This is a genomic window from Gilliamella sp. ESL0443 (genome assembly GCF_019469165.1).
Classification (GTDB): Bacteria; Pseudomonadota; Gammaproteobacteria; order Enterobacterales; family Orbaceae; genus Gilliamella; species Gilliamella apicola_E.
On the sequence record NZ_CP048263.1, the window covers coordinates 2018503 to 2076173 of the forward strand.

Annotated in this window: 61 protein-coding genes and 2 pseudogenes (2 of these 63 only partly in view); 19 read left to right on the plus strand and 44 right to left on the minus strand. The window is 36.2% G+C overall.

Going from position 1 to position 57671, the window contains the following annotated elements; translation table 11 throughout:
- Both GYM76_RS09085 and gss read right to left on the minus strand, forming a co-directional pair.
- Positions 1-756, minus strand: the 5' portion of a protein-coding gene (locus tag GYM76_RS09085) for an SrfA family protein (protein WP_220225277.1). It extends 894 nt beyond the left edge of the window; the window shows 756 of its 1650 coding nt (coding positions 1-756); its start codon is at positions 754-756; the stop codon falls past the left edge of the window.
- Positions 757-968: 212 nt separating this feature from the next.
- Entirely contained in the window at positions 969-2861 is a 1893-nt protein-coding gene (gss, locus tag GYM76_RS09090; protein WP_220225278.1) for a bifunctional glutathionylspermidine amidase/synthase, read from the minus strand.
- Positions 2862-3042: 181 nt separating this feature from the next.
- On the opposite strand from gss, the gene ybeD reads away from it, so the two are divergent.
- Both ybeD and GYM76_RS11140 read left to right on the plus strand, forming a co-directional pair.
- Positions 3043-3309: a DUF493 family protein YbeD gene (gene ybeD / locus GYM76_RS09095; protein WP_034883735.1), complete on the plus strand. Its 267-nt coding sequence runs from the start codon at positions 3043-3045 to the stop codon at positions 3307-3309.
- A gap of 67 nt (positions 3310-3376) precedes the next feature.
- Positions 3377-4652, plus strand: a pseudogene (locus tag GYM76_RS11140) (bifunctional O-acetylhomoserine aminocarboxypropyltransferase/cysteine synthase).
- Between the two features lie 46 nt (positions 4653-4698).
- Here the strand turns inward: GYM76_RS11140 and adk are convergent.
- From adk to putP, 11 genes are all read right to left on the minus strand, one after another.
- Positions 4699-5343 carry an adenylate kinase gene (gene adk, locus GYM76_RS09110; protein WP_220225281.1) on the minus strand — a complete coding sequence of 215 codons (645 nt, stop codon included), beginning with the start codon at positions 5341-5343 and terminating at the stop codon, positions 4699-4701.
- Positions 5344-5376: 33 nt separating this feature from the next.
- Positions 5377-5628, minus strand: a complete 252-nt coding sequence (locus GYM76_RS09115; RefSeq protein WP_220225282.1) for a zinc-ribbon domain-containing protein — start codon at positions 5626-5628, stop codon at positions 5377-5379.
- A 3-nt stretch (positions 5629-5631) separates the two neighbouring features.
- Positions 5632-7098: a ribosome biogenesis GTPase Der gene (gene der / locus GYM76_RS09120; RefSeq protein ID WP_220225283.1), complete on the minus strand. Its 1467-nt coding sequence runs from the start codon at positions 7096-7098 to the stop codon at positions 5632-5634.
- An 18-nt stretch (positions 7099-7116) separates the two neighbouring features.
- Positions 7117-8289, minus strand: a complete 1173-nt coding sequence (bamB, locus tag GYM76_RS09125) for an outer membrane protein assembly factor BamB (protein WP_220225284.1) — start codon at positions 8287-8289, stop codon at positions 7117-7119.
- A 26-nt stretch (positions 8290-8315) separates the two neighbouring features.
- Positions 8316-9083 (minus strand): tetratricopeptide repeat protein, encoded by a 768-nt coding sequence (locus tag GYM76_RS09130; RefSeq protein WP_220225285.1) that lies wholly within the window; start codon positions 9081-9083, stop codon positions 8316-8318.
- 23 nt (positions 9084-9106) lie between these two features.
- On the minus strand, positions 9107-10384 hold the full coding sequence (hisS, locus tag GYM76_RS09135) for a histidine--tRNA ligase (protein WP_220225286.1): 1278 nt from the start codon (positions 10382-10384) through the stop codon (positions 9107-9109).
- A gap of 24 nt (positions 10385-10408) precedes the next feature.
- Entirely contained in the window at positions 10409-11518 is a 1110-nt protein-coding gene (gene ispG, locus GYM76_RS09140; RefSeq protein ID WP_065562908.1) for a flavodoxin-dependent (E)-4-hydroxy-3-methylbut-2-enyl-diphosphate synthase, read from the minus strand.
- Positions 11519-11604: 86 nt separating this feature from the next.
- On the minus strand, positions 11605-12048 hold the full coding sequence (locus GYM76_RS09145; protein WP_220225287.1) for a RodZ family helix-turn-helix domain-containing protein: 444 nt from the start codon (positions 12046-12048) through the stop codon (positions 11605-11607).
- 83 nt (positions 12049-12131) lie between these two features.
- Entirely contained in the window at positions 12132-12998 is an 867-nt protein-coding gene (gene pdxY, locus GYM76_RS09150; protein WP_220225288.1) for a pyridoxal kinase PdxY, read from the minus strand.
- A 4-nt stretch (positions 12999-13002) separates the two neighbouring features.
- Positions 13003-14274, minus strand: a complete 1272-nt coding sequence (gene tyrS, locus GYM76_RS09155; protein WP_220225289.1) for a tyrosine--tRNA ligase — start codon at positions 14272-14274, stop codon at positions 13003-13005.
- 41 nt (positions 14275-14315) lie between these two features.
- A complete protein-coding gene (putP, locus tag GYM76_RS09160) occupies positions 14316-15803 on the minus strand; it encodes a sodium/proline symporter PutP (RefSeq protein ID WP_370632633.1) in 1488 nt (495 codons plus the stop codon).
- Between the two features lie 256 nt (positions 15804-16059).
- On the opposite strand from putP, the gene nth reads away from it, so the two are divergent.
- From nth to GYM76_RS09175, 3 genes are read left to right on the plus strand one after another with little or no spacing between them, the layout of a single operon-like run.
- Positions 16060-16698 carry an endonuclease III gene (gene nth, locus GYM76_RS09165; protein ID WP_065562913.1) on the plus strand — a complete coding sequence of 213 codons (639 nt, stop codon included), beginning with the start codon at positions 16060-16062 and terminating at the stop codon, positions 16696-16698.
- Between the two features lie 6 nt (positions 16699-16704).
- Positions 16705-17235, plus strand: coding sequence for an endonuclease SmrB (gene smrB, locus GYM76_RS09170; protein WP_065562914.1), 531 nt, complete (start codon positions 16705-16707; stop codon positions 17233-17235).
- A gap of 33 nt (positions 17236-17268) precedes the next feature.
- On the plus strand, positions 17269-17628 hold the full coding sequence (locus GYM76_RS09175) for a hypothetical protein (RefSeq protein ID WP_220225291.1): 360 nt from the start codon (positions 17269-17271) through the stop codon (positions 17626-17628).
- A 333-nt stretch (positions 17629-17961) separates the two neighbouring features.
- Here GYM76_RS09175 and cgtA read toward each other — a convergent pair whose 3' ends face one another.
- From cgtA to rplU, 4 genes are all read right to left on the minus strand, one after another.
- Positions 17962-19125 (minus strand): Obg family GTPase CgtA, encoded by a 1164-nt coding sequence (gene cgtA / locus GYM76_RS09180; RefSeq protein WP_220225292.1) that lies wholly within the window; start codon positions 19123-19125, stop codon positions 17962-17964.
- Positions 19109-20089 carry a DMT family transporter gene (locus tag GYM76_RS09185; protein ID WP_220225293.1) on the minus strand — a complete coding sequence of 327 codons (981 nt, stop codon included), beginning with the start codon at positions 20087-20089 and terminating at the stop codon, positions 19109-19111. Before GYM76_RS09185 ends, cgtA begins: the two co-directional genes overlap by 17 nt.
- An 86-nt stretch (positions 20090-20175) precedes the next feature.
- Positions 20176-20436 (minus strand): 50S ribosomal protein L27, encoded by a 261-nt coding sequence (gene rpmA / locus GYM76_RS09190; protein WP_034883716.1) that lies wholly within the window; start codon positions 20434-20436, stop codon positions 20176-20178.
- Positions 20437-20451: 15 nt separating this feature from the next.
- Complete coding sequence (rplU, locus tag GYM76_RS09195) at positions 20452-20760, minus strand: 50S ribosomal protein L21 (protein WP_065562918.1); 309 nt, start codon at positions 20758-20760, stop codon at positions 20452-20454.
- A gap of 232 nt (positions 20761-20992) precedes the next feature.
- On the opposite strand from rplU, the gene narX reads away from it, so the two are divergent.
- Both narX and narL read left to right on the plus strand, forming a co-directional pair.
- Positions 20993-22801 carry a nitrate/nitrite two-component system sensor histidine kinase NarX gene (narX, locus tag GYM76_RS09200; protein ID WP_220225294.1) on the plus strand — a complete coding sequence of 603 codons (1809 nt, stop codon included), beginning with the start codon at positions 20993-20995 and terminating at the stop codon, positions 22799-22801.
- A gap of 3 nt (positions 22802-22804) precedes the next feature.
- Complete coding sequence (gene narL, locus GYM76_RS09205; RefSeq protein WP_220225295.1) at positions 22805-23458, plus strand: two-component system response regulator NarL; 654 nt, start codon at positions 22805-22807, stop codon at positions 23456-23458.
- A gap of 37 nt (positions 23459-23495) precedes the next feature.
- Here the strand turns inward: narL and cysG are convergent, their stop codons facing one another.
- The 4 genes from cysG to nirB form a co-directional block, all read right to left on the minus strand.
- The gene (cysG, locus tag GYM76_RS09210) at positions 23496-24869 is read right to left on the minus strand and encodes a siroheme synthase CysG (protein WP_065562921.1); all 1374 of its coding nucleotides are present in this window, start codon (positions 24867-24869) and stop codon (positions 23496-23498) included.
- Between the two features lie 111 nt (positions 24870-24980).
- A complete protein-coding gene (gene nirC / locus GYM76_RS09215) occupies positions 24981-25748 on the minus strand; it encodes a nitrite transporter NirC (RefSeq protein WP_065562922.1) in 768 nt (255 codons plus the stop codon).
- 22 nt (positions 25749-25770) lie between these two features.
- On the minus strand, positions 25771-26103 hold the full coding sequence (gene nirD, locus GYM76_RS09220) for a nitrite reductase small subunit NirD (RefSeq protein WP_065562923.1): 333 nt from the start codon (positions 26101-26103) through the stop codon (positions 25771-25773).
- Positions 26104-26106: 3 nt separating this feature from the next.
- Positions 26107-28629, minus strand: a complete 2523-nt coding sequence (gene nirB / locus GYM76_RS09225) for a nitrite reductase large subunit NirB (RefSeq protein WP_220225296.1) — start codon at positions 28627-28629, stop codon at positions 26107-26109.
- Between the two features lie 278 nt (positions 28630-28907).
- Here nirB and GYM76_RS09230 point away from each other — a divergent pair, with 278 nt between their 5' ends.
- From GYM76_RS09230 to GYM76_RS09245, 4 genes are all read left to right on the plus strand, one after another.
- Positions 28908-29405 carry a MarR family winged helix-turn-helix transcriptional regulator gene (locus tag GYM76_RS09230; protein WP_220225297.1) on the plus strand — a complete coding sequence of 166 codons (498 nt, stop codon included), beginning with the start codon at positions 28908-28910 and terminating at the stop codon, positions 29403-29405.
- Positions 29406-29463: 58 nt separating this feature from the next.
- The gene (locus GYM76_RS09235; RefSeq protein ID WP_220225298.1) at positions 29464-30600 is read left to right on the plus strand and encodes an HlyD family secretion protein; all 1137 of its coding nucleotides are present in this window, start codon (positions 29464-29466) and stop codon (positions 30598-30600) included.
- Positions 30597-31766: an ABC transporter permease gene (locus tag GYM76_RS09240; protein ID WP_218060058.1), complete on the plus strand. Its 1170-nt coding sequence runs from the start codon at positions 30597-30599 to the stop codon at positions 31764-31766. Before GYM76_RS09235 ends, GYM76_RS09240 begins: the two co-directional genes overlap by 4 nt.
- 78 nt (positions 31767-31844) lie before the next feature.
- Complete coding sequence (locus tag GYM76_RS09245) at positions 31845-32021, plus strand: hypothetical protein (RefSeq protein ID WP_176713967.1); 177 nt, start codon at positions 31845-31847, stop codon at positions 32019-32021.
- Positions 32022-32140: 119 nt separating this feature from the next.
- On the opposite strand, the gene GYM76_RS09250 is transcribed toward GYM76_RS09245, so the two are convergent.
- From GYM76_RS09250 to gatA, 8 genes are all read right to left on the minus strand, one after another.
- A complete protein-coding gene (locus tag GYM76_RS09250) occupies positions 32141-32803 on the minus strand; it encodes an HAD-IA family hydrolase (protein WP_220225299.1) in 663 nt (220 codons plus the stop codon).
- Position 32804: 1 nt separating this feature from the next.
- Positions 32805-33659, minus strand: a complete 855-nt coding sequence (locus GYM76_RS09255) for a tagatose bisphosphate family class II aldolase (RefSeq protein ID WP_220225300.1) — start codon at positions 33657-33659, stop codon at positions 32805-32807.
- A 20-nt stretch (positions 33660-33679) separates the two neighbouring features.
- The gene (lacC, locus tag GYM76_RS09260; RefSeq protein ID WP_220225301.1) at positions 33680-34618 is read right to left on the minus strand and encodes a tagatose-6-phosphate kinase; all 939 of its coding nucleotides are present in this window, start codon (positions 34616-34618) and stop codon (positions 33680-33682) included.
- 203 nt (positions 34619-34821) lie between these two features.
- A complete protein-coding gene (locus GYM76_RS09265; RefSeq protein WP_065734965.1) occupies positions 34822-35595 on the minus strand; it encodes a DeoR/GlpR family DNA-binding transcription regulator in 774 nt (257 codons plus the stop codon).
- A 93-nt stretch (positions 35596-35688) separates the two neighbouring features.
- Positions 35689-36732 (minus strand): alcohol dehydrogenase catalytic domain-containing protein, encoded by a 1044-nt coding sequence (locus tag GYM76_RS09270; protein WP_220225302.1) that lies wholly within the window; start codon positions 36730-36732, stop codon positions 35689-35691.
- Between the two features lie 95 nt (positions 36733-36827).
- Positions 36828-38213 (minus strand): PTS galactitol transporter subunit IIC, encoded by a 1386-nt coding sequence (locus tag GYM76_RS09275; RefSeq protein ID WP_220225303.1) that lies wholly within the window; start codon positions 38211-38213, stop codon positions 36828-36830.
- A 4-nt stretch (positions 38214-38217) separates the two neighbouring features.
- A complete protein-coding gene (gene gatB, locus GYM76_RS09280; RefSeq protein WP_065734968.1) occupies positions 38218-38502 on the minus strand; it encodes a PTS galactitol transporter subunit IIB in 285 nt (94 codons plus the stop codon).
- Between the two features lie 17 nt (positions 38503-38519).
- Positions 38520-38972 carry a PTS galactitol transporter subunit IIA gene (gene gatA / locus GYM76_RS09285; protein ID WP_065734969.1) on the minus strand — a complete coding sequence of 151 codons (453 nt, stop codon included), beginning with the start codon at positions 38970-38972 and terminating at the stop codon, positions 38520-38522.
- Between the two features lie 289 nt (positions 38973-39261).
- On the opposite strand from gatA, the pseudogene GYM76_RS11145 reads away from it, so the two are divergent.
- Both GYM76_RS11145 and edd read left to right on the plus strand, forming a co-directional pair.
- Positions 39262-39793 (plus strand): annotated as a pseudogene (locus GYM76_RS11145) (gluconokinase, GntK/IdnK-type).
- Positions 39794-39841: 48 nt separating this feature from the next.
- The gene (gene edd / locus GYM76_RS09300) at positions 39842-41647 is read left to right on the plus strand and encodes a phosphogluconate dehydratase (protein ID WP_220225306.1); all 1806 of its coding nucleotides are present in this window, start codon (positions 39842-39844) and stop codon (positions 41645-41647) included.
- Between the two features lie 89 nt (positions 41648-41736).
- Here the strand turns inward: edd and GYM76_RS09305 are convergent, their stop codons facing one another.
- Positions 41737-43458: a thiamine pyrophosphate-dependent enzyme gene (locus tag GYM76_RS09305; RefSeq protein WP_220225307.1), complete on the minus strand. Its 1722-nt coding sequence runs from the start codon at positions 43456-43458 to the stop codon at positions 41737-41739.
- A gap of 260 nt (positions 43459-43718) precedes the next feature.
- Between GYM76_RS09305 and GYM76_RS09310 the strand changes: the two genes are divergently transcribed.
- Positions 43719-45587 (plus strand): SLC13 family permease, encoded by a 1869-nt coding sequence (locus GYM76_RS09310; protein WP_065562930.1) that lies wholly within the window; start codon positions 43719-43721, stop codon positions 45585-45587.
- Positions 45588-45840: 253 nt separating this feature from the next.
- Positions 45841-46800, plus strand: coding sequence for a methionyl-tRNA formyltransferase (gene fmt, locus GYM76_RS09315; protein WP_220225308.1), 960 nt, complete (start codon positions 45841-45843; stop codon positions 46798-46800).
- 34 nt (positions 46801-46834) lie between these two features.
- On the opposite strand, the gene tehB is transcribed toward fmt, so the two are convergent.
- On the minus strand, positions 46835-47704 hold the full coding sequence (tehB, locus tag GYM76_RS09320; RefSeq protein ID WP_065562932.1) for an SAM-dependent methyltransferase TehB: 870 nt from the start codon (positions 47702-47704) through the stop codon (positions 46835-46837).
- Between the two features lie 190 nt (positions 47705-47894).
- On the opposite strand from tehB, the gene fabI reads away from it, so the two are divergent.
- On the plus strand, positions 47895-48683 hold the full coding sequence (fabI, locus tag GYM76_RS09325; RefSeq protein WP_065562933.1) for an enoyl-ACP reductase FabI: 789 nt from the start codon (positions 47895-47897) through the stop codon (positions 48681-48683).
- 105 nt (positions 48684-48788) lie between these two features.
- Here the strand turns inward: fabI and ppnP are convergent, their stop codons facing one another.
- Positions 48789-49079, minus strand: a complete 291-nt coding sequence (ppnP, locus tag GYM76_RS09330; protein ID WP_065562934.1) for a pyrimidine/purine nucleoside phosphorylase — start codon at positions 49077-49079, stop codon at positions 48789-48791.
- 243 nt (positions 49080-49322) lie between these two features.
- Between ppnP and slyD the strand changes: the two genes are divergently transcribed.
- The 3 genes from slyD (at position 49323) to GYM76_RS09345 (ending at position 50973) form a co-directional block, all read left to right on the plus strand.
- Positions 49323-49889, plus strand: coding sequence for a peptidylprolyl isomerase (gene slyD / locus GYM76_RS09335; RefSeq protein ID WP_220225309.1), 567 nt, complete (start codon positions 49323-49325; stop codon positions 49887-49889).
- 160 nt (positions 49890-50049) lie between these two features.
- Positions 50050-50721, plus strand: a complete 672-nt coding sequence (gene radC, locus GYM76_RS09340) for a DNA repair protein RadC (protein ID WP_220225310.1) — start codon at positions 50050-50052, stop codon at positions 50719-50721.
- Positions 50722-50769: 48 nt separating this feature from the next.
- Positions 50770-50973: a SlyX family protein gene (locus GYM76_RS09345; protein ID WP_220225311.1), complete on the plus strand. Its 204-nt coding sequence runs from the start codon at positions 50770-50772 to the stop codon at positions 50971-50973.
- 181 nt (positions 50974-51154) lie between these two features.
- Here the strand turns inward: GYM76_RS09345 and rplQ are convergent, their stop codons facing one another.
- From rplQ to rplF, 12 genes are all read right to left on the minus strand, one after another.
- The gene (gene rplQ / locus GYM76_RS09350; RefSeq protein WP_034884211.1) at positions 51155-51541 is read right to left on the minus strand and encodes a 50S ribosomal protein L17; all 387 of its coding nucleotides are present in this window, start codon (positions 51539-51541) and stop codon (positions 51155-51157) included.
- A 29-nt stretch (positions 51542-51570) separates the two neighbouring features.
- Positions 51571-52560 (minus strand): DNA-directed RNA polymerase subunit alpha, encoded by a 990-nt coding sequence (rpoA, locus tag GYM76_RS09355; protein ID WP_065562938.1) that lies wholly within the window; start codon positions 52558-52560, stop codon positions 51571-51573.
- A gap of 25 nt (positions 52561-52585) precedes the next feature.
- Positions 52586-53206 (minus strand): 30S ribosomal protein S4, encoded by a 621-nt coding sequence (rpsD, locus tag GYM76_RS09360; RefSeq protein ID WP_065558591.1) that lies wholly within the window; start codon positions 53204-53206, stop codon positions 52586-52588.
- A 46-nt stretch (positions 53207-53252) separates the two neighbouring features.
- A complete protein-coding gene (rpsK, locus tag GYM76_RS09365) occupies positions 53253-53642 on the minus strand; it encodes a 30S ribosomal protein S11 (protein WP_025314405.1) in 390 nt (129 codons plus the stop codon).
- Positions 53643-53657: 15 nt separating this feature from the next.
- The gene (rpsM, locus tag GYM76_RS09370) at positions 53658-54014 is read right to left on the minus strand and encodes a 30S ribosomal protein S13 (RefSeq protein ID WP_034884217.1); all 357 of its coding nucleotides are present in this window, start codon (positions 54012-54014) and stop codon (positions 53658-53660) included.
- Between the two features lie 171 nt (positions 54015-54185).
- Positions 54186-54299 carry a 50S ribosomal protein L36 gene (rpmJ, locus tag GYM76_RS09375; RefSeq protein WP_034884218.1) on the minus strand — a complete coding sequence of 38 codons (114 nt, stop codon included), beginning with the start codon at positions 54297-54299 and terminating at the stop codon, positions 54186-54188.
- Between the two features lie 26 nt (positions 54300-54325).
- Positions 54326-55663, minus strand: a complete 1338-nt coding sequence (gene secY / locus GYM76_RS09380) for a preprotein translocase subunit SecY (RefSeq protein WP_065562939.1) — start codon at positions 55661-55663, stop codon at positions 54326-54328.
- An 8-nt stretch (positions 55664-55671) separates the two neighbouring features.
- On the minus strand, positions 55672-56106 hold the full coding sequence (rplO, locus tag GYM76_RS09385) for a 50S ribosomal protein L15 (protein ID WP_065562940.1): 435 nt from the start codon (positions 56104-56106) through the stop codon (positions 55672-55674).
- A 5-nt stretch (positions 56107-56111) separates the two neighbouring features.
- Complete coding sequence (gene rpmD / locus GYM76_RS09390) at positions 56112-56291, minus strand: 50S ribosomal protein L30 (protein WP_025314400.1); 180 nt, start codon at positions 56289-56291, stop codon at positions 56112-56114.
- Between the two features lie 6 nt (positions 56292-56297).
- A complete protein-coding gene (rpsE, locus tag GYM76_RS09395) occupies positions 56298-56798 on the minus strand; it encodes a 30S ribosomal protein S5 (protein ID WP_025314399.1) in 501 nt (166 codons plus the stop codon).
- Between the two features lie 14 nt (positions 56799-56812).
- Positions 56813-57166: a 50S ribosomal protein L18 gene (rplR, locus tag GYM76_RS09400; RefSeq protein WP_025314398.1), complete on the minus strand. Its 354-nt coding sequence runs from the start codon at positions 57164-57166 to the stop codon at positions 56813-56815.
- Positions 57167-57175: 9 nt separating this feature from the next.
- On the minus strand, positions 57176-57671 hold the 3' portion of the coding sequence (gene rplF / locus GYM76_RS09405; RefSeq protein WP_065562941.1) for a 50S ribosomal protein L6. Its footprint extends 38 nt past the window's final position; only the last 496 of its 534 coding nucleotides appear in the window; its start codon lies off the right edge, out of view; its stop codon occupies positions 57176-57178.

Here is a 57671-nt window from a genome sequence, read left to right on the forward strand (position 1 = left end):
GTTAACAACAGAAGAATTAACTTTATTATCTATCGAGACATTTGGATCTAAAGTTATACTTGGTTTTAACCAATAACCATTTAACCACAGCAACGCTAACAATAGTAATAAAAGGAGTAATAATCCCAATAACCAAACCCACCAACGCTTCCACCAAGGCTTTTTAACAACAACAGGTATTTTTTGAGAAGGTGCGGGTGCTGTACTTCTAAAGGCCTCTAAACAATAAAATGGCGAAGTCGCTTGTGGTGTTTGCGGATTAACAAAGCCCCAAAAAGTAATAACGGGTTTGCCATTAACAATATAAACAAACTGATTGCTAGGAAAGCGTATCGCCATCAAATTAGGTTCAAGGCTATCTGCGCTTTGTTTAGGATCATAGATAAGCCGACTAAAAAGCAGTTGGTCACCTTCTAAATTGGGGTTTCTGGATAATTTTTGACCTAATTCGATAACTTTGTTTTCAAAATCTTTAAGCAAAACTAGGGCAGATTCTTTTTCTGATTCACTAGCCGATGTCCAAGGAACAATATCATATTCCCCATCAGGTGAGTCTGAATCGAAAGGGATATACCAATCAACAATATTACCCTGATCATTACGTTGTGGGATAGCTAAACAATCTGAGTATTGACGCCCTAATTTGACTCGGAACATTTCGCGAATTTGAGAAGCAACAAGATAAGCCGCTTTCCCATCATGCCCGAGCATCTTGAAATCTTTTATATCACCACTTCGGAGTAATGTGTTTGCCATATATTTCCTGATATTCCTTTAAATTACTTATATTTTTTGTAATTATTATTTAATTAAATCAATTCTATCAGAAATAGCAAGTTGTTGTCATTGTTAACCCAAAAGATAATATGATTTTTTTGTCATATTTAATTCTTTATAATGATTTAAGCTATAAATATTCAACTAATTAATGACTAAATTGTTAAATTAGACCTCAAAAACCCCGTTCCTCAACTTTTTTTTGATTTCTGTTTTAAAAATTCTTCATCCGTTAACACTCGTAGTGGTTGCATATCACTTTCTCCTCTTATAACCAAAGAAGGATCAGAACGTAAACACGCACCTCCATAATGACCACCAACGGTGAAAGTACAAACTTGCAAATAACGATCATCAACTTTTGGCAAACACCATAATTCTTGATAAATATTTTCCTGTTTTGCAAATCGTCCAACAGTTTTATCCAACACTTGTTCATGACTACCAACTAACTCAATATCACTACCTCTTCGCCCGGCAATAGGCTTAATTGCGTAGCCTTTTTTGATTAAGTTGTCATTAAGTTCAAATGTAGATTCAAGCAAATAACGATGATTCGGAAATAGAGACCATAATACAGGTAAAATAGCTTTATTACTTGGGATTACAGTCCATAAAGGCTCAAAAACAGATACCTCAGGCCGCAGCAATACATCAATTAATCTAACCGCATTTTCAGGATGCCATGTTCGAATCGGCAATCCTGCTACTTGTGCTTCACTTTCTTGGCGTAATTGTTCAAGTACAGTTTCCCATGCCCACGTTTTCCAGACACAGGTAACTTGACGATCTTCATCATCAACTAAGCGTCCGCGTTTATCCCATCTTAACCCGGTTAGTCCTCGTAAAATTTTACTTTTAAATCCAGCTTGAGTCAGGGCCTTTTGCATAAATAGTGCATGATAATTTTCCTCATTGTCATTATCTTGCATAATGTGTACAAATGCTTTTGCGTCGCTATGCTTCCAACAACTAGCTAAAGCATTGAGTAATCCTGCACTCGGGTTTACCCCAACATTTAATTCGGCTTGGATTGCCCAATTTTCCAATATTTTTCCAGCTTCGGTATGACATGATGCAGAATCAGCATTGTATTCATAAACTTTAAAGCCTCTCTCATCCATACAAAAATCTAATCGACCAGTGATCATTTGATAACGCCGTTGCTGCCAAGATAACCGAAGTCTAGGCCAAAGAATTTCAGGAATATTGAAATTGCATAATAAATTATCATCTTTTAATACTTTATCTGTAGCATGTAAATACATTAAATGAAGTTCATTTGTGGCACGAATAAGTTCCTGTTCTGCACTTTCAGAAATAGTGAAATAGCGATATTGATCATCATGACTAATAGCATGGCCAGTTGCTGACACATAAGCGCTTTCTAACGGATCGTTTTCGTTTAGCCATTTGCCATCAAATTGACCATGATTTTCAATGTGTACGCTGTGGATATCAAGTAAGTGCTTATTAACTTCAGGTTGTGGTAGGCTATAAAGTGTATTATCTGTTTGAATCATCCAACCTAAAATTTTGGTATCATCAAAAGTATCATGTAAATAAAAACCATCATCAGATACGGTCATCTCCAACTCACGCGTCCATTGCTGACCAATAGGAAGTCGGGTATGGATAACATTTTGTTCCGCAATTCGAATTTTATTATCAAAAACTTCAGTAACAATAGCAACATGGCCTGTTCTATCAAATATACCGCCATCATCCCATATTAATAATGCTCCTGCTTCTGGCATTTTTTTACTGCCGTTAGCAAATGCTTGTAATGGTAAAATTGCTTCATTGATAACCTGGCGAAGAAACCTTAACGAGAAAATTTCATGTGCCATGCCAACATCAGTAAAAACAATACCATAATTTAAAAATAAAAATCTTCTGGCAAATTCAACACATTGCCACTTGTACCCCATATACTCATGACCAGAATAGCTTCGAAATGAAGCATCATTAGGAAATTGTTCAGGATCTAATGTTTCATAATCAGATGAATAAATTGCGACACCACCTGGTGCATAACCAAGTAATGTACCAAAAGGTTCTTTATTAGCGGATTGGGATGACATGTTATTTTAGCCTTTTAGAATAATAGTAAGGTAGGTTTTACTAAGCTATGTTAGAATTTGCTTATCATAGATCAAATTATAAGCTTTAAAAAGTGATGTTTATGGCTTGAAGAATAATAAATTGACTATATATATTAGCAAAAGTTAGTAGTTATATTGATAAAACGAGAAAAAGACTATTATGCAACAAACAAAATTAAATGAATTATTAGATTTCCCTTGTTCTTTCACTTATAAAGTAATGGGTGAAGCAAAACCTGAATTAGTTGATAAAGTGGTGTCAGTTATTCAGCGCCATGCGCCTGGAGATTATACACCGTCGATTAAACCAAGTAGTAAAGGTAATTATCATTCTGTTTCAATTACGATTAATGCAACACATATTGATCAGGTGGAAAGTTTATACAAAGAATTAGGTGAAATAGATATAGTGAGAATGGTTTTATAATTCTTTACTTTTTGGTAATTTTTTGCACAAAATAAGAGTCTTATAGTTGTAAATATGAGGCTCTTATATGAAACCAGAAACAATTGTTTTGCACGCAGGCTATACTCCTGAACCAACCACTCACTCCGTCGCTGTTCCCATATATCAAACGACATCTTATGCTTTTGATGACACACAACATGGTGCCGATTTATTCGATTTAAAAGTCGCGGGGAATATTTATACTCGAATAACAAATCCAACAAATGCAGTACTTGAAGCACGTGTTGCTGCTCTTGAAGGTGGTATAGGCGCTCTTGCGGTAGCATCTGGTATGGCGGCGATTACTTACGCAATACAAGCCATCACATTTGCCGGAGAAAATATTGTTTCAGTGTCTAAACTTTATGGTGGCACATATAATTTACTTGCTCATACATTGCCTAATTTTGGTATTACAACTAAATTTGCACCACACAATGACCTAAACGCTATCGAAAACCAAATTGATGACAAAACTAAAGCCATATACTGTGAAAGTATAGGTAATCCGGCTGGTAACCTTGTTGATTTGACTGCACTTGCTGATATTGCCCATCGGCATGGTATACCATTAATTGTTGATAATACAGTTGCCAGCCCTGCCCTGCCGACCATTTGAATTTGGCGCTGATATAGTTGTACATTCATTAACTAAATATATCGGTGGGCATGGCAATAGTTTAGGTGGAATGATAGTTGATTCTGGTAAATTTCGTTGGAAAGATCATGCCGATAAGTATCCTATGTTAAACCAACCAGACCCTTCTTATCATGGCGTTTCTTATACTGAAAGCTTTGGTGATGCAGCTTATATTGCACGTTGTCGAGTAATACCTCTTAGAAATATGGGAGCAGCTTTATCGCCATTTAATACGTTCTTATTATTGCAAGGCCTTGAAACACTCTCTTTACGTATTGAACGTCACTGCCAAAATACACTTAAAGTTGCCAAGTATTTGGCTTCACACCCTCAAGTTGAGTGGGTCAATTATGCAGGGCTTATTGATCATCCAGAACATCATCTAGCCGTAAAACAAATGGATAATGGATTACCTGCCGGGATTTTGTCTTTTGGTATTAAGGGGGGAAAACAAGCTGGTGCAAAATTTATTGATGCCTTAAAATTGATTATTCGTTTAGTCAATATTGGCGATACGCGTTCATTAGCTTGTCACCCAGCATCAACTACGCATCGGCAACTCAATGATGACGAATTGCAAAAAGCAGGAGTTAACCAAGAAATGATTCGTTTATCAATTGGTATTGAACATATTGATGATATTATTGAAGATTTAGAGCAAGCACTTAACTCTGCTAAATAATAAATTTGATAATATGAGGGATGAGTATCATCCCTCATTTTAAAAATTAACCTAAAATTTTAGTTAATTCATTAGTCACAGCTGAAACAGCTTGTGTTCCATCAATGCGATAATACTTAGTTCGCCCTTCTTTCGCTTCATGTTGATAATAGTTAACTAAAGGTTTAGTTAAATCATGATATTCAACAAGACGTTTACGAACAATCTCTTCATTATCATCTTTACGGATAGTCAATGGTTCACCCGTTACGTCATCAATATTTTCCACTTTCGGCGGATTATGACGAATATGATATACACGTCCTGAACCAGCATGAATACGGCGACCACTCATACGATCAATAATAACTTCATCAGGTACATCAAATTCAAGCACATAATCTACATTAATTCCGGCTTCTTTCATTGCATCCGCTTGTGGAACTGTGCGAGGAAAACCATCTAATAAAAAGCCTTTTTCACAGTCGCTTTGTGCAATACGCTCTTTAACTAAAGCAATAACTAACTCATCAGTAACAAGCTTACCATGATCCATAAGCTCTTTTGCTTGTAGACCTAGCGGGCTACCTGCTTTTACCGCTGCACGCAACATATCACCCGTTGAAATTTGGGGAATGCCATATTTTTGCATAATAAATTGAGCTTGAGTTCCTTTTCCTGCCCCTGGTGCGCCTAACAAAATAATTCGCATAAAATAACCTCTTATGGCTTTAAATATAAATTTCTATTCTGGTAAATAATGAAATATCACTTTACTGCTGGAGATTAAGCCATCAGTGTGACAAATGTAGTTTATAGCACCACAACCTTTAACTATTTGAGCACTTTGCTGACAAATTGGACAGATATACTGTTCTAGATAATGTTGCTTGCAATAAGGACAGTCATAATGTTGTGGCGACACAATGTCCATTTTATTATGGCATTTCGGACAAATACCTTCTTGCCCCTCATCAATACTCTTTTTTGTTGTCATACGTTATTTACGCCCTCGTACATGTTTCATTAAACGACGACGTTTACGTTGTTGGGAAGCCGTCAAACTATTTTTTCGACCTTCAAATGGATTTGCGCCTTCTTTAAATTGAATTCGTATTGGTGATCCCATAATTTTTAATGAGCGCCTAAAATAATTCATTAAATAGCGTTTATAAGAATCAGGTAAATCTTCAACCTGATTACCATGAATAACAACAATTGGTGGGTTGTATCCACCTGCATGAGCATATTTTAATTTTACTCGACGCCCTTTCACTAATGGTGGCTGATGGTCATCTTGCGCCATTTGCATGATTTTGGTTAATAATGCAGTATTAACACGACGTGTTGCACAATCATATGCTTCTTGAATCGAGTCAAATAAGTTACCTACACCACTGCCATGAAGTGCAGATATAAAATGTAAACGAGCAAAATCGATAAAATCCAGCCGATCATCTAACGTCGTTTTTACTTGCTCTTTGATATCTTGTGATAAACCATCCCACTTATTGACTGCAATAACAAGTGAGCGCCCACTATTAATAATGAAACCAAGCAAGGACAAATCTTGATCAGATATGCCTTCTCGGGCATCTATTACTAAAATAACAACATTAGCATCTTCTATCGCTTGCAGGGTTTTAATAACAGAGAATTTTTCAACGGTTTCTGTTACTTTACCTCGTTTACGAACTCCCGCTGTATCTATCAAGATATATTCACGATCATCACGCGTCATGGGGATATAAATACTATCGCGTGTTGTGCCAGGCATATCATAAACAACAACCCGCTCCTCACCTAAAATTCGATTAGTGAGTGTTGACTTACCTACATTTGGTCTTCCAACAATAGCAACTTTAATTGGCTGGTTGATGAGTGAGTCAGCTTCATCTTCAATATCATCATAAGATTCCGGAAGCTCTTCATCTTCTGAATCATTTGATAAGATTTCATGCTGCTCATCTTCAAAATGGAAAATAGGATCGAGTACAGTTTCAATTAAAACATTTACACCACGTCCATGACTTGCCGCAATTGGATGAATGTCCCCTAATCCTAAACTATAGAAATCAGATATTGCGCTATCTGCATCAATACCATCAATTTTATTAGCAACTAAAAATGTTGCTTTTTCACGAGCTCGAAGATGCTTAGCAATTGCATGATCAGCAGGCATCGCACCAGCTCTTGCATCAACTAAAAAAAGGACAATGTCTGCTTCTTCAATTGCTTGTAGGGATTGTTCTGCCATAAAGCTTTCAACCCCATCTTCAGTGCCATCAATACCACCAGTATCAATGACGATATATTCATGCCCTTTGATTTCTGCTCGTCCGTATTTACGGTCACGAGTTAATCCCGGAAAATCAGCGACTAAGGCGTCTCGAGTTCGAGTTAATCGATTGAATAAAGTCGACTTTCCTACATTCGGACGACCAACTAGTGCGACAACAGGTACCATATTTATTCTCTAATTACCTTAATTTTTTGTGAATGCGTAAATATCACCATTTTTAGCTTGGACAATAACTTTATTGTCGACAACTAATGGTTTCGAAATCAATCCACTACTACTAACTTGTGTTTTAGCAACGACTTCACCGTTATCTTTACTTAACCAATATAGATAACCTTCAAAATCACCAAGAACAATATAGTTTTCATATAAAGCAGGATCGGTTAATTGACGATGTAACAAATCAGCTTGAGTCCAGAGTACTGTACCACCATTTTTGCTGACGGCTTGTACATTATCATCTTGATCTACAACAAATAAATGTTGACTATCAACTGCAAAACTATGCGTTGACCCCATCTCTTTACGCCATACAATCTGACCATTACTTAAGTCAAGTGCTACAACATTACCATTGTACCCAATTGCATAAGCTAAATTACCTTCGATGACAGGCGTTGAATCAACATCATTTAATTTTGCAATTTCAGTAGATCCACTTGGGTGTGAAATACGTTGTTGCCAAATTAATTGTCCATCGTTTATATAGTAAGCATTTACATGGCCAGTATCATCTCCAAGTATTGCTGCGCCATGTGCAATTGTTGGGGTTGAATTACCTCTTAATGAAAGAGGTGGAACTTCAAGCATTACATCCCATACATCCTCACCGGTATTACGATTCAAAGCTTGTAAATTACCACTTGCGGTATAAACAATGAGTTTATCTTCAGAAGAAATAGGACGAGCAAGTACTTCGCCTTTTACCGGTTTTTCCCAAATAACATTACCATCGTTACGATCCAAAGCATATACAACAGCACGTTCACTACCTACATATACATATTTATCATCTGCACTTACACCGCCAGAAAATAGCGCCGTTTTACTGCTAAATAATGTACTTTTTGATAAATTTTTATCCCATATTGTATGACCATTTAATAGATCAATAGCTTTAACTTGTCCGCTTCGGCTAGCAGCATAAATAGCATTATCATAATTAATAGGACCTAATAATGAATAAATATGTGTATTGCCTGATGTACTATTTCGCCATACTTCTTTTATTGAAAATTGGTTACTTACTTTCGGCGAAGGTGATACTTGTACTATCTCTTCTTCTCCACCAAACAATGAACATCCAGCAAGTGAAAACACAAAAACACTAATAGAAAGACATTTTGTTAACTTCATTGTATAAACCCTTATATCAGGATAAATTAATTATTATTTTCTTGCGCTGCATTTACGTTAGCTTCTGCTTCTTGCTTTGCTTTATCTTTGGCGTCTTGAGCTTCTTGTTCAGCTTGTTGCTTATCTTTAAGATATTGAGCCTGATTTAACTTCATTTTGATATTTTTATCTAACTGTTCTGTAGGCAATGAAGCTTTGGAATTATTTTCCCCTGATTGATCAGCTGGAGCAGGAGCTAATGCAACATTATAAGCTGCAACAGCTTCAGCGTAATTATTCAATTTCATATAGGCATCACCACGAATATCATTAACTACAGGTACCCAACTTTTTTCAGTTACCTTATTTAAGGTCGCTAAAACATCTTGATAACGTTCAAGTTGATATTGTATTCTTGCAATACGAATATAACTGATTGATTTAATAACTTCTGAATCAGTCTTACTTAATGAATCAGTGAGTAACTTTTCAGCTTTTGGATAATCTTTCAATTCTTCAACATAAAATTTAGCTGCTTTTAAATTAGCAAAAACACTATAAATAGTATTATCACTCTCTGCGAAAGAGACTAATTCATTTACTGAATCTGGTTTATTTTTATCTAAATTAGCTATTAATTGTTCATACCGTTCGGAAGATTCAATCGTTTTTTCTAATTTGTAAGATTGCCAGTAACGCCAGCCATAAAAAGCTAGTAATCCAATTACTATAACTGCAACAATGATTTTCCACGTTTTAGCAAGAAATTCTTTTATCTCTGAAACTTGTTCTTCGCCAGATAATTGATAACTCACGTTCTTCTCCTATTTTCCTTAACTTACAATATTGCCAAACACGTTTGAACAATCTCTTTTTGTGCAACTTCAACTTGTTCACCTGTTTGTAAATTTTTAATTGTTACTGTTTGATTGGCTATTTCATTCTCACCAATGATTACAGCTATTTTAGCACCTAATTTGTCAGCTTTGGCAAATTGTTTCTTAAAATTACTACTACCATAATTTGTAACAATTCTTCTATCAGGTAAACCATCACGTAATATTTCCGCCGTTCTTTGTGCAGCAGATATTGTTTGCTCATCACCAGAAGATATCATATAAATATCAATCGAGTTGTCACGATTTAAAGAAGGGTTAACCGCTTGTACAAGCAATACTAAACGCTCAACGCCCATGGCAAAACCTACAGCTGGGGTTGGTTGTCCACCAAGCTGACTAACAAGCCCATCATAGCGTCCTCCACCACACACGGTACCTTGAGCACCTAAACTGGTAGTAACCCATTCAAAAACAGTTCGATTATAATAATCTAAACCACGAACTAATCTTTGATTAATATTATATTTTATTCCTGCGTTGTCCAATAAATGACATAACCCATTAAAATGATTTTTAGATTCTTCATCTAAATAATCAAATAATTTTGGCGCCTGATTAAGCAATTCTTGTACAACAGGGTTTTTTGAATCTAACACACGTAATGGATTAGTATACATTCTACGTAAACAGTCTTCATCTAATTTATCTTTATGTTGTTCTAAGAAGCTAACTAACGCGTTACGGTAATTGGATCTAGCTTCAACTGAGCCAATTGAATTAAGTTCAAGTGTAGTATGCTTTTCAATACCAAGAGCTTTCCAAAAACGAGCGGTTAATAATATAAGCTCTGCATCAATATTCGGTCCTTCAAGGCCAAATACTTCAACACCAAATTGGTGAAATTGGCGATAACGCCCTTTTTGAGGTTTTTCATAACGAAATGCAGGCCCTAAATACCATAAGCGCTGCTCTTGATTATAAAACAGACCATGTTCAATTCCTGCACGAACACAACCTGCTGTAATTTCTGGGCGAAGAGTAAGACTTTCATCATTACGATCGTTGAAAGTATACATCTCTTTTTCAACGATATCTGTCACTTCACCAACTGCTCGTTTAAATAATCCAGTATCTTCAACAATTGGGGTTCTAATTTCATTATAACCGTAACTGTTTAGCACACCTTTGACAATTTTTTCAATTTGTTGCCATGTTGCACTATCACTTGGGAGTAAATCATTCATTCCCCGTATTGATTGGATTTTTTTTTCTGTCATATTTTTATTCGCTATCTAATAAGATTATAGTTCAGTGGTTGCTATTCTATTTTTCAAAATTAAGGCTTTAGCCCGTATTTTAGCTTCCAACTCATCTATCATTTTTTCATTATCTATACGCCCTATGCGCACACCATCTTCATAAAAACCGCTTTTATTGTGCCCACCAGCAACACCCATTGTGGAAGCTAATGCTTCACCTGGACCATTAACAACACAGCCAATAATAGAGACATCCATCGGTGTTATAATATCTTCAAGTCGTTGCTCTAGCGTATTAACGGTACTAATTACGTCAAATTCTTGTCTTGAACAAGTTGGACAAGCAATGAAATTAATCCCTCTAGATCGGATACGTAAAGATTTCAAAATATCAAATCCAACTTTGACTTCTTCCGTCGGATCGGCAGCTAGTGAAACTCTTAATGTATCGCCTATACCTTCAGATAGCAATAAACCGAGCCCAATTGCTGATTTTACAGCACCCGTACGAATACCTCCGGCTTCAGTTATACCTAGATGTAAAGGCTGCTTAATTTGTTTTGCTAATAATCGATACGAATCAACTGCGGTAAAAACATCTGACGCCTTAACACTTACCTTAAATTGCTCAAAATCAAGCCTATCAAGAATATCTACATGGCGCATCGCAGACTCAACTATCGCTTCTGGTGTTGGTTCACCATACTTTTCTTGGATATCTTTTTCTAGCGAACCTGAATTAACACCAATACGTATTGGAATATTTTTATCTTTAGCACAATCAACTACTGAACGAATTCTCGATTCATTACCAATATTACCAGGATTAATCCTTAAACAATTAACACCATATTCAGCAACTTTTAAAGCTATTCGATAATCAAAGTGAATATCGGCAATCAAGGGAACTCTTACTTGTTGCTTAATAAATTTAAATGCTTCAGCAGCTTCCATCGTTGGAATAGAAACGCGCACAATATCAACACCAACACGCTCAAGCGTTTGGATTTGAGCTACTGTTTTCTCTACATCTGTTGTTCGTGTATTGGTCATGGATTGGACAGCAATCGGAGCTCCGCCTCCAATTGGCACATCACCGACATAAATTCGGGTAGATTCTCTCCTAACAATTGGTGATTCTTGATGACTCATAAGATGCCTAATCACATTACAAAATAACTAGGTCGCGATCTTAACAAGATTTGGGGCAAATGTCTGTATGTGAATTCGAAAATTTGCTAACTGTTAACGCGATCAGAGGCTCCAGGAGAAATATAATGGCTAACTTCAACATAATTATTTTTGTTTTGGCAGGTAGCGTAATATAATCCAACACCTAATAACAAAATAAAAATGGATAAAGTAATGAAGATAATCTTTTTACTATGATTTTTTTTATTATCTATTGATTCAAGTTTGAAAGGTTTTTTTACTGAATATTGCTTTGCTAATGCCTCAAGATAAGGTTGATATTCTTCACTAGGTAAACCAACAATTTTTGCATAGTTTTGAATATAGCTTTTAACAAGAACATAAGGGGCATGAACTAACTGATTATTTTCTATTTCTGAAATAACTTGAGTTCTAACATGAAGTTGAGCAGAGATATCTTTTTGGGTTAAGCCCATGTTATCCCTTAAATCGGAAAGAATCTTACCCAAAGTAATATTGTTTTCCATCATTCTCTCTTATTTCGCCTTCCATTAGTTTACATTTTTTTAACTTATTCTTACATAATTTTATATATTTTTACATACTTTAGAAATTAATCAATTTTTTTTGCATTAAACCATTGTTTCGGTGTTTCAATTTCATTTTGTGCAGCGACTAATTGCAATTCATATTCATTTTGTTTTAATGTTTCAAGCATAACATCATAAACTGCGGAGGTAGTATGTTCGAAAGCTTCGACCATTGATTTACCAAGCATTATATTTGCTAAAAATAGTCCACTAGTCACATCCCCAACACCAACTGGTTGCTTATCCCCAAAATCAACTAAGGGACGATCGATATGCCAAGCTTCATCCATAGTTACAAGCAACATTTCAAAACGATCTTTTTGATAACCTGCTCGACTTAAGTGTTTAACTAATAAAACTTTAGGCCCTTTTTGACAAATTGAGCGACAGGCTAAAATTGCTTCATTAACATTATTGATTGGTTGTTTACCGTTAAGTTCCTCAAGCTCTAAGATATTTGGAGCCATCATATCTGCAATAGGCAAAGCGGTATTACATAAAAATTCGGATACACCTGGCGCAACAAAACAACCTTTTTCAGGATGTCCCATTACCGGATCACAAAGATAAATTGCTTCAGGATTTACTGCTTTTATTTTTTTAACTATGTCGATGATTGCATTACCTTGCTCTGGTGATCCCATATATCCACTTAATACAGCATTACATCGGTCTAATTCCCCAATGGAATTAATTCCTTCAGCAATATCTACCAAATGAGATGCTGACATTACCGATCCTGTCCATTGACGATATTGGGTATGATTTGAAAATTGAACCGTATTTAAAGGCCAAACATTCACACCCAAACGACGCATTGGAAATACAGCTGCACTATTCCCTGCATGACCAAATACAACATGAGACTGAATCGATAAAATATTTTTCATGAAATCATCTCCAAATGAGTAAGCAATAGTATTTTTTACCTCGACGTAATAATGTATAACGATTAAAGAGTTTATCGCTACTTGAAAAACGATAATCTGTTGTGGAGTTACGTTCACCATTAACAGAAATAGCATTTGATTCAATCATTGTTCTTGCCTGACCTCTTGAAGGTGCAAAATCTGCATTAACGATTGCTTGTTGCAAATCTAGCTCTTCTTCAACAGCCAATGTAGGCATACCATCTTGAGCTAACTGCTCAAAATCAGCTTCAGATAAGTCTGTTAACTTACCAGAAAATAAACTTTCAGTGATACGTTTCGCTGCGGTTAAGCCGTCTTCGCCATGAACTAAACGAGTAACTTGCTCAGCAAGTACATATTGAGCTCTAGGGGCTAAACCACTATTCTTATCTTCTTCCTCCAATGTATCAATTTCTTCCAATGGCATGAATGTAAAGAACTTAAGGAAACGATAAACATCGGCATCAGCAGTATTAATCCAAAATTGATAAAATTTATACGGACTGGTTTTTTTAGGATCTAACCATACTGCACCGCTTTCAGTTTTACCAAATTTGGTTCCATCCGATTTAGTAATTAATGGTACGGTCAAACCATAAACTTGTTTTTGATGTAAACGGCGAGTTAAATCGATACCTGCAGTAATATTACCCCATTGATCAGAACCACCTATCTGTAACACGACATTATGTGCTTTGTTTAGGCTTGCAAAATCATAAGATTGTAACAAGCTATAAGAAAACTCAGTAAATGAAATGCCTGACTCATCGCGGTCAATACGTTGCTTAACAGATTCTTTATTAATCATTGAATTGACGGAAAAATATTTACCAATGTCCCGTAAAAAAGATAAAACATTCATGCCACCAAACCAATCATAGTTATTGGCAACAATAGCTGCATTATCACCACATTCAAAATCCAAAAACGGCGATACTTGCTGTTTGATTTTCTCACTCCATTCAATAACAGTATCTTCAGTGTTAAGCTTACGTTCAACGGCTTTAAAGCTTGGATCCCCAATTAGTCCAGTTGCACCACCAACTAATGCAATTGGTTTATGACCAGCCAATTGAAAACGTTTTAAACAAAGTAATGGAACTAAATGACCAAGATGCAAACTGTCAGCTGTTGGATCAAAACCACAATATAGCGCAATAGGATTTTTTTCGATTAATTCCATTAGCGCGTTTTCATCAGTAAGTTGAGCAATAAGCCCACGCTCTTGCAGTTGTTTGATCACATTTTTTGTCATGATATTTTACCTATTAACGTTTCTATTCTATTTAATTACATTTATTTATTATGATATCTTTTATATGCTTGTTCAAAATGATCTTCGACTATTTCATTTGGTTTTTTATCTAATAAACTAAAAATAACTATTGCTATTGACGCAAATAAAAAGCCAGGAATCAATGAATATAAATTAAACCAATTGAAATTTATCCAAAGTAAAACGGTAATTGCTCCCGTTATCATTCCTGCTAATGCACCATTACGAGTCATTCGCGCCCAGAAAACCGAAAAGACAACAATAGGACCAAATGCCGCTCCAAATCCTGCCCAAGCATGACTGACTAAATCAAGCACACTGTTATTTGGGTTTATTGCGAGTAAAATAGCAATAACTGAAACTAATAAGACCATAACACGCCCAACCCAAACTAATTCTCGTTGTTTAGCCTTTGGTCTGATAAATGCTCGATAGAAATCTTCAGTTAATGCACTTGAACAAACTAATAATTGGCAACTTAGGGTACTCATTACTGCAGCTAAGATAGCTGCAAGCAAAATACCTGCAATCCACGGATTAAAAAGTAATTTAGATAATTCGATGAAAATACGTTCATGCTTACCATCATTAATTAAATAAGCTAAATTTGGATTGTTAGCAAAAAAAGCTATGCCAAAGAAACCAACTGTAATAGCACCAGCTAAACACAAAATCATCCACGTCATACTAATTCGACGAGCATTTTTCATTACTTCATGTGAATCAGCAGCCATAAACCTTGCTAAAATATGGGGCTGACCAAAATAACCAAGTCCCCATCCTAATAAAGAGATAATGGCAATAAAATCCATATGTGAAAAGATGTTTGTATAATCGGGATTTAATGATTGAATATTAGCCAACGCATCTGAAAAACCCCCAGCATTTATCATAACCATGATTGGGGTTAAAATTAATGCAAACATCATTAAACTAGCTTGAATAGTATCTGTCCAGCTGACCGCTAAAAAACCACCGATAAAAGTATAAGCAATGGTTGCACCTGCACCAGCAAGCATAGCCCAGCCATAACTAAGGCCAAATGTACTTTCAAATAATTTAGCGCCAGCAACTACACCAGAAGCACAATAAATTGTGAAAAAGATTAAAATTATTACTGCCGAAATAATTCTTAGTAATGAGCTGTTATCGTCAAATCGACGAGAAAAATAATCAGGTAAAGTTAATGAATTATGATTTATTTCAGTAAAAACTCTTAGTCTACCCGCAATAAGAAGCCAATTTAAATAAGCACCAATTATTAAACCTATTGCAATCCAACTTTGTGAAATACCAAATAAAAAGACTGCACCCGGCAATCCCATTAATAACCAACCACTCATATCAGAAGCACCAGCAGAAAGTGCAGTCACTACACTACCGATACGTCGCCCACCTAATATGTAATCACCAAAATTTCGCGTTGCACGGAATGCAAAAAAACCGATAGCAATCATTCCTAATATGTAAACAGCAAAGGTGACAATCATTGGTAATGACATTTTTATAATAAACCTTGAATGATGAAATTAAAAAATAGTTGGCTAGCTTACCACAAAAAGCCAATGCTAAAAAGCAGGTGATTACTGCAGGTAAATATTAAATAAAAAAGAAAAAACAATTCAAAAGTAAAAATATTTTATTATTTTCCAATAGATAGATTTTTAATAGTCTTAACTTTTATAAAAACTCAATAGATCCTACGGTTAAATCTAAAATAAAAGTATATAATATTAATTAACCATCTTATGTTTATAATATATTGTGAAACAATCAACACGAATACAAATTTTAGAAAGACTAAAAGATCATATTAAAGATCCTACAACAGAATTGGTGTATCAAACACCGTTCGAGCTACTTATTGCCGTTGTGCTTTCAGCCCAAGCTACAGATGTTAGTGTTAATAAAGCTACAAAACCGTTATTTGCGATTGCAAACACTGCAGAGCAAATTTTAGCGTTAGGCGTCGATAAATTAAAAGATTATATCCGCACAATAGGTTTATATAATAGTAAAGCTGAAAACATTATTAAAACTTGTCAGATTTTGGTTGATAAATATCAAGGACAAGTCCCCGAAAACTTTGATTCATTAATTGCGCTACCTGGTGTGGGTAGAAAAACAGCCAACGTTGTGTTAAATACAGCTTTCGGCTGGCCAACTATTGCGGTCGATACACATATATTTAGGGTAAGTAATCGAACTGGTTTTGCTCCAGGTAAAACCGTTGAAGCAGTTGAAGAGAAGTTACTAAAAGTGGTACCAAAGGAGTACAAAATAAATTGTCACCATTGGTTAATATTACATGGTAGATATACGTGTATTGCTAGAAAACCTCGTTGTGGATCTTGTGTTATTGAAGATTTGTGTGAATTTAAAGAAAAAGTTTATCCAGAGTAAGAATCAATGTCGAATAAATTTATATTAGATCATGAAGACATAGACTTGTTTAAAAATAGTATTGGTAAAACCAAACAGCTCAAACAAGATACTGTGATTCATAAACCTCAAAAACGATCTCAAAAGCTAATAGAAAATCAAAAAATTCAACATGAAAAAGTAAATAATGAATTTTACTTTTCTGATGATTACCAACCTCTATTACAAGAAGATCCGATTCGTTATAGTCGTGAAAACTCAGATCCTAATGAATTGAAAAAATTACGACGTGGATTTTATGCACCTGAATTCTTTTTAGATTTACATGGATTAACTCTGCAAGAAGCGAAAAAAGAAATAGCAGCATTAATCGCCGTTTGTTTAAAAGAAAATGCCAATTGCGCTTGCATCATGTATGGGCACGGTAAAAACATATTAAAAAAACAAACCCCAATGTGGTTAGCCCAGCATCCTAATATCATTTGTTTTCATCAAGCACCGAAAGAATTTGGCGGCAGTGCAGCATTACTTATTTTATTTGATACCATCAATAACTAAAAAATAAATTTTAAATATATAAGGAATAAAAAAATGAAATTATTAAAAAAAATAAAACATGTTTATTTATTTCTAATACTTGCTATCTTTATAACTGCATGTGGCGGACTTGATGCAATTCCTTCAGAAAAAAGTAACTATATTGGCAAATGGCAAGGTGAATATATGGTGATAACTATCACTAAAGACGCCAAAGTTATTTACAATTATAAAAAAGATGGGGTAACTAAAAGCGTTGAAGGGCCGATACAAGAATTTATTGGTGATGATTTTAAAGTAGGGGTTTTAGGTTTAAATTCTTTATTCAAAGTAAGTAAGCCTCCTTATTTTGAGGAGGATCAATGGAAAATGGTCATTGATGATCAATTAGTTATCAAAACATCGTATTTTTAATCACTTTAAAATAAAAAAGCCAGCATAGTTGCGCTAGGCTGGCAAACATTGGAAGCAATGTGAGCAATGTCATACTTTTTCAGAAGTCTTGCGACGCTCTAATCAAGTACATTTTAATGATAATAATTCTCATTATTAAAAGCAAGCGTTTTTTTGATTTTTTTCAAAAAATAAAAGAAAAATGTAAAACACCAATTTTTTTAATATGAAATCATTGTGTTAGCGTTAGAATAATAGAGAGGAATACAGGGCTATGTCACCCTGTATTTTTCGCAATGGTGATTTTTTAGTTAATAATTTGAAGTGATAAGTTTAACCTATTTTAGGTTATTACTATTTTTGATAGATAAATTCAACCCCTTCTTCGTCACTGTCATCCCAATCATCAAAATCATCGTCATCAAAAGCCTCATCCATCGCTTGTTGGTGATAATCATCCCACATAAATTCAACTTTTTCTGCTGCCGTTTCTGCTTCTTCTGTTTCACGAGGATGCGCATTCATGTAGTCCATTAGATCCCAACATAAGGCTTTTACCCCTTCATGATTAACTGCTGAAATCACATAATATTTATCATTCCAGTCGAGTGCTTTTGCAATTTCTGCTGCACATTTGGCACTTTCTTCTTCACCCAATACATCCATTTTATTGAAAACTAACAAGCGCGGTTTATTGGCTAATTTTTCACTATATTGGTGAAGTTCTTGAATAATAACTTTAGCATTTTCAATTGGATCTGATTCATCGATTGGAGCAATATCAATTAGATGAACTAAAATCCTACAGCGTTCTAAGTGTTTTAAAAAACGAATACCAAGTCCTGCGCCATCCGATGCTCCTTCAATCAACCCTGGAATATCAGCAACAACAAAACTCTGCTCATTATCCATTCTAACTACCCCTAAACTAGGTACTAAAGTTGTAAATGGATAATCAGCGACTTTCGGTTTTGCTGCTGAAACTGAACGAATAAACGTTGATTTACCTGCATTAGGCAAACCTAACATACCAACATCTGCTAATAGTAAAAGTTCTAGTAGCACATCACGTTTTTCACCCGGCGTACCATCAGTCTTTTGTCTTGGTGCGCGATTCACTGATGATTTAAAACGTGCGTTACCAAGCCCATGAAAACCACCTTTAGCCACAAGGACTTTTTGTTGATGATGAGTTAGATCACCAATAATTTCACCAGTATATTTGTCAGTGATACGAGTCCCAACAGGTACTTTAACGGTAATATCTTTACCTCGCTTGCCGGTACAATCAGAACCTTGTCCATTTTGACCACGTTCAGCGCGATAGTTCTTTTCAAATTGAAAATCCACGAGTGTGTTTAGATTTTCATCGGCAATAAAAAATACATCGCCACCATCTCCACCATCTCCACCATCAGGACCACCTTTAGGTATATATTTTTCACGACGGAAACCAACACAACCATTGCCACCGTCACCAGCTTCCACTCGAATTGAAGCTTCATCTACAAATTTCATTATTTGTCCTCTTTTTTCGGTTAATCAGCCAGCCCTTTCTAGGTTGCCATAAATGATGTCCAACTGTTGCAAACATTGCACCTGCTACAACAGATACCGCGCCAATATAACCTATAATATTTAAATATTGCATTACAAACTTTTCTGGCCATAGTAAAGCAAATAAATCTGAGAAAATCAGTGCAAAAAGTGGTGTCAGTGTTGTTATAGCACTTACTTGCGCAGCTTGCCAACGCTCCATTGCCATAACTAAAGCACCATAAGCAATAATGGTATTTAAGCCACAAAAAATAATTGCAAACAATTGACTAAAATCAGCATTAGCAATTTTAGTCGGTGATGCTAGAGGCCATAAAAAGATACTACATATAAGATAAATCAACCAAAGTAGCTGCTCTGCTCTTAATTTTCTTAATAATACTTTTTGCGCTAATGCATAACATGCCCATGATATAGAGGCTAATAAGGCCAGCCACACACCTATACCATATGAAGACATATTGGCAAAGAGATCTGCTAGATTTTCATTAAAAAATAGCGCTAAACCAATTAACAATATAGTAATACCAATAATTTGTGTTGGTCTTAATTTCTCTTTGAAAATAAAAGCACTAGAAATCATAAATATGACAATGCCAGTTTGTCCAACAACTTGAGCTGTAGTTGCAGATAAATACTGAACAGCTGTAGCAAAAAGCGCAAAATTACCTAATAAACCAAATCCGGCAATCATTAATAGAATAAAACGGCGTCGTTTTTTAAACATCATCAAACTAGGAAATTGTTTTTTATAAGCCAACCAAAGCGTTATACCTACTGCTGATATACTTAAGCGTGACCAAGCTAACGTTAATGGATCAATAACAACTAATGCATATTTCATAGCAATTGGTACAAGTCCCCACATAACTGACGTCAACATGGCTAGCGCAAAACCTAATTTAACATTTTGCTGTTTTATCATAATGAATTAATTTATATAAATTTCACGAAATGAAAAAAGCCCCACAATAACTGTGAGGCTTCTATAACTTATGAACCGCTGGTTTATTAGCTGTTAGCAACTACACTAACATAACGGCGGTTTTTAGGTCCTTTAACTTCAAACTTAACTTGTCCATCAACTAACGCGAATAGGGTATGATCACGACCACAACCTACATTAGTGCCTGGGTGGAATTGAGTTCCACGTTGACGAACTAAAATATTACCAGCAAGAACTTCTTGAGAACCATAACGTTTAACACCTAAACGTTTACTCTGGGAATCACGACCATTACGTGATGAACCACCAGCCTTCTTATGTGCCATTGTTCGATACTCCTATTAAGCGATTGCAGTGATCTTCACATCAGTGAACCACTGACGGTGACCTTGTTGTTTACGATAGTGTTTACGACGACGGAATTTAACAATTTTCACTTTCTCGCCACGACCGTGCTCAACAATCTCTGCTTTAACTGTTGCACCTTCAACAAACGGAGCACCAACTTTGATGTCTTCACCATTTGCTACCATTAAAACTTTATCGAAAACAACTTCTGCACCTGTTTCGACTTCAATTTTTTCCAAGCGAACGACTTGTCCTTCGCTAACTCGGTGTTGTTTACCACCACTTTGGAAAACTGCGTACATACTTAACTCCGCAATAAAAAGCAGACGATTCCTGATTTAACATATATGTCTGCATTGATTAATCTTATAGGGCGTGAATTTTACGCAAAATTTATGCTTGTTGCAAGCGCTGTTTAATAAAAGATCGCAAAAAGTCATAAAAAAGATCTTTGATCAACGGTTTTCACGATACAATAGCGCTAAATTATTATTTATTTAAACAATATTTAACACAAAAATATTGAGTATCGATATGCTAAAAAGAAAATTTTGCTACAGTGCATCTATTTTAAATCGTTTAACACTTTTAATGTTTTCTTTAGGTGCCATGGCGTTATTAGCTTTGTTTTTATCAATACAAGTAGCTAATGATACTAAAGGCAGTGCTTATATGATAAACCAATTGGGTTTAATTAGGATGAAAAGCTATCAATTTTTAGCCATGATCCCGATTGAAAAAAAGGACTATGATCGACTTAATATTTTTAATGATATTCCGTCTTCTGAGCAATTAAAATTATTTGAACGTTACCATTTAATTGATGAGCTTAACCAATTACAGTCTCAATGGATAACTGATATTGTCCCCAAAATTAAACAAGCAAACAGTATAGATGAAATAAAAAATGAAATTGATAAGTTTGTAACTCAGACCGATAAATTAGTCCATCAAATTGATCAAAAAACAGAAAATCAAATCCATTATATATCACAACTGCAATTTGTTTTTATCATTCTTATTGTTCTATTTCTTCTTGCGCAAATTTACTATTTACGTCGTTATCTTCTTGCGCCTTGGCGCAAATTAATAAATATGGCTGAATCTATTTCGCAACATAACTTTAGCCAACGATTTAACAGTAAGAAAAGTAAAAAGAACGAATTTGATTTATTGGGGCAAGCCTTCAATGAAATGGCAGAACAAATTGAATTGCAGTACCAATTATTAGAAGAACGTGTCACAGAAAAAACTGCCGAATTACAACAAATCAATAAAATATTGTCGTTTCAGTATCAAGCTATAAAACAACTGCACACATCAGATCCATTATGTGAACGCTTTTTAATTATACTCCGCCAGCTTGAGGAATTAGTGCCATTAACACAGTTTCAAATTCGTTTTTATGAGTCGGATAATATAGAACATTATCAACAAATCAGCTATGCCAACCAACAAAGACTACCTTATTGCCAAAATTCAGAATGTAACGCTTGCCTTATTCCATCAAAATCTTATCAAGAAAATGGATTTCAACGTTATTGGTATCTTCAAGAAAAAGGTGAAAAATTTGGTATTTTATTTGCTCTACAACCATCAACAATGCATCTAAGTGCAGAACAAGAAAATTTAATTACAGCCTTAGTCGAGCAAATGACGACAGCACTAATGCTTGATAGGCAAATAGAACAACAAAAACAATATCTATTAATGAAAGAGCGCTCAGCAATGGCCAGAGAGCTACATGACTCTATAGCACAATCTCTTTCTTGTTTAAAAATTCATCTTAGTTGCTTACAAATGCAACCAGATTTAACCTCACAGACAAGTAGTGATTTGCTAGCTATTATGCGTACAGAAGTTAATATTACATATTCTCAATTAAGAGAATTAATAACTTCTTTTCGTTTACGTCTTAATCAAACCGGTTTTTATGCCAGCTTAATGGAATTGATCGAAGAATTTAATCAAAAATTGAAATTTAAAATACAAGCTGAATATCAACTACCTCTCAATGTCATTAAGAGCAAATATGCATTCCATCTATTGCAATGTGTACGCGAATCTTTAAATAATATTTATAAACATGCTAATGCAACACAAGTTAAAATAAGTTTAACTATTGATGATAACCAGATTATTACTGTCAGCATAAAAGATAATGGTATTGGTTTACAAAATAATGCTAATCAAGATAATCATTATGGATTAATAATTATGCGTGATAGAGTTGGAATATTAAATGGAAATTTAACCATTAATAGTAAGCCTAATCTAGGTACTGAGATTGTAATAACGTTTAAAGCAACTACAATGATCCCATTTAAAATGATAGAAGAATAACAAATGGAACAAGTTAAAAGTTCAATATTACTTATTGATGATCATCCCATGTTAAGAAATGGGGTTAAGCAGCTTATAAAAACAATCAATAATTTTGAGGTTATCGGTGAAACAGGCTCTGGCTTAGAAGGGGTTATGCTTGCAGAAACACTTGATCCGGACATTATATTATTAGATATCAATATGAATGATGTGAATGGATTAGAAATCTTGCGTTATTTACGAGAAAAAAATATTTCTGCACGAATCATTATATTTACTGTATCAGATGCAAAAGAAGATATCATTACTGCTATCAAAACCGGTGCTGATGGCTATTTATTAAAAGATATGGAACCGGAAAACCTTCTGAAAGCATTAATAGATATTTCTGAAGGCAAAATCACCATGGATGAAGCAATTTCACCTATTATTCTTGATTATATGCGTCATGGTGGAGGCACGACTACAAATCAGTCCCATAATATTAATTTACTCACACCAAGAGAACGAGAAATATTTAATTTATTAGTTCAAGGATTATCAAATAAATTAATAGCGAAAGAGTTAGATATTGTCGAAAACACAGTAAAAGTCCATATAAAAAGTATATTTAAAAAATTAAATTTTAAATCAAGAATGGAAATGACTGTATGGTATTTACAAAGTAAAGAATAGCTAGTACTAATTATGCCATTCTTCACTTTATCTAACATTAAAGTTTAGAAAACCAATTTAACTTTTTGCGTAATGCAACTACACGTCCAATAATAATTAAACTAGGACTACAAGCATGTAATGCAAGTTGAGTAAGATCACATAATAATCCCTCTACAACTTTCTGATTGGCTTTTGTACCTTCTTCTACTATAGCCACAGGTATATTACTATCCATACCATGTTTAATTAATTGTGTTTTAATATTTTCTGCTTGTGATAATCCCATATAAAAAACGAGAGTCTGTTTTTCAGCAGCTAAACTTTGCCAATCCAAATGAGTGCCATCTTTCAAATGCCCCGTAATTAAACGAACACTATGAGCATAATCACGATGAGTTAATGGTATTCCACTATAGGCTGAGCATCCTGAAGCAGCTGTAATTCCTGGTACTAACGAAAAAGGAATATTAGCATCAAATAGTGTTTCAAGCTCTTCTCCGCCTCGACCAAAAATGAAGGGGTCACCACCTTTAAGTCTTACTACTCGCAACCCTTTTTGGGCTTGCTCAAGTAATATTTGATTAATTTGTTCTTGTGGCACACAATGAAAACCAGGCCGCTTACCGACAAAAATTCGCTGAGCATCTCGTCGAGCTAAATTCATTATTTCATCGGATACTAATCGATCGTAAACAATAATATCGGCTTGTTGAATTTGTTGAAGAGCTTTTAATGTCAACAACCCTGGGTCACCCGGACCGGCACCAACTAAAACCACTTCACCTCGATAATCAACGGGCTCTTCAAATAATTCATTAGTTAACATTTCAACTTTTTCTGAATCATTATTAGCTATAGCTTGAGCTAACCTATCATGTGTAAATAGCTTTTCCCAGAATCTTCTTCGTTCAGTCATGCTTTGATAAGTTGCTTTTACTTTATTACGCAAATAACCAGCATATTTCGCTAGTTTGCCAATATTTTGCGGTAAAATCGCTTCTAGTTTTTCACGTAATAACCGTGCCAATACAGGAGCATGACCTTCTGAAGATATCGCAACCATTATTGGAGAGCGATCAATAATAGAAGGCATAATAAAACTAGCACCTTTAGGTGAATCAACGATATTACAAAAAATACGTCGCTTTTCTGATTCTATACTGACTTGCTGATTGGTTTGTTGACAATCTGTTGCGGCAATAACTAACCATTTATTATCGAGTAGTTGTGTATCAAATTCACCTTGTATTAAAACCAATTGTTTTTGTTCTTGCCAACAGACAAATTGCTGAGTAAATTCAAGAGCATTGACAGTTAAATTTGCGCCAGCTTCAAGCAATAACCGAGCTTTACGCTCGGCTATTTCCCCACCACCAACTAATAAGCAATCACGGTTTTCTAATTTACAAAATAAAGGTAAATAATCCATAGACTTTAAAAACAACCATTAATATCTTATTGATCTAAAAAATTTACTGTTAATAATCCAATAATTCTTAAAAACAGTAAGCTAAACAATTACAACCTTATTCAATAATGATTAAGGTCGATCTGCTTTAGGTGTTGAAAACCAATATCCTAAGCCCATAAAGAGTGCTCCAGATACTAAATTACCCAACGAAACCCATAACAAGTTATGCCCAATACCACCTAAAGTATAGGCATCAGTATGATTTCCAAACCAAGAAAGAGAAAATAACGTCATATTAGCAACACTATGCTCATACCCACAAGCAATAAATGCCAATAAACACCACCATATAGCAATAAATTTGGCTGAACCTTCAACTCGATTTGCCATCCAAATAGCTAAACAAACTAACCAATTACATAAAATTCCACGAAAAAATAGAGCCATTGCGGGAGTGGATGTTTTTGCTAATGCCGCAGTATGTATAAGGGAAGTATCTGTTGCCAATAATGGGCTTGCCGCCCAATAAAATAAAGCAGCAACAAAAATAGATCCCAGTAAATTGCCTAGCCACGTTTGTGGTAATACCCACCACATTTGAAAGTGTGTAATCTTTTTAGCTTGAACACCAAATGTTAAAAACATGGTATGCCCAGTAAATAACTCCGAGCCTGCTATAACAACTAAAGTTAATGCAATTCCAAATGTTGCTCCCATAACTAAAGGTCTAACTGATGCATCAAGCAAATTACCCAGCGTAAAAATTAATATGATACCCAGACCAACATAAGCACCAGCCATAGCAGAACTTAGCCAAAACCCTATAGGATTGGTTTTAGCTAATTTAACAATACGTGCTGCATTAACAGCACATTTATTAATTGTTTCTGTATACATTTATTATTCCTATTTTTATTTATTAGTTAAATTTAACTTTAACAAATCCATCATTATCAATTTTGACCTCATAGTGTGCGATGGAATAACTTGCATCTTCAAAACAATAACCATCTTTTAAACGAAAGCGTTGTTTTTTCAGAGGACTAGCAACCCATAATTCATTTTCATGCTCACAAATAATCCCCCTAGAAAGCACACTAGCATTAGCAAAAGGATCAATATTACTAATCGCATAAAGCTCGTCAGAATGAAAAGGACGAAAAACAGCGACATGCTCTTTACCAACTAAAGCACAAACCCCTGTTTCAGGAAAAATATCTTCAATTTTACAGATAGTTACCCATTGACTCATAATCTACTCTCCTGACATAACTTGACGTTCTTCAAGGGTGGCGGGACGATGTTGTTGTCGCTCAGGTACAAACTGAACATTATCGTCTCGTTTAGGACTATTAATAAAATGAGCAAACCGGATTTGTGCTTCTGGATTATTAACAGTTTCTTTCCATTCACAAACAAAAAGCTTACGAATGCGAGCCATCTCTTTTTCAAGTTCGTCATTGATACCTAATTTGTCATCAATAATGACACTACGCAAATATTCGATCCCCCCCTCAAGGTTTTCAAACCAGACAGAAGTCCGTTGTAATTTATCCGCTGTACGAATATAGAACATAAGGAAACGGTCTAAGTAGCGAATAAGGGTTTCTCGATCTAAATCAGCAGCTAAAAGATCGGCATGACGAGGTTTCATACCACCATTACCACAAACATAAAGATTCCAACCTTTTTCAGTTGCAATAACGCCAATATCCTTACCCTGAGCTTCGGCACATTCACGGGTACAACCTGAAACACCAAGTTTGAATTTATGAGGCGCTCGAATACCTTTATAGCGGTTTTCTAATTCGACACCTAAACTAACACTATCTCCTACCCCAAACCGACACCAAGTGCTACCTACGCAAGTTTTTGCCATACGTAATGCCTTAGCGTAAGCGTGACCACTCTCAAAACCAGCATCAATCAGTTCTTTCCAGATAGCAGGAAGATCATCTTTTTGCGCACCAAACAACGCTATACGTTGTGAACCAGTAATTTTTGAATAGAGATTGTATTTCTTAGCAATCTGACCAACCGCAATCAATCCTTCTGGAGTAATTTCACCACCAGCACTACGAGGAATAATTGAATAAGTACCATTTTTTTGAATATTACCTAAAAAGATATCATTACTATCTTGTAACGGTACAAGATCTGGTTTAAGAATATAATTATTCCAACATGAAGCTAATATAGATCCAACTGTTGGTTTACAAACTTCACAGCCATAGCCGGTACCATGCTTTTTTATCACTTCATCAAAGGAAGTTAATCCTTCAACACGAATTAAGTGAAAAAGCTCTTGCCGAGAATATTTAAAATGTTCACAAAGTGCATGGCTTACTTCAATACCTTGTTTCGCTAATTCCAAATTAAGGATTTGCGTTACTAGTGGTATACAACCACCACATCCACTACCCGCTTTAGTTTCAGCTTTAATTGCAGCAACAGTATGACAACCAGCATGAATAGCTTGAACAATTTTTGCCTTTGTCACATCAAAACAAGAACATATTTGTGCACTATCAGGTAATGCGTCAGCGCCTAATGCAGGCTTAGCACCTGCATGTGATGGTAAAATTAGAGAATCAGGATGTTCAGGTAAATCCATATCATTAAGCATCAGTTGCAGCAAGTTACTATAATCAGATGTATCACCAACTAAAACAGCACCTAATAGTTTTTTATTATCATTAGATACCACTAACTTTTTATAAACTGGTACACTTTCATCTAAATAAACATAGCTTCTGCTAGCTATTGTTTTAGCCTTTGCATCACCAATACTACCAACGTCGACTCCCATTAATTTGAGTTTAGCACTCATATCGGCACCTTCAAATTTAGCGCTTTCACCGATTAAATGTGCTAAGGCAACTTGTGCCATTTTGTAACCAGGTGCAACTAAACCGTAAACTTTACCTTGCCAACAGGCGCATTCACCTATGGCATAAATATCCGGATCTGAAGTTTGGCAATAATCGTTAATAACGATACCTCCTCTAGGTCCAATATCTAATTCACACGCTTTAGCTAATTGGTCATTGGGACGGATGCCAGTTGAAAAAACAATAAAATCAATTTCAAGTGATGAACCATCAGAAAATTGCATAACTTTACCTGATGGGGTATGAATAATTTCTTGAGTATTTTTGCTTGTATGAACTCCAACTCCCATCTCTTCGATTTTTCTACGCAGTTGATCACCACCCATTGCATCAAGTTGCTCTGACATTAAGACTGGAGCAAATTCGACAACATGAGTTTCAACACCTAAGTTTTTCAATGCACCAGCAGCTTCAAGTCCAAGTAAACCTCCACCGACAACTGCACCTATTTTACAATTACTAGCACAATCACGAATCGCATCGAGATCTTCAATGGTACGATAAACAAAACAATTCGCCCCTTCAGCACCTTTAATTGGAGGAACCCATGGATAAGAGCCCGTTGCAATAATCAACTTATCATAAGAAACAATACGCCCAGTTTGTGAATGCACCTCTTTACGTTGGCGATTAATCAAAATAATCCGTTCATTAAGTAAAATATTAATATCATTTTCTTGGTACAAGCCTTCCCGAACTAAAGACAGAGCTTCTGCAGTATGGCCTGAAAAATAGGAAGAAAGATGAACACGATCATAAGCTACTCTTGGTTCTTGGCAAAAGATGGTAATTTTAAAATTATCAGACTGCATTTTTTCGATAATTTCTTCGACAAAACGATGTCCAACCATCCCATTGCCTATAATAACGAGATTGGTTTTACTCATAAAAAGCTCCAAATTTATTTTTAATTCAATTATTTAATTTTTATCTATACGATATTTTAAGGAACTTTAGATAGAATATAATTACCCTCAAGGATTACCACTTTAGTAGTAGATTAAATAATAAGCTTTAAAACAATAAGTTATCATTCTTGACTAACTAAATATCAATGAAAATTAACAAATTAATGAGATCAACCTCTCAAACTAAAGTAAAAAAACAATTGCCAATTTAGGACAAACCAGTATAATTAGCCGACTAAATAAATTAGGTAAAGCAATTGAATTACAACTCAAGAATACTTCCTTCGCGCGAAACTTTAGCAAAAGCACAAAGTTTTAATGATGAAATTATCGAGGTTTCAGGCGTTGATCTGGTCCTAAGTTTAATTACTACTGCCGATTTAATTCGTTCTAATATTTATGCACAACTTGCAAAAGATTATGATGTTTCTGAAGGAAAATTTGAATTGCTAATGTCATTGTATAGTGAAGGTGAAACCTGCGCTAGCGAGCTAGCATTGAAAGTTGGCGTCACTCCTGCAACTGTCTCAGTAATGGTTAAACGGATGTTAGCTGCGCAAGATCCTTTAATATCGATGACGAAAAGTGGGGAAGATGGTCGTTCTCGACTAATCAGGCTCACCACAACTGGTGTAAATCTTATACAAAAAGCGCTACCTAATCACTTAAAATCGATTCGTGCTTTTGCTCAGGTTTTAAATGCACAAGAGCAGGAATCTTTAATTGCAATGTTACGTAAATTATTACGTAAATAATTGCTTTTAATCACTAAAAATCATGATATTTTAACAATATACTTAGCTGACTAAATAAATGAAAAATAAACTAAACTTAGATTTACCAAAAAACATTAAAATTCCTGCTATATTTTTATTGCTACTTCTAATTGGATCAACATTGATTTGTCTTGGTTCAAGGAACGATGCAGTAACTGTTGCTAAAAGTATCAAATCAGGCGTATTAACTGCTGATGAAATCAATGTTGCATTTCAAAATGTAGGTGGCAAAGTCATTAAACGGTTTGTCCAAGAATCACAATTTGTAAAAAAAGGCGATCCATTAATGCAACTTGAAGATACTGATACGCAGCTATCAATAGATCGCTTACAAGCGCTAGTTGATAGTCAAACAGCCGCAGTTAATCAAGAACAAGCAGCAATCGAAATCACTGAAAATGAAACTAACCTCAATGAATTATCAACGTGGCGGAAAATAGAAGAAGTTAAAGCGAACTTAGAAGCTGCAATATCTTCTCGAGACTTAGCTAATACTGAATTTCAACGTCATACTCAATTAAGAAAAACTGGAGGCTCTTCACAATCACAACTTGATGCTGCACGCAATGCCTACATTAATTCAAAAATGCAAGTTGTACAGATTGAAAGTCAATTATCAACATTGATGATTGGTGCAACACCTGAACAAATCACTCAGTTTGAACAAACTAGAAATGCAACGGGTATGACATTGCAGTCGATTACTATTGCTAGACAAAAACTGCAAAATCGCCAAAATCAACTTGCTCAAATTCGTGCTCAACTAGCACAAGCCGAAGCCGATTTAAAACAACTGAAAGTAAATTATAGCCGCCTTACATTAGTTGCACCAGAAGATGGAAAAGTACTAAAACTAATGTTTGAAGATGGTGAAATGGTGCCTGCTGGCGCACCAGCAGTATTGTTAGAAACAGACCGTAAATATGTTGACATCTATGTTAACGAAAAAATGGTTAATGGTTATCAACCTAAAACTGAAGTAAAAGCGAATGTGATTGCCCTGGACAAAACAGTAAAAGGTACTGTCCGTTTTGCAACCGCGGCGCCTTCATTTGCTGATTTACGAATGACTCGGGAACGAGGACAGGCAGATTTAACATCTTATCAAGTCAGAATTTATATAGAACCTATACCGCATTTATTAACAGGTATGACAATTGAGGTTGATCAATGATGCAAAACATCATTAAATCTATGCTTGAAGAGCTTGATGCTATGCTATCAGGCCACTTCATTCCATATTATAAAGTGTGCTTAGGTTTAGCGGCTATCGTATCACTTGTTTTTTCAATTGTGCTAAGCCATGGTTCAGTTTTTGAAGGAAAAATTGCTGTTATTGATCTTGATGGTTCCAATTACTCAACTGAATTAATCAGTAAAGTAAATACTTCACCATTTATTGAAATAACAGAAGTAATTCGCTCACCAATAAATCCAATTACATTAGTATCACACGACCGTAATTTAGGAGTGTTATATATTCCTAAAGGACTTGAAAAGTCTCTAAAAAAAGGGGATCAAACCGTTAAGTTAGGTTATTTTGCTGATGATTCAAATGACGCACAAAATGCCAAGGTAATGCAAAGTCTTAATGAAATCATTCCTGAATCGGGTGCTGAATTGAGCGTTGGTAAAGTTGCAGCATTAGGGCTTGGAAGAGAAGCAACTGAAGCAACCTTATCACCAATGCAATTAAAAACTAGGACCATGTTTAATCCGTCTAGTTCATCAACAATATCCACTATAATCTATTTCGTTTACTTCTTCTCGTCATTAACGTATGGATTAACATCATTAATGATAATTGGCCGATTAAAAACAATGGGGATGTGGAATACCGTAATAGAACGTGGTTTTGTACCACTATTAGCGAGAACCGTGCCTTATGCCCTATTTTATACCACTGCTTTAACTTTAATTACTGCAATACTAGTTTTATTTGGGCAATTACGTTTTGATGGTAATTACTTTATTTTTGTACCTAGTGTATTTATGACTGGACTCGCTTTTGGCTGGTTAGGCTTCTTATTATCTTGGAATACCAATCATCCAGGCGAAGGGGCTAGCAGAATGATTTTCCTTGTTCCACCTGGATTCATTATGGGTGGCTCAACCATGGCGGTAGGCATTATGCCAATCTGGGCATTTTATGTCAGCCACGCATTTCCATTAGTTTGGCTCTTCCGCTTTTTCCGCGATATAGGTATACGAGGACGTTCATTTGTCGATATGTTATCAACATATGGAATATTCATTATTTATTTAACCGTTATTGCTTTTATCGTGATGATGTTTGTTAATCGCTTGAAAAAACCAGACAATCAAACGCAAATTAATTAATTTATTCATACATAAGTTATTGAAACGCTTCCGCGGTTCAATAACTTTCTTCTTTACTATTATTCCAAGCGACCAGTGATGATGAAAATTGAATATTTTTATCAATCCACCGTTCAAATTCGTCATTTAACCAAATTAAACCGGCGAAACCCACCACCTAAAGTGACGTTAGAAATGGGGAATTTCCCAATTAACATGCAGGGCTTTTGTACTTTTTCAACCTTTAAACAAGCGATGAGTAAGGCAACGCAATAACCTTTATCTGATTGAAAGTATGCATAAATTTATGCTAAATTTTGTATGCTTTCAATCTAAAGACGGTTAAATAGATTGCGCTTGTGTGGAGCAAAAGCAGGTTGCCGGGTGTTATCCTATTAGCAAAACGTTTTTTTATTAATAATGAATTGATCGCTACCTGTGATTTTTTCAACAATCAGATCATTAAAGTTATCGATAGTTAGCTGGGCATGATGATTAATCAAATTAGACATATTGACACCAATCACCTGACAATTAGCCTTATTTGCTGACTCAATGCCCGCAGCGGAATCTTCAAAAACAATACACGAACTGGCGGCTAAATTTAACAGTTTTGCGCCTTGCAAATAGCCGTCTGGAGCTGGTTTGGTGTTAGCCACCATTTCGCCGGTGATAAATACCGACGGTTTAGCAACCTGTAGCAAACTAAATCTTGCTTCAGCCACAATTTTAGTGCCGGAAGTGACAATCCCCCAAGGGATATTCATTGATGATAATAGCTGCAGAAAATCGCTTGCGCCCGGTATTTCATCAATCCCTTGTACATCATTTGACTCTAATTGCTCCATCCAATGATATTCTTGCTCAATCAAACTAGTGGGCTGATCAGGTAAAAACAGCTTAATATTATCGATAGCTTTACGCCCATGAATGGTTGTTAATACCTTAGTGGCATCTAAATGATGCCGCTGAGCAAATTTCAACCAGCAGCGCTCAACTGCTGGTAGAGAGTTAACCAAAGTACCATCTAAATCAAACAAAGTACCTTTAGCTTTCATATTATAGTTTACCTGCACTTCCACAAATACGAATTTTATCTTCCACAATTTTCGCCATTGCCAGTTTAGCCGGTTGCATGTAGTGCCTTGGATCGTTAGCATCCGGTTGAGCTTGAAAGTATTGTTTCAACGCATCTGAAAAAGCAATTTTTAATTCAGTTGCCACATTCACTTTACAGATACCTAATGAAATCGATTTTTTCACCATTGCTTCAGGTATTCCTGAAGCGCCATGCAACACCAGAGGAATCGCAACTTTATCGCGTATTTTGGCTAATCGATCAAAATCCAATTTAGGCTCACCTTTATACATACCATGAGCCGATCCAATTGCCACCGCTAAAGAATCGATGCCTGTTCGCTCGACATATTCCCTTGCCGCATCCGGATCAGTAAAAGCGCTGTCTTTATCATCCACAACAAGATCGTCTTCTTGTCCACCCAGACGCCCTAATTCAGCTTCAACACTGGCATTAAATTTATGACTAAATTCGACCATTTTACGCACAATGTCAATATTTTCTTCAAAGGGATGATGTGAAGCATCGATCATAACCGAGCGAATACCGCCGGCAATTTTGGCTTGAATATCATCGACATCTTCATGGTGATCAAGATGCAAAGCAAACGGGAAATGTTTAATTTGGGCCGCTGTTTTACAAATGTTGATTAAATACTCTGTGCCGGCATAACGATAAGTGCCGGGGGTCGCGGCTAATATAACCGGAGACTGCAACTGTTTTGCGGTATCAACCACAACTTGAATTGTTTCAAGGTTGTGAATATTAAATGCCGGAACAGCATAATTTTCACGTTGCGCTTTTTTTAACATCTCTTGACTTGAAATAAGATACATAATAACTCCTTAATTAATATTTAATAAATTTGGTTAACAATAACTTGTTGGAAATAATCATCATAATTGTGCATATTCACAAAGCCGGTTTGCGATTCCATGGCATTTAACATGCCCATCGTCATCGCCCTTTTGAGCATGGTTTCTATCGATTCGTTTTCATGAATGCTTACTGCAAGACCCGCTAACGTCACATCGCCAGACCCAACCGGATTGACAACATCAATTTTAGGAATTGAAACTTGATAATATTGCTGATGACAACGAGCAAAAGCTCCATTTTTACCCAGTGAAATGATGATAAAAGGGATTGCATTCAGCAGTGGATGATCAACCGCCTTAATCAACGAAGCAGTATCATTAACATCAATATCCATCTGAATTATTTGTTGTAATTCATCTTTATTCGGCTTAATTAAGTAAGGTTTATGTTCAGAGACCAACGTAGCTAATAACATTTTGCCGGAGGAATCTAGTAAAACAGGAATGGCTTTTTTATTGGCGATTTGAATTAATGTGGCATAAAAATCAACCGGGAAACCTTGTGGTAGAGATCCTGAAATGGTCATTACCTTGGCTTTATCCACTAACGTTTGATAGTGCGCTAAAAAGGCATCCACCTCTTTTTGTTCGAGTGTTGGCCCAGATTCTAGAATTTCGGTTTGATTACCTTCATGTAATATCGCAATACAATTACGTGATTCATGTTTAGTAACATAAAAATGGTAATGGATATTGTCACTATCTAACTGTTTTTGAATATACTGGCCGGTTGTACCGCCAACAATACCTGAGGCTAACACATTGATGCCCGAAAATTTCACACCTCGTGTGACATTTAGCCCTTTACCACCGGCGGTTTTTTTAACATTTGTAACACGATTAATGTCATTAATATGGAGTGTATTGAGTGGATAAGAGATATCCACAGAAGGATTCATGGTAATTGTTAATATCATATTCTCGCCTACATATTGATTGCAAAATCATATCGTTGGGAGAAATAACAAGCTTAAACAATTAAATTAGTTTAATAATATTAATCAACATAATAGCCAACAACAATCCATTGTCATTATTACGTTAACTATATAAAATCAAATATTTAGCTAAAAAATCTTTTAAGCTTTATTCAAAAAGATACACAATCACCAGTCAAAATTTAAACAGCTATAAAATCAATGCCTTTTTCTTCAAATTGTTGTTTATAACTGTTATCGACATCAGTATCGGTAATAATGGTACTTAGTTTATTAAGTGGTAATACGATATTAATGCCATTTCGTCCAAATTTTGATGAATCTAAAACTGCAATAACCTGCCTTGCCGCATTAGCCATCACACTACTGATAGTGTAGCCTTCGTTAAACGTTGTTATTCCTCTTTTTGCATCTATTCCATCTGCACCAACAAACAAAATATCAGCAGAAATGCCGTCTAACGATTGCTCAGCAATTTTTCCATGAAAAGAACGAGTCTTATGCCTCAGCGTACCACCACACATAAATAACATAATGTCACTGTTGTCCGACAAAATAAATGCAGAAGTAAGGCTGTTGGTAATGACAGTGATATGCTTGAGTTTTACTAACTCTTCAGCTATCAACATTGTAGTACTACCACTATCTAAAATAATGGTATCACCCTCTTTGACATGTTTAACTGCTTCAATTGCAATACGTTTTTTAGCTTCTATAAAACGCTGATAACGTTCTTCTAATTGCAATTCTTTAAATGATTTTAAATCGCCTTTACTCATGATTTTGGTTGCCCCGCCATGGAATCGAGTCAAAACACCTTGTTTTTCCAGCAAACGAAGATCTGTTCTGATTGTCACTTCCGAAACATCATATTGTCCTGATAAATCACTAACCAAAACAGTTCCTTTCGCATTAATAAGTTCGACTATTTGTTGACGTCTTTCACTTGCATTCATAATATTTCCTTTTTCGAAAATTCTTCAGCAGTGTATAACAAACAAAATCAAAAGATAAGCGCTCATTTTTAATAGCTGATCTAAATCAGATAATTAAATGCAATTTAATAAAATTTTACCGTTCATTGGATGACCGTTTAATGCACTAACTTGTTGAGTAAATTCATTAAAATCACCCACCCCTGCAATTAGCTCATCTAACCTGATTTTACCGTCAACAAAAAACTGACTAACGAGTTGCCACTCTTTGCCAGGCCATGGTGCAGAGTAATTCATCCAGCTTCCTAAGATCTCAAGCTCTTTTCGTAAAATCATCCCGAATGTTTTTTCTGAAAGAGTCACATCATGATGCAATGTGCCAATCAAACCGACTTTGGCTCTAGCGCCAGCTATTTCAATGGCTAAGCTTACTGTCGCTGGTGTGCCGGCGGTTTCTAATACCACCTGATCAAATCGATGTGGCATCAGTGCTTCATAGATCGCCGAAGCTGTCATATTTTTAGAGTGATAAACCGCATCAGCACCTATCTTTTTAGCCAGATCTAAACGCTCTTGATTAATATCTAATACCGCAACAAATTTAGCTCCCATCGCTTTGGCGCACTGCATAGCAAGCAAACCAATGGTACCGCCACCAACAATCACCACATTCTTATTTTGACAACCGTCAGCCAATAACAGTGCATGCATCCCAACAGTCATTGGCTCAAAAAATGCCCCTTCAATAGGGCTAACACTTTTCGGTAACTTAAAAGCGTTTCTCTTATTTATGACGATATACTGTGCCAATCCGCCAGTAATTCTTGAGCCAACGAAGGTGTAATGTTTACAAAGTGAATAGTAATGTTTTTGACACTCATCACATTTAAAACAAGGCAATAAAGGTACACAAGAGATCAGATCACCAATCTCAAACTCTGTCACATCGCTGCCCATTTCGACAACCGTGCCACTAAATTCATGGCCAAGTGTGATTGGGTAAAAATGTGCACCATGATGAAAAATGCGTGGAATATCAGAACCACATAACCCGCAATACGCCACTTTCACCAGAATTTGATCTGGTGAAGTGATTTTGGGCATCTCAATATCTTCTACAGATAAAGTCCCTTCATCATTAACAACGACTGCTTTCATATTATTTTCCTATGTTAATAATCAAATAGGTTGCTGTTCTAACGTCCACTGGTTTAACAGTGAACGTTACTTAATGGATTTAAAAAATGGCTTTTTTATTGCTCATTTACGCTATTTGCACCTTCTACATGTTGCTGTTTTAATAACAATTTGTCTTTTTGCGCGCGTTGCCAGGTCAAAAATAGGCAAAACAGGTAAAAGAGACCAATGCAGGCAAACCCGATCGGTTGTTTTAAATTAACCAGTTGAACTAAGATATAAGTAATTGGCGAACCACCTTGATCCATCGCACCAACCGAGATGCCATTACCAGCAGTAATAGTACCGGCATTGACGGCAAGCTGAGTGGTTAGTGGCACCATTTGCGTTGCAATCCATAAGGTAATAGCAATAATGATTGAACCGGAAATAATAATCCTAAACAGATTGCCTTGATGAATCGCCACACCCATTGCGATAAAAAAGCCGATAGTTGCTAAGTCACCAAAAGGAAGAACTTCATTACCGGGCAGCACAATGGCAATAAAAATACTTAACGGGATAAAAATTAAGCTGGCAGAAACAACAGTTGAATGACCTAACAATAGTGCCGGATCTAAACCGATAAGGAAGTCTTGCCCACCAAATTTTGATTGAAGATGTTTACGTGCTTGTTTAGATATTGGGGTTAAACCGTCCATGATAGGTTTAATTACTCTTGGCATTAATAGCATTACCGCTGCGGTTTGAATCGCAAGTTGCAAGGTCTGTTTAACACCATAACCGGCTAATACGCCTAATAAAATCCCCATAAATAGACCAACTGTGACTGGCTCGCCAAATGCGCCAAATCTTTTTTGCATATCTACCGCATTGAAATTAATCTTTCTAATGCCAGGTATTTTTTCAATCACCGCATCGACAAATACCGCTATCGGTCCACAATAGGCCGAAGTACCATGTGGCACAGCAATGCCGTCAAGTTCAAAAAAATCTTTGGTATCTTTAGCAAACCAATCCCCCAATTTATAAGCAATAATTGCATGTACAACCACGCCAGCAATACCTAGCCAGTAAGAGCCGGTTGCAATATAAACCAGCGCCCCGCTGAAGGTCATATGCCAAATGTTCCAAATATCAACATTAACAACACGGGTTAATCTTAAAAGTAACATGGCAATGTTTACTGCAATGGCAATGGGAATAGCAACCAGCGCAATTTGCGATGCCCACGTCATAGGGGCTGCGCCAGGCCAACCAACATCGACAACATTCAAACTAATATCAAATCTTTCTGCCATAGCTTGAGCTGCCGGCCCAACTGAGCTGGTTAATAAGCCAACCACCAAACCAATACCGACAAAGCCAATCCCAATATGAATCCCGGCTTTTAATGCATCACCAATTTTCATTCTTAGCGAAAGTGAAAACAGAATAATCACAATGGGTAGCATTACAGACGGTCCCAAATCTAAGATGTACTGCATAATTTCAGTAAACATAGGTTCATCCTTTTAAAATAGACAATATTTTTGCTTTTAACTGCTCAATTCCAACGCCAGACACAAAAGGCATACCATGCACAATCGGAATATCGCCAAATGTTTGATCCATTTTTGCCGTCGTACAGATCAGGTCGACATCATCAATAAAGGTATTAATTTCATTAATACGACACTGCACTAAATCGAGCTCAATATTATTTTCATTACATAGCTCTTTTATTTCTTCTGCTGCTAAAGTTGACGTCGCAACGGCGCCACCACATGCAACAATAATCTTTTTTTTCATAATGTCTCCTAAACAACTTATTGATTAAATATCACTTCATTAAAACGTTCGACCACTTCGTTTTGCGAACGACTTAATAAAAAGTGATAAAATTCTTTATCTTGTAAATGGGTAAAAAGTGCTTTCAACAGTGATAGTTGATCAGCTGGTGAAGTCACTACCAATGAAATAATCAATGAAACATCAACGGTGCCATCGTCATCTGCACGTTGAAACGAAACCGGAGATTGGGTGCGAAGAATAAAAATCGCAGGACTGTTAGCATGTTCAGCTTCACAATGTGGAATAGCCACCGCATAGCCATCGAGCAAAATACCGGTTGGATATAATGCTTCCCGATCAAGTAAAGCTTTCAAATGGCTCTGTTTGACAATCCCTTTTTTTTGTAACTGTTGACTTAAATAAGTCAGTAAGGCTAACTCATTGTCAAATTTAAGATTGTCTTCGAAAAGAAGCTGACATTTATTCATATTTACTCTCCATTTTTTATCTTTTTAATGTTACGTTTTAAATTATAACTTTCGAAAACAAAAACAATATCGAAAGATTAAATACTTTCGAAATAAAAAACAAATAAGATTTTATATTTTTGTGATCGAAATCTATTTTTTAAAATAAACTTGAGATCCCAAATCGTGATAAAGACCTTTACCCAAAACAAAGTATGATCCAGATCACAAAATCAACTTTTTTGAATTGCAATAATGGATTAAAATGTCAAAATGTTACCCGTAACAGGTTATTTTGGAGAATAACGTAATGACACAACAAAGGAAAAATGTTTTCGTATTCATGGGTGTATCAGGTAGCGGTAAATCGGTTGTTGCAAAACAAATAGCCGATAACCTAAATGCCGCTTTTCTAGATGGTGACTTTTTACATCCCAAAGCCAATATTTTGAAAATGCGCAGCGGTACCCCGCTAAATGATAACGACAGGATGCCTTGGTTAAACTTAATTAGTAATGCTGCATTTGCAATGAGTAATGTCAATGATATTTCGATTATTATCTGCTCAGCATTAAAAGAAAAATATCGAGACATTATTCGTGGAGAATAATGAAAATGTGCACTTTATTTATTTAAAAGGAAGTTTTGATGTTATCTCCCAACGTTTAGCTAAACGCCAAGGGCATTATCAAAAAACAGGAATGCTACAGTCGCAATTTGACGCATTAGAAGAACCAACAGCCAATGAAAAAGATGTTTATGCTATCAATATTGAACAACCACTAAATGGTGTTATTGAAGATAGCATGAAGGTTATTAATTCAATATGTCATTGTGAATAAATTTATAAAAGTTTAGAAATTATAATAAATATAATCTAAGAGGTTAATGTGAATTCCACTATTTTAGCTGTAACTCAGCGCATTATTAATCGCTCTAAAGCAACACGTGAAGCTTATCTACAAAAAATAGAACATGCTATGTTAAAGAAAGTTACCCGAGCAAGTTTGCCTTGTAGTAACTTAGCTCATGGCTTTGCCGCTTGTTGCCTCGATGAGAAAAATGATCTTAAAAATATATTAAAAAGTAATATCGGCATTATCAGTTCTTATAACGATATGTTATCAGCACATAAACCTTATGAATTTTATCCAGAACAAATTCGAAAAGTGCTACATGAAGTCGGCGCTGTTGGCCAAATGGCTGGAGGGGTACCGGCTATGTGTGATGGTGTAACCCAAGGCGAACCGGGTATGGAAATTTCGCTAATGAGTCGAGATGTGATTGCAATGTCTGTTGCCGTTGGGTTATCACATAATATGTTTGATGGCGCACTGTATCTAGGAGTCTGCGATAAAATTTTACCAGGATTATTTATTGGGGCCCTATCTTTTGGGCATTTACCCGCTATCTTTGTTCCTTCTGGACCGATGCCTTCAGGTTTACCAAATAAAGAGAAAGTTCGCATTCGTCAACTTTATTCAGAAGGAAAAGCTTCTCGCGAAGATTTATTAGAATCTGAATCAGCCTCATACCATACCAGCGGAACTTGTACGTTTTATGGCACCGCAAATAGTAACCAAATGGTCATTGAGTTAATGGGATTACATTTACCTGGAGCCGCTTTTGTTCACCCTGAAACAACATTACGCAATGAACTAACCAATGCCGCTGCAAGACAGATCACTCGTTTAACTAACCAATCAGGAAATTATATGCCAGTTGGTAAAATGGTGGATGAAAAAGTAATTGTTAATGGTTTAGTTGCGCTTTTAACCACAGGTGGCTCAACCAATTTGACTATGCACATTGTCGCTATGGCTAAAGCGGCTGGTATTGTTATTAATTGGGACGATATTTCAGACTTATCAACAGTTGTTCCGTTATTGAGCCGAATATACCCTAATGGGCCGGCCGACATTAACTACTTCCAAGCAGCAGGTGGAACTTCATTATTGGTCCGAGAACTATTATCCGGTGGTTTGTTACATGAAGATGTTGAAACTGTAGTTGGCCATGGACTGAGCCGTTACACGAAAGAGCCAATTTTAGAAAATGGTAAACTCATCTTCCGCGAAGGTCCTAAAGAATCTTTAGATGAAAATGTGATTGCTTCAATAAAAAAACCTTTCAACTCTCATGGTGGCTTAAAAGTGATGTCTGGCAATTTAGGGAGAGCGATAATGAAAACGTCTGCTGTTACCTCTGAGCACCAAATTATCGAAGCACCTGCAGTAGTCTTTAATAGTCAGTATGATTTAGATGCAGAATATAAAGCCGGCAACCTCAACAAAGACTGTGTTGTAGTTGTTCGTTATCAAGGTCCAAAAGCTATCGGTATGCCAGAGCTACATAAATTAATAACACCATTGGGTGTTTTGCAAGATCGTGGCTATAAAGTTGCGTTATTAACTGATGGACGGCTATCTGGCGCATCAGGCAAAGTACCGGCAGCTATTCATGTTACACCTGAAGCCTATGCAGGTGGATTATTAAGCAAAGTTGAACAAGGTGATATGATCAGAGTCAATGGTCAAACCGGTGAAATAACACTATTAGTTGATGAAGCTGAACTCGCAAAACGCAGTCCAGCACCCATCGATTTAACCGATTCCCATAAAGGTTTTGGTCGAGAACTTTATACAGTTGTTAGAGAAAATTTATCTTCAGCTGAAGAAGGTGCTGTTAGTTTTTAATCAAACTTATCTGCCGCAAAATGCGGCAGATATCGTAAAAATCCCCCTAAAAACCCCGTTCCTCAACTTTTTTTTATCTATTGCTTAGTCTATTTTTTTACAAAATTATCAACCAACAAATTAACCACATCTTTCATTTTGCCACTCAATGATGCCTTTACACTATAAAGCGCCATTCCCATTACTTGTGAAGTATGAATTTCAGGCGGCATAACTAATTCATATTCGTTTGTCTTAACATCTAATAATGCAGGTCCAGGGTGAGCTAAAAATGATTGCACTGCGGCTTCAAGCAAATCTGAATTATCGACACGAATAGCAAATAATCCCATCGCTTCAGCTACTTTAGCAAAATCAGGATTTTTTAAATCAGTATAGTGATCGACAAGCCCTTCTGATTTTTGTTCCAATTCAACAAAGTTAAGTGAGCTATTATTAAGCACAACAACTTTAATTGGCAGGTTTTCTTGGATTGTGGTTAACAAATCGCCTAACAACATACTAATACCACCATCTCCTGATAAGGTAATGACTTGACGATTAGGAAAAGCTTTTTGTACACCTAATGCTTGTGGCATCGCATTGGCCATAGTGCCATGTTTTAAACTAATAACGGTCCGTCTTTTACCATTGGTTGAAAAATGACGGCAAGCCCAAACCATAGCAGAACCAACATCTGCACATAGTACGGCATCATCATTGGCATATTTATCAATCAATTCGGTTAAATATTGAGGGTGAATAACCGTTTTTGATGGTATCGCTTTCTTACCTAATTTATCAATTGCTTTAGTGTGTAATTCACGACATTTATCTAAAAATGCACTGTCTGCTTTTTCATTAACTAATGGCAATAAAGCGGCTAGGGTTGGTTTACTTGCACCTACAACACCAATATCTACACTATGGCGATGACCAAGATGAGTTGCATCGATATCTACCTGAATAATTGTTGCATCATCTGGATAAAATTGTGACCACGCAAAATCAACACCAAACATCAAAAGCACATCACACTCTTTTATCGCCGTTGCGCCAGACTCCATACCAAACATCCCTGTCATGCCAACGTTATACGGATTATCATATTCGACGAAATCTTTAGCTCTTGAAGTATGAACAATTGGTGACTTTAATTTTTTTGCTAACGCAACTAATTCATCATGAGCTTCTGATACTCCATGACCTGCAAATATTGCCACTTTACTATTTTTATTTAGAATTTCGGAAATTTGTGCAAGCTCTTCATCAGATGGCCGAATTACTGGTTTCGGGTGAAAAATTTTCTGTCCACTATTATCTTCAACTTTGACTAAACTTATATTATAAGGAATAACTATAACAGCAACACCTCGTTGATTTATTGCCGCTTGTACAGCTGCTGTAGTAATTCGTCGTGCTTGTGTTGGATCCGAAATTTGCTGACAAAAGACAGAACAATTTTTATAAATAGATTCAAAATCAACCTCTTGCGGAAAATCAGTTCCTTGTTGAGAGGTAACTAACTGGCTAGCCAGTAAAACCAATGGTACTTTATTGCGTTGTGCTTCATAAATACCATTTATAAAATGTAGGCTTCCTGGTCCACATGAACCAGCACAAGCAGTTATTTGATCGGTAAGATAAGCTTCAGCTCCTGCAGCAAAAGCACCCACTTCTTCATGACGAACATGTACCCATTCAATATCACTTTTTTTGATAGCAGACGTAATTTGATTTAAGGTATCTCCAACAATACCATAACAATGTTTAACCCCCGCTTGAGATAACACTTCAATAATAATTTCCGCAACAGACTTTTTTGATGACATATTGACTCCTAAATATGGTTTTAAAATTAAACGCATCAAGTTGACTAAATTACACCTAAGTTTTATGAATGCGAAGAGCTTAAAAATAAAACAGCAAAAAATGTTAAAAATGTCATTTTAACCATAGTTGATACTTAAGAATCTTTACTTCAAGATATTCCCTATTACAATAAATCAAGGTATTATGTCAAAAATATAATCAACTTCATGAGCTACCTTTTGTGGAACATTCGTCATCTGGACATAGTTTTTTATCATCAATGTCTGCTCTTTTACCTAATTATATAATCGAATATTACCCACTCATTACTGTTTGTTTGTTACTTTTTATTGCGATTTTATTGTTTTCATTCAGTAAATTAAGAATGGATATTATTGCGTTATTGACGATAACTGCAATTACCGTCACGGGTGTATTAACTCCGGCTGAAGCGCTTGCGGGATTTAGCGATCCCAATATTATCCTCATTGCACTGTTATTCGTAATCGGTGAAAGTTTAGTAAGAACGGGTATCTCTTACAAAATGAGTGAATATATCTTAAAAGCAGCAGGTAAAAATGATATTCGAATTATTACCTTTATTATGTTAGGTGTAGCTTTACTGGGTTCGGTTATGAGCTCAACTGGTGTAGTTGCAATCTTTATTCCTGTTGCTATCAGTATTGCTAACCATACAGGTATCCATGTAAAAAAATTGATGATGCCACTGTGTATTGCAGCATTAATTAGTGGCATGATGACTCTTGTCGCAACAGCTCCAAACCTTGTAGTAAATAGTGAACTTAGCCGAGCTGCATTAACCGAGTTTGGCTTCTTTTCAATTACGCCAATAGGCCTTGGCGTATTAGTTGTTGGTGTGATTTATTGTTTATTAACACGCAATTGGTTACTTACAGCGGACCAAGTCACCGCTAACAATAGTTTACCTCAAAGACGTAAAATTACCGATTTAATTAGAGATTATAAATTAATTGGCCGAGCTCACCGCGCGCAAATTCTTGCTGGTTCTCCTTTTGTTGGGCGAACCATTGATGGATTACATTTACGTACTGAGCATGGTGTAAATGTAATTGGTATTGAACGTTGGCGAAAATTCCAAAAAGTGCTCATCCCTGTAAATGGTAGTACTGAATTTAGAGAAAACGATATTCTTTTATTGGACATGTCTCATTCCGAAGCTGACTATCGCACATTTCTAACCACTAACAATCTTGAACCAAAAGTATTACGTGGTGAATATTTTTCGGAACAAGTCAAAGAAGTCGGTATGGCTGAAGTTGCATTGCTGCCTGAATCATCATTATGTGGAAAGACTCTTAATGAAATTGATTTTAGGGAAAAATATTTTCTGACTGTTATTGGAATCTGGCGAAACCATGCGCCAGTTGAAACCAATAACCTATTCCAAGAACGACTAGAAATGAGCGATACACTTTTGGTATGCGGAGACTGGGGATCTATACAAAAACTACAAACCCGGACTAGTGATTTTGTGGTACTTGATTACCCATCAGACATTGATGATGTTGCACCAGCAAGCTCTCAGGCTTTTATCGCACTATTTAATCTAGCGGTAATGATTATTTTAATGGTGACAGGTATTGTCCCAAATGTTGTTGCTGCACTGATTGCTTGTTTATTAATGGGTGCCACCCGCTGTATTGATATGGCAAATGCTTATAAATCAATTCATTGGCCAACATTAATTCTAATTATCGGTATGATGCCTTTCGCGGTAGCGTTAAATAAGACGGGAGGGATTTCGCTCATATCACAATGGCTTGAAATCCACTTACGTTCATTTGGCCCTTACATGGTGTTAACTTTTATCTTTTTATTATGCTCAACGGTAGGGTTGTTTATTTCTAATACCGCAACCGCGATTTTAATTGCACCAATTGCGATTGATTTAGCAATAAAATTTGGATATTCACCCTATCCATTTGCTATGACCGTTGCTATTGCGACATCTGCATCGTTTATTACACCTGTTTCATCACCTGTAAAAACAATGGTTGTTGCACCTGGTGGATATAGCTTTAGTGATTTTGTTAAAGTTGGTGTGCCGTTAACCTTCTTGGTTATGTTAGTTGATATAGCGTTGGTACCAATATTTTTTCCATTTTAAGTAAAATAAAAACATAATTAATTGGTTAAATATAAGGTTACTAAGTTGTTTGTGGATTTTTACTATTATTTTATCCACAAACTTTTCACCAGCTATTATGAGATTTCGCTATGATTCAAGATCACTTAACGCTATAACCACCTTTACTCGGTATACATATGATATCCATTATGAGTACAGTGATGTGATTAAGGATTATTAGGTCAATTTAAAGTATAATATCTGTCATATTTTGATTATGGATATATTACACATGTCACACACAACAAATCCCCTAAAGATTATTTTTGCTGGCACGCCTGATTTTGCCGCTACCCATTTAAAAGCATTAATTGATGCTAAACATAATGTCATTGCAGTTTTTACTCAGCCCGATCGCCCTGCTGGACGTGGCAATAAGTTAACTGCAAGTCCGGTTAAACAATTAGCAATCGAAAATCATCTTCCTGTTTATCAACCTGCTACACTCAAAACTGAAGAAAACCAAAAAATCATTGCTGAGCTCAATGCCGACATTATGATTGTGGTGGCATATGGTCTTATTTTACCGCAAGCTGTGCTTGATATGCCTAAACTAGGTTGTTTAAATGTGCATGGTTCATTATTACCAAGATGGCGTGGCGCAGCCCCTATTCAACGCGCTTGTTGGGCTGGTGATACTTTAACCGGTATCACAATTATGCAAATGGATGCAGGGCTTGATACGGGTGATATGTTATATAAACTCACCTGTCCAATTGAACCTTCTGATACCAGTGCAACGTTATATAACAAATTGGCGCAATTAGGTCCAAAAGGACTACTTGATACCTTAACACTAATTACCGAAGGAAAAATCCAACCTGAAAAACAAGATCCATCACAGGTCACTTACGCTGAAAAATTATCTAAACAAGAAGCTAAACTTGATTGGAACCTATCGGCACAGCAACTGGAACGTTGCATTCGCGCCTTTAATCCTTGGCCTGTTAGTTATTTTGACGTTAATGGCGAGCCAGTAAAGGTATGGCAAGCAGAAGTGATAAAAACATCCCACAATCGACCTGTTGGCACTATTTTACAAGCGGATAAAAAAGGAATATGTATTGCAACAAGTGATGGCGCATTAAATATGACACTTTTACAACCTGCTGGTAAAAAACCAATGTCTGCTCAAGATCTATTGAACTCTCGCAAAGCATGGTTTGAAGTAGGTAAGATACTGGGGAACTAGTTAAAAAGATATTACAGGATAAATTCCTGTAATATTATCGTTTTTTGGCTAACAGCGTCGCAAAGCGGAGCTTTATTCGGTTGCCATGGATATCCGTTTTATGCAGTTCGCCAACATCTTCATTGTATTTTAGGATGTCCCAATTTTGATAATAATTAAGTAACTCATTCTCTTTAAACGTAAACGAAAATCCTACAGTGCAAGGAAAATCATCAGTTGACATAGCGCAAACAATTAAATTATAACCACCCGTTTTAGTTATGTTTTGCATATTATGAATGATATCGGGAATTCTATCTGGTTGTAAAAACATCATTACAACAGTTGAAATAATTAAATCGTAGTTACCTTTTAAATTAGCCTGATTAATATCATAAATAGATGCATTGATATGCGATAAATGATCGTTTGCAATAATTTCTTGTAAATTACTAATACTCATTTCTGACTTATCAACGGCATCAACATCAAAACCAAGTAGCTGTAAATAGAGTGAATTACGGCCTGAACCACAACCTAAATCTAGCGCTTTTCCGGCCTGAATGATTTGACAGACTTCCAACACGTCAGAATGGGTTTTAGTCATCTGATATTTTTTCTGGCTATAATCCTCAGGTTGACAATAAAAAGCCAACTGGCACTGCAAATCATCTGAAACATGAGCTATTCGATGCCATTGCTGAGGCTCAATAAATGGAGGCTGATGCTGAACATCAAAAACATATTGAGAAACGATATCGCCTTGCTCGGTTAACATATCAAAATTGATATGACCTTTTATAATATTTAATTTTGCCCAAGTACCTAGTTGTGTATTATGTTTTTCACGAAACAAATCGGGTAAAGTTTTTGCATCCCAAACAGGTAACGTTTTATAGCAAACTAAATCTTTATCTTTCATCATGAAGTACCAACAATGTCATCTAATAGTTGAGTATTATAGTCAAGTATTAATCAAATAAACAACTTATTTTTTAGAAATAAAATGACGATTAAATAAGGAAAAATAAATTTATAGTAGCGAAGTTAACTATATCAACATATAATCATCAGCATTCTAGAATATATAGTAAAAAATATTAGAGGAACAATTTATGGGATTTTTAACAGGTAAACGCATACTGGTTACCGGCGTTGCAAGTAATCGTTCTATTGCTTACGGTATTGCAAAAGCGATGCACCGTGAAGGCGCAGAATTAGCTTTTACTTATCAAAGCGAAAAATTAAAAGGCCGTGTTGAAGAGTTTGCTGCTGATTTTAATTCTAAAATCGTTTTACCTTGTGATGTTGCGCATGATGAAAGCATCACAACATTATTTACAGAGCTAGCTAAAACTTGGGATAAATTCGATGGTTTTGTTCATGCAATTGCCTTCGCTCCTGGTGATCAATTAGATGGTGATTATGTTAATGCGGTAACTCGTGAAGGTTTTGCCATCGCACATGATATTAGCTCTTATAGCTTTGTTGCTATGGCTAAAGCTTGTCGTTCAATGCTAAATCCTGACTCAGCATTAGTCACTCTTTCTTATTTAGGCGCTGAACGTGCAATTCCTAATTATAACGTTATGGGTCTTGCTAAAGCATCTTTAGAAGCAAATGTACGTTATATGGCAAATGCAATGGGACCTGAAGGTATTCGTGTAAATGCAATTTCTGCTGGCCCTATTCGTACTTTAGCTGCATCAGGAATTAAAGATTTCAAAAAGATGTTATCACATTGTGAATCAGTAACCCCTATTCGTCGTACAGTAACCATTGAAGACGTAGGTAATTCAGCTGCATTCTTATGTTCAAATTTATCGTCAGGTATTACGGGTGAAGTCATTCATGTTGATGGTGGCTTTAGTATCGCAGCGATGAATGAATTAGAACTTAAGTAATATAGTAAAATATTTTAATGAAAGGCTAATTGTAAAATTAGCCTTTTTTATTGCATAAAAGCAAATCTATCAATGATTAAGCTTTCTTAGATTTAATATGAATGCCTATTTTGCTAAGTAACGACACAAATAAACTGTTGTCTCGCTGACTTGCACATCAAATTGACTCTCTTTGGCGACATGAAAAATCTGCCCTGCTTCAAAAATTTGCCAATCAGTTGCAGTAGGTAATAAAACTTTGAGCGAACCAGTTATCACTGTCATTTCTTCTGGATTATTGGTACTAAAAACATATTCGCCAGGCATCATCACACCAACAGAGGCTTTACCCGTTGAGCCATTTTCAAAACCTATAGACTTCACTTTTCCATCAAAATAATCATTAATTTCTAACATAAAAACCCCTCTCCTCAACTTTTTTTATAAATTTTATTAAACTTATTATTATCAGCTTAATTGATTTCAATTAGCTATCCAACGATTATTTATTAGTTAAAAGTTATTTTTTTAAACCAAAATCGCATCAATAACTAAGATAATATTAAAACTTCCTAAATTACAAAGAAAATAGCATACAGAAGCGTTTTTTTCCGTTAAAATTTAACATTATTTGCTCAGTAACAGTTTGTTGGAGAAAACATGAAAATAGCAAAAAATACAGTTGTAAGTTTAGCATATAAAGTTCGTACAAAAGATGGCGTGTTAGTTGATGAAGCTACAGCAGCTGCGCCACTTGAATATTTACAAGGTGCAGGAAACTTATTACAAGACCTTGAAAATGCGTTAGAAGGCCATCAAGTTGGTGATAAATTTGATGTGGAATTAGTTAACCCTTATGGTGATTTTAACGATGCATTGGTACAAAATGTACCGCGTGATGTTTTTGTTGGAGTTGATGACCTCGAAGTTGGTATGCGTTTTTTTGCTGATACTGACCAAGGTTCTTTACCCGTTGAAATCACGGCTATTGATGGCGATACCGTCACTATTGATGGTAACCATATGTTAGCTGGCCAAGACTTAAATTTTAATGTTGAAGTGCTTGCTATTCGTGAAGCGACACCTGATGAGATATCTCATGGTCATATTCATGGTGCACACGATCATGGACATGGTGGCTGTGGTTGTGGTGGTCACGATGATCATGACGATAATGAAGAAAGCGGTTGTTGTGGCGGTGGAAACGGCAGTTGCGGATGTCACTAATATTTAAATAAAATAGAATTTTAAAAGCGCTGATTAGCGCTTTTTTTGTAAAATAGTCTCGATCTTTGCGAACCATTTCACAACTTTTCATCTGTTTCGTTATCAATTTATAAAAATTAATCAATAATCTCATTTTAAAAAAAATGGGAATACCATAATTATGTCAACACAATGCAGACTTTTGATGCCACGAGAAAAATTATTACAATTTGGTGTTGAAGCGCTGTCAGATGCTGAATTACTTGCTCTTTTTTTACGTACGGGAACTCGTAATTTACCAGTATTAACGTTATCCCAAAAATTATTAAATGAATTCGGTTCCTTTTACCATTTAATGAATGCAAGTCATGATGAATTTTGTAAAAAAAAAGGTTTGGGAACAGCTAAATACACTCAATTGAAAGCGGTGGTTGAGCTATCTCATCGTTATTTAAAAGTTAAAATGACCAAAGAAAATTATCTTACATCACCTACTTTAACTCATCATTATCTAGCTAATCGTTTAATGGATAAAGATCGTGAAATTTTTATGGTTATTTTTCTAGATAACCAGAATCACGTCATTAATTGTGAGGAGATGTTTGTAGGAACATACAACTGCGTTGAGGTTCATCCTAGAGAAGTCGCTAGAAAAGCCTTACAATACAATGCGGCAGCATTAATTTTAGCACATAACCATCCTTCAGGCTTAGCTGAACCAAGTCAAGCTGATCGTGCATTAACTAAAAAAATCGAACAAGTTTGTGAATTAATTGATGTCCGAGTTATCGATCATCTCGTCATTGGTAAAGGTGAATACGTCTCTTTTGCGGAACGAGGATGGATTTTATAATAACTTTTACTTACAATATAAAATCAAATAGCCATTAAGTAACAGACTATGAACCAACAATTGGAATTATTAGAAACAAAAGTTGCATTTCAAGAGATGACCATTGAAGAATTAAATCAAATGGTGGTTAATCTACAAGCCGATATCAGCAAACTTAAAGAACAATTAACATTATTATCACAAAAGTTACAAGCAAACCAAACATCGAACATAGCAAGTTTATCAGAAGAAACTCCGCCTCCACATTATTAACTTATAGCATTAAAATGTTTTAAAAAATTCCTGCTAATTACGGACAAAATGGTGGCTATATTCATTCGCCATCCCGCTTAAAATTTCTGGTACTTATATTAAACTTTGGTAGTTAAATCTATAATAATTAGCTAATAAAAAACCGGCTCATTAGCCGGTTTTAATTTTAAGCTTTAATTATTTATTCAGCTGCTGCTTCTGCTTCTACAGCAGGGCGATCAACTAATTCAATATAAGCCATTGGAGCATTATCTCCATCACGGAAACCACATTTTAAAATGCGTACATAACCGCCAGGACGGGTAGCAAAACGTGGGCCTAAATCTGAAAATAATTTTTTCACTGTATCTTTATCACGGATACGAGCAAAAGCCAAACGGCGATTAGCTACGCTATCGCTTTTGGCTAGCGTAATTAACGGTTCAACAACACGACGCAACTCTTTTGCTTTAGGCAATGTAGTTTTGATGATTTCATGTTCAACAAGTGAACTAGTCATGTTACGAAACATTGCTTGACGATGGCTGCTATTTCGGTTCAGTTGACGACCACTTTTACGATGGCGCATAACTTTATCCTTCTTATATAAATTTTATTTTAGTCTTCAACAATACTTGCTGGTGGCCAGTTCTCAAGACGCATGCCTAAAGACAAACCACGAGATGCGAGCACATCCTTAATTTCAGTAAGTGATTTCTTACCAAGATTAGGGGTTTTAAGTAACTCAACTTCGGTACGTTGTACTAAATCACCAATATAATGAACTGCTTCTGCTTTTAAGCAATTAGCAGACCGAACAGTTAATTCGAGATCATCTACTGGACGTAGAAGAATCGGATCAAATTCCGGTTTATCTTCTTTAACTTCAGGTTGACGTACATCACGTAAATCAACGAAAGCTTCAAGTTGTTCAGCCAAAATAGTTGAAGCACGACGAATAGCCTCTTCAGGATCAATCGTACCATTAGTTTCCATATCAATAACTAATTTATCTAAATCGGTACGTTGTTCCACACGAGCCGCATCGACAGAATAAGCGATACGCTCGACTGGGCTATAACATGCATCAACTAATAGACGACCAATCGGTCGCTCTTCATCTTCTGACTTAACGCGAGCAGAAGCAGGGACATAACCACGTCCTCGTTGTACACGAATACGCATACTAATTGAAGCATTGGCATCAGTAAGATGACAAATTACTAAATCAGGATTTACAATTTCAACATCACCATCGTGAGTGATATCCGATGCAGTTACCGCACCTACCCCTGATTTATTTAAAGTCAGCATAACATCATCTTTAGTATGTACACGTACTGCTAATTTTTTCAAATTAAGCAGAATATCAAGCACATCTTCTTGAACGCCTTCTTTAGTACTATACTCATGCAGAACACCGTCAATTTCAACTTCGGTCACTGCATATCCCGGCATAGATGATAATAAAATGCGGCGTAGTGCATTACCTAAAGTATGTCCAAAACCACGCTCAAGTGGCTCTAAAGTCACTTTTGCATGAGTTGGGCTGTATTGAACAACGTCAACTAGGTGAGGTTTTAAAAACTCTGTTACAGAACCCTGCATTATGTCCTCTCTTAAGTGCTAAACTTTACTTAGAGTAAAGTTCGACGATCAAATGTTCGTTGATGTCAGCAGATAAATCTGAACGTTCTGGTAAGCGTTTGAACACACCTTCCATTTTGCTAGCATCAACTTCTAACCATGTTGGTTTTTCACGTTGTTCAGCTAACTCTAAAGCGGCTTTAATACGTGCTTGTTTTTTAGATTTTTCACGAACACTAATCACATCTTCAGGTGAAACTTGATAAGATGCGATGTTAACAACGTGACCATTAACAAGAACAGCTTTATGACTAACTAATTGACGAGCTTCAGCACGAGTTGCACCGAATCCCATACGATAAACAACGTTATCTAAGCGACGTTCTAAAAGACCTAACAAGTTTTCACCTGTATTACCTTTAATACGTGCTGCATTTTTGTAGTAATTACGGAATTGACGTTCTAGAATTCCATAAATACGTCTAACTTTTTGTTTTTCGCGTAACTGAACACCATAATCTGATAAACGCGGTTTACGCGCACCATGTTGTCCAGGAGCTTGTTCTAACTTACATTTACTGTCAACCGCTCGGACGCCAGACTTAAGGAATAAATCTGTACCTTCACGACGACTTAATTTGAGCTTTGGTCCCAAATATCTTGCCATTTTTTTTCTCCAATAATCCTATAAACATTCAATGTTTAATAAAAAATTAAACACGACGTTTCTTTGGTGGACGACAACCGTTATGAGGAATCGGAGTAACATCAGTAATATTAGTGATGCGATAACCCGCTGCATTTAATGCACGAATTGTTGACTCACGACCAGGACCAGGTCCTTTTACCATAACTTCTAGATTCTTAATTCCGTAGTCTTTTACGGCTTCTGCACAACGCTCTGCTGCTACTTGAGCTGCGAACGGAGTTGACTTACGAGAGCCACGGAAACCAGAACCACCAGCGGTTGCCCAACCCAACGCATTACCTTGACGATCGGTAATTGTTACGATTGTATTGTTAAATGATGCATGAATATGAGCTATACCATCAGAAACTTGCTTTTTAACACGTTTACGTGTACGAACAGGTGTCTTTGCCATTTATTATCACCTCAATTATTTCTTGATTGGCTTACGCGGTCCCTTACGGGTACGAGCGTTAGTCTTAGTGCGTTGACCACGGACAGGAAGTCCACGACGATGACGCACACCACGATAACAACCAAGGTCTAATAAACGCTTGATACTCATAGTTACTTCACGACGTAAATCACCTTCAACAGTGAATTTAGCGACTTGTTCACGTAACTTTTCAATCTGATCTTCAGATAGTTCTCTGATCTTAACATGTTCAGGAATACCAGCTTCAGCACAAATTGTCTTAGCACGGGTATTACCGATACCATAAATTGCTTGTAACGCAATAACAGTATGTTGTTGATCAGGAATGTTAATGCCTGCTATACGGGCCACTATGCACTCCTTTATTGTTAATGTTCAGCAAATCCACCATACTGAAAAGCCCGTTTTCAGGATACTCAAACGGCGGATCTACAAAAAAATTTTAGGCTGGCTATTCTAGCCAGCTTTACTATACTTTGGCAAGTAAAATATGCAAAAGTTCAATTTCGCAGTTAAATAATATTAACCTTGACGTTGTTTGTGTTTACCTTCAATGCAAATAACACGAACGATGCCATTGCGTTTGATGATTTTACAATTTCTGCATAATTTCTTGACTGAAGCACGAACTTTCATGTTTTTCTCCGTAACTTCTGGCTAACTTATCGGCCGTAGCCTTTAAGGTTCGCTTTCTTTAACACTGACTCATAACGATTTGGCATCATTAAAGTCTGTACTTGTGCCATAAAATCCATGATTACAACAACTACAATTAATAAAGATGTTCCACCAAATTGAACTGGAACTTTCATCGCACTTGTCATAAACATTGGTACCAAACATACAAAAGTAATGTAGATAGCGCCAATTAGCGTTAAACGTGTCATTACTTTATCAATATACTTAGATGTTTGTTCACCTGGACGGATACCTGGAATAAATGCACCAGATTTTTTTAACTGATCTGCTGTTTCTCTCGGATTGAAAACCAATGCGGTATAGAAGAAACAGAAGAAAATAATCGCAGCTGCAAAAAAGATTATGTATAACGGTTGATCATGAGAGAAATATTGCCCAATAAGAACAAAGATATATCTCCATCCTTCACCATTTCCTTGAAACCAAGAAGCCATCATTGATGGTAACATAATAATTGTTGAAGCAAATATTGCTGGAATTACACCTGCCATATTAATTTTAAGAGGTAAATGCGTACTTTGTGCGGCATACACACGACGACCTTGTTGTCTTTGAGCGTAATTAACGACAATACGTCGTTGACCACGTTCAACAAAAACGACAAAGTAAGTCACACCAACCACTAATGCAGCGATTACTAATAATAAAATCGGATGCAAATCACCAGAACGAGCTTGTTCAATTGTTTCATATATCGCATGAGGAAGACTTGCCACAATACCAGCAAAGATAATGATAGAAATACCATTACCTACACCGCGCTCTGTGATCTGTTCACCCAACCACATAAGAAACATAGTGCCAGTAACTAAGCTAACCGATGCAATAAAATAGAAAGAAAATCCTGGGTTAATCACAACCTGACTATAACCAGGAATATTCGGTAAACCAGTCGCAATACCGACTGCCTGTACAATCGCTAAAGCTAGTGTGCCATAACGAGTATATTGGCTAATTTTCTTACGACCTGATTCACCTTCTTTCTTCAATTCAGCTAATTTAGGATTAATTGATGTCAATAACTGCACAATGATTGATGCAGAAATATAAGGCATTATCCCTAAAGCAAATATTGAAGCACGGCTTAAAGCACCACCAGAGAACATATTGAACATACCAACAATACCATTAGATGATGCTTGTAGTAAGTCCGATAACGCTTTAGTATCAACACCAGGAACCGGAACGTAAGAACCAAGACGGAAAACAATAAGCGCTAAAAGCACAAATAATAAACGTCTTTTAAGCTCACTACTACCGCCTCGTGTGCTTTGAAAATCTAATCCTGGTTGCTTTGCCATCTTTCTAATTATTCCTCAATTTTTCCGCCAGCAGCTTCAATTGCAGCTTTAGCACCTTTAGTTACTCGAATACCACGAACTGTTACTGGTTTAGAAATTTCACCAGATAACATGATTTTTGCATATTCGATTTGTGAATTAATCACATTAGCAACTTTTAAGCTATTTAGGTCAACAATATCACCTTCAACTTTCATTAAATCTGAAAGACGAACTTGTGCTGTTACCATAGCTTTACGTGAGGTAAAACCAAATTTTGGTAAACGACGATATAAAGGCATTTGACCACCTTCAAAGCCACGACGAACGCCGCCACCTGAACGAGATTTTTGACCTTTGATACCACGAGTACCAGTTTTACCAAGCCCTGAACCGATTCCACGGCCTACGCGCTTAGGTGCATGCTTTGAACCTTCAGCAGGAGATAAAGTATTTAAACGCATTACTATTACTCCTCAACTTTAACCATGTAATAAACTTGGTTTACCATACCGCGAATTGCAGGTGTATCTTCACGTTCAACAGTATGACCAATACGACGTAATCCTAAACCAACTAACGTTGCTTTATGCTTCGGTAGACGACCAATAGAACTACGAGTTTGTGTAATTTTAATTGTCTTTGCCATGGCTAATTACCCCAAAATTTCTTCGACGGTTTTACCACGCTTAGCAGCAACCATTTCTGGAGATTTCATATTTTCTAAGCCATCAATCGTTGCACGAACCACGTTAATTGGGTTTGTAGAACCATATGCTTTAGCTAGAACGTTACGAACACCAGCAACTTCTAATACAGCACGCATCGCACCACCGGCGATAATACCAGTACCTTCTGATGCTGGTTGCATATAAACACGAGAACCTGTGTGAGCACCTTTAACTGGATGCTGTAAAGTATCGTTGTTTAACGCAACATTGATCATATTGCGACGTGCTTTTTCCATTGCTTTTTGGATTGCTGCTGGCACTTCACGTGCTTTACCATATCCAAAACCTACGCGGCCATTACCGTCACCAACAACAGTTAGTGCAGAAAAACTAAAAATACGACCACCTTTTACGGTTTTAGAGACTCGGTTAACTGCGATTAATTTTTCCTGCAGTTCACCAGCTTGTTTTTCGATGTTTGACATCTTTAACTCCTACCTTAGAACTGTAGGCCAGCTTCGCGAGCAGCATCTGCTAGCGCCTGAACTCGACCATGATATTGGAAACCTGAACGATCAAAAGAAACTTCTTTGATATCTTTCGCTAATGCACGCTCTGCAATTGCTTTACCAACTGCTGCTGCGGCATCTTTGTTTCCAGTGTATTTTAAACTTTCACTGATAGCTTTTTCTAATGTAGAAGCGGCTGCCAGTACTTCTGATCCGTTTGGTGCGATAATCTGCGCATAAATATGACGCGGAGTACGGTGAACTACTAAGCGAGTTGCAAGTAGTTCATGCATCTTACGACGCGCTTTAGTTGCACGACGGATACGAGCTGATTTCTTATCCATAGTGTTACCTTACTTTTTCTTAGCTTCTTTAGTACGCACAACTTCATCTGCGTAACGAACACCTTTACCTTTATAAGGTTCAGGACGACGATAAGCACGGATATCTGCTGCCACTTGTCCGATTAACTGTTTATCAGCACTTTTTAGTACGATTTCAGTTTGAGAAGGACACTCAGCTGTTACACCTTTAGGTAATTGATGTTCAATTGGATGTGAATATCCAAGAGATAAACCAATTGCATTACCTTTAACTTGTGCACGATAACCGACACCAACTAGCTGAAGTTTTTTAGTAAAACCTTCAGTAACACCAATTACCATTGCATTAATCAATGCACGAGCTGTACCTGCTTGAGCCCAAGCATCAGCAAAGCCGTCACGAGGTGCAAATTTAATTTGACCTTCTTCTTGATTAATTACAACAGCATTATTTATTGTGCGAGATAACTCGCCATTTTTACCTTTAATCGTAATTACCTGACCATTGAGTTTTACCTCTACGCCA

Bases quoted from the DNA above. Each gene is read 5' to 3' on its own strand.
- GYM76_RS09265 (WP_065734965.1), bottom strand. From the start codon at position 35,595: ATGAATGCAAGTGAAAGACGTCAACAAATAGTCGAACTTATTAATGCG.
- GYM76_RS09345 (WP_220225311.1), top strand. From the start codon at position 50,770: ATGAACCAACAATTGGAATTATTAGAAACAAAAGTTGCATTTCAAGAG.
- GYM76_RS09305 (WP_220225307.1), bottom strand. From the start codon at position 43,458: ATGTCATCAAAAAAGTCTGTTGCGGAAATTATTATTGAAGTGTTATCT.
- fabI (WP_065562933.1), top strand. From the start codon at position 47,895: ATGGGATTTTTAACAGGTAAACGCATACTGGTTACCGGCGTTGCAAGT.
- nirD (WP_065562923.1), bottom strand. From the start codon at position 26,103: ATGAGTCAATGGGTAACTATCTGTAAAATTGAAGATATTTTTCCTGAA.
- rpmD (WP_025314400.1), bottom strand. From the start codon at position 56,291: ATGGCAAAGACAATTAAAATTACACAAACTCGTAGTTCTATTGGTCGT.
- smrB (WP_065562914.1), top strand. From the start codon at position 16,705: ATGTCGAATAAATTTATATTAGATCATGAAGACATAGACTTGTTTAAA.
- adk (WP_220225281.1), bottom strand. From the start codon at position 5,343: ATGCGAATTATTTTGTTAGGCGCACCAGGGGCAGGAAAAGGAACTCAA.
- ybeD (WP_034883735.1), top strand. From the start codon at position 3,043: ATGCAACAAACAAAATTAAATGAATTATTAGATTTCCCTTGTTCTTTC.
- rpsK (WP_025314405.1), bottom strand. From the start codon at position 53,642: ATGGCAAAGACACCTGTTCGTACACGTAAACGTGTTAAAAAGCAAGTT.
- gss (WP_220225278.1), bottom strand. From the start codon at position 2,861: ATGTCATCCCAATCCGCTAATAAAGAACCTTTTGGTACATTACTTGGT.
- rpoA (WP_065562938.1), bottom strand. From the start codon at position 52,560: ATGCAGGGTTCTGTAACAGAGTTTTTAAAACCTCACCTAGTTGACGTT.
- der (WP_220225283.1), bottom strand. From the start codon at position 7,098: ATGGTACCTGTTGTCGCACTAGTTGGTCGTCCGAATGTAGGAAAGTCG.
- slyD (WP_220225309.1), top strand. From the start codon at position 49,323: ATGAAAATAGCAAAAAATACAGTTGTAAGTTTAGCATATAAAGTTCGT.
- rpsE (WP_025314399.1), bottom strand. From the start codon at position 56,798: ATGTCAAACATCGAAAAACAAGCTGGTGAACTGCAGGAAAAATTAATC.
- narL (WP_220225295.1), top strand. From the start codon at position 22,805: ATGGAACAAGTTAAAAGTTCAATATTACTTATTGATGATCATCCCATG.
- GYM76_RS09175 (WP_220225291.1), top strand. From the start codon at position 17,269: ATGAAATTATTAAAAAAAATAAAACATGTTTATTTATTTCTAATACTT.
- GYM76_RS09310 (WP_065562930.1), top strand. From the start codon at position 43,719: ATGTCTGCTCTTTTACCTAATTATATAATCGAATATTACCCACTCATT.
- pdxY (WP_220225288.1), bottom strand. From the start codon at position 12,998: ATGAAAAATATTTTATCGATTCAGTCTCATGTTGTATTTGGTCATGCA.
- rplO (WP_065562940.1), bottom strand. From the start codon at position 56,106: ATGCGTTTAAATACTTTATCTCCTGCTGAAGGTTCAAAGCATGCACCT.
- hisS (WP_220225286.1), bottom strand. From the start codon at position 10,384: ATGACAGAAAAAAAAATCCAATCAATACGGGGAATGAATGATTTACTC.
- fmt (WP_220225308.1), top strand. From the start codon at position 45,841: ATGTCACACACAACAAATCCCCTAAAGATTATTTTTGCTGGCACGCCT.
- GYM76_RS09115 (WP_220225282.1), bottom strand. From the start codon at position 5,628: ATGACAACAAAAAAGAGTATTGATGAGGGGCAAGAAGGTATTTGTCCG.
- GYM76_RS09145 (WP_220225287.1), bottom strand. From the start codon at position 12,048: ATGATGGAAAACAATATTACTTTGGGTAAGATTCTTTCCGATTTAAGG.
- nirB (WP_220225296.1), bottom strand. From the start codon at position 28,629: ATGAGTAAAACCAATCTCGTTATTATAGGCAATGGGATGGTTGGACAT.
- gatA (WP_065734969.1), bottom strand. From the start codon at position 38,972: ATGAATAAATGTCAGCTTCTTTTCGAAGACAATCTTAAATTTGACAAT.
- cysG (WP_065562921.1), bottom strand. From the start codon at position 24,869: ATGGATTATTTACCTTTATTTTGTAAATTAGAAAACCGTGATTGCTTA.
- GYM76_RS09275 (WP_220225303.1), bottom strand. From the start codon at position 38,213: ATGTTTACTGAAATTATGCAGTACATCTTAGATTTGGGACCGTCTGTA.
- rpsD (WP_065558591.1), bottom strand. From the start codon at position 53,206: ATGGCAAGATATTTGGGACCAAAGCTCAAATTAAGTCGTCGTGAAGGT.
- tehB (WP_065562932.1), bottom strand. From the start codon at position 47,704: ATGATGAAAGATAAAGATTTAGTTTGCTATAAAACGTTACCTGTTTGG.
- rpmA (WP_034883716.1), bottom strand. From the start codon at position 20,436: ATGGCACATAAGAAGGCTGGTGGTTCATCACGTAATGGTCGTGATTCC.
- GYM76_RS09255 (WP_220225300.1), bottom strand. From the start codon at position 33,659: ATGTATCTTATTTCAAGTCAAGAGATGTTAAAAAAAGCGCAACGTGAA.
- GYM76_RS09185 (WP_220225293.1), bottom strand. From the start codon at position 20,089: ATGATAAAACAGCAAAATGTTAAATTAGGTTTTGCGCTAGCCATGTTG.
- secY (WP_065562939.1), bottom strand. From the start codon at position 55,663: ATGGCAAAGCAACCAGGATTAGATTTTCAAAGCACACGAGGCGGTAGT.
- rplU (WP_065562918.1), bottom strand. From the start codon at position 20,760: ATGTACGCAGTTTTCCAAAGTGGTGGTAAACAACACCGAGTTAGCGAA.
- GYM76_RS09245 (WP_176713967.1), top strand. From the start codon at position 31,845: ATGATGAAAATTGAATATTTTTATCAATCCACCGTTCAAATTCGTCAT.
- tyrS (WP_220225289.1), bottom strand. From the start codon at position 14,274: ATGACAAAAAATGTGATCAAACAACTGCAAGAGCGTGGGCTTATTGCT.
- gatB (WP_065734968.1), bottom strand. From the start codon at position 38,502: ATGAAAAAAAAGATTATTGTTGCATGTGGTGGCGCCGTTGCGACGTCA.
- lacC (WP_220225301.1), bottom strand. From the start codon at position 34,618: ATGATATTAACAATTACCATGAATCCTTCTGTGGATATCTCTTATCCA.
- ppnP (WP_065562934.1), bottom strand. From the start codon at position 49,079: ATGTTAGAAATTAATGATTATTTTGATGGAAAAGTGAAGTCTATAGGT.
- cgtA (WP_220225292.1), bottom strand. From the start codon at position 19,125: ATGAAATTTGTAGATGAAGCTTCAATTCGAGTGGAAGCTGGTGACGGT.
- GYM76_RS09235 (WP_220225298.1), top strand. From the start codon at position 29,464: ATGAAAAATAAACTAAACTTAGATTTACCAAAAAACATTAAAATTCCT.
- bamB (WP_220225284.1), bottom strand. From the start codon at position 8,289: ATGAAGTTAACAAAATGTCTTTCTATTAGTGTTTTTGTGTTTTCACTT.
- rplR (WP_025314398.1), bottom strand. From the start codon at position 57,166: ATGGATAAGAAATCAGCTCGTATCCGTCGTGCAACTAAAGCGCGTCGT.
- ispG (WP_065562908.1), bottom strand. From the start codon at position 11,518: ATGAGTCATCAAGAATCACCAATTGTTAGGAGAGAATCTACCCGAATT.
- radC (WP_220225310.1), top strand. From the start codon at position 50,050: ATGTCAACACAATGCAGACTTTTGATGCCACGAGAAAAATTATTACAA.
- GYM76_RS09240 (WP_218060058.1), top strand. From the start codon at position 30,597: ATGATGCAAAACATCATTAAATCTATGCTTGAAGAGCTTGATGCTATG.
- rplQ (WP_034884211.1), bottom strand. From the start codon at position 51,541: ATGCGCCATCGTAAAAGTGGTCGTCAACTGAACCGAAATAGCAGCCAT.
- GYM76_RS09250 (WP_220225299.1), bottom strand. From the start codon at position 32,803: ATGAAAGCTAAAGGTACTTTGTTTGATTTAGATGGTACTTTGGTTAAC.
- rpmJ (WP_034884218.1), bottom strand. From the start codon at position 54,299: ATGAAAGTTCGTGCTTCAGTCAAGAAATTATGCAGAAATTGTAAAATC.
- nirC (WP_065562922.1), bottom strand. From the start codon at position 25,748: ATGTATACAGAAACAATTAATAAATGTGCTGTTAATGCAGCACGTATT.
- GYM76_RS09270 (WP_220225302.1), bottom strand. From the start codon at position 36,732: ATGAAAGCAGTCGTTGTTAATGATGAAGGGACTTTATCTGTAGAAGAT.
- narX (WP_220225294.1), top strand. From the start codon at position 20,993: ATGCTAAAAAGAAAATTTTGCTACAGTGCATCTATTTTAAATCGTTTA.